Genomic DNA, 57,253 nt, shown 5'->3' on the forward strand with positions numbered 1-57,253 from the left:
TGCGGGCGATGTGGTCATCGGCGACCCCGCGATGCGTCGCTCGTACATGGAAGCAGCGAAGGGCATGGGCTTCTCCGTCATTGACGAAGGCGACCACTTGCACACGCAGCTCCCGCGTGGCGCACAGATCGCGCAGCAGGGTCCGCTGGGCTACACGCCTCCGAAGTCGGAGACGCAGCAGCCCTCAGCGATGATGGAAAAGCTGCAACTCGCGCAGCAGATGGGCGCGACGCCGGATCAGCTCAGGAATATGGTCATTGGCGACACAGGCGGCGGCAAGCCGTCGGCCACGATGTTGAAGCAGGCGAACACCGCCAAGCTGAAGCTGATCGACTTGAATGCCATCGAACACCAGCTCTCGCTCGTGGAAAACGCGTTCCAACCGCTGGAAAACTCCTTCTCGGCTACGCCCTATGTCGGCAAGTATCTGCCGACCGAGGACGGCAAGCGATTCGATGCGGCGGTCTCGCTGTTGCAAGGCATGGTGCGCAAGCTCACGCGCACGCCTGGCGAAGGCGCCATGTCCGACTACGAGACGCAGCTCGCACAGCTCGCCAACCCGAGCCGCAGTGAGTACGAGTCGGTAACGAAGGACCAATTGGCGCAGTTGAAAGCGCTCGTCAAGGCAACGCGCGACGGTTACCAAGCGGTCCTTGAGGACAACGGCGGCAGCTCCGCGAACATCCAGCCGCGAGAGACGAACACGCAAGACTCCTCCATCGACGCCCTTCTGGACAAATACAAGTAATGGCGACCGTCGAGCAGTTGGAAGCCGCGCTTCGCAAGGCCGACGCGGCGGGCAATGTGGATGATGCGCGCCAGTTGGCAAGCGCGATTCGTTCCATGCGAACGGCAGCGCCCGCTGCTGCGCCTGCGAAGCCGGACTTCGGCGGGGTGAAAGGCTCGGTCAACGTCGCAGCGACCGACCCGAACGCCTTCCGCGTGTTGCAGGAGTCGGACCCGAACGCCAGCGCCAACTACGAGAAGTGGCGTACCGAATCGTCCGCGCGCGACTACGCACAGATGCCGTGGTATCAGCAGGCCGCCATCGGTCTTGGCGAGCCCGTGGACCGCGCCATCCGTGGCATCGGCGGTCTGGTGCAAGGCGACACTCCGCAAATGCGCGAGATGGAATCCAAGGCGCGCGAGTTCAACGATGCGACCGTGAAGTCTACGGCCGCAGGCAATACGGGCCGGTTCGCTGGTGACGTTGCGCTGACCGCTGGGCCGATGGGTAAGGGCATCAAGGGCGCGATGGCGGTTGGCGCGCTCTACGGTGGCTTGCAGCCTGTTGCTGAAGACGAAAGCCGACTGACGAACGCCGGGATTGGCGCTGGCGCTGCTTGGATCGGCGGCAAAGCGGGCAATGCGCTCTCTGGCTGGGGCGAGCGTGCCGCAAAGGCGATTCCGCAAGAGACGCGCAGGCTGTACGAGCTGGCGAAGTCGCACGGCATCACGCTGACCCCGGCGCAACTTTCCGACTCCAAGGCGCTGAAGTTCATTCAGTCGCAGTTGGAGCGTATGCCAATCATCGGTGGCTCCAAGAAGACCGAACAACAGATCGCGCAGTTCAACCGCGAGCTTGCCAAGACGATTGGCGAGGACGCGGACGTGGTGACGCCCGAGGTCTATGCGGCGGCCAAGAAGCGCATGGGCCGCGAGTTCGAAGACCTGACGGGGCGGAATAGCCTCGACGTGTCTCCGGACCTCCTGCGGCGCCTGGAGGCCATCCGCAGCGAAGCCGCCCTTGCTGGCGACGACGCGCAGAAGGCCGTTGGGAACGCGCTGGATTCGATCTACGCGCGGCTGGGGACAGGAGTGGAGGGCGGCGCACAGGACGGCACCACGTCCGCGCTCATGGGCGGGATGCCCGGTCGCGCCTATCAGGCGTTGGACTCGCAGCTCGGCCAAGTCACCAAGCTGGGCACGCCTGCCTCGCACTTCGTCGGCCAGATTCGCTCTGCGATGCGCGGCGCGATGGATGATTCGATCACGCCTGCCGACTCCGCTGCGTGGAAGACCCTGCGACAGCAGTACGGCAACCGCAAGACGCTGCGGGATCTCGTGGCGAAGGGTGATGGTGGGCCGATCTCCCCGGCTTCGCTGATGGGCCGCGTCAACGCGAACAATGCAGGCAAGGAGGCGATGGCTTCCGGTGGCCGTGGCGAGCTGGGCGAGTTGGCCCGTATCGGTCAGCGCATCAAAGAGCCGCCGTCCTCAGGCACGGCCGAACGGCTCTCCCCGGTCCTGCTGGGTGCCGCTGGTGCCACCAATCTCCCGCTGACCCTCGCAGCCCTGTTGGGCGGCAGCGCGGTCAAGAAGGGCTTGGACAGCGACTTCCTCGCTCGTCTGCTGCTCGCTGAAGGGCGCGGGGAGGCGCGCAAGGCGCTGGCTCCCATCGTCCGTGCTGGCGGCGTCGCTGCGACCCCTGCGGCTACCGAGACGAAGCGAAAGGACACGCGCAAACGTAAATGAGCCATCGAAGGGTTTAAGCCCCTCGTGATAGCGCCTGCGTAGGTCCGCCAGGAAGGCGGCCACCCCAATGGCGAGGCCGGTTTGCCAGTCCATACCGCATTTCTACCACACACCCCGCTCAGGCGGGGTTTTCGCTTTCTAGGAGCCATGATGGCCTTCGAAATCTACCGCCGCTCGCAGGTGTTCTTCGACAGCCTCGGGCAGCCCCTGTCCTTCGGTGTCGTCAACTTCACCGAGGCCGGGACCACCACGCCGCTCGACGTGTACTCCGACGCCGCCGCTGCGGTGAATCTTGGCAGCACCGAGACGTTGGACGCCGCTGGTCGATTCGCCACGGCGATCTACGCCAACGACGACTGCCGCGCGCGGTTCTATTCCGCCGACAACCTCGTCACTCCGGTGGCCGATGACGACAACATCACCGACCCGGCGGGCGCCGCGACATCGATCCCGGCGCTGACGGGCAACAGCGGCAAGCTGCTGACGAACAACGGCGCGGTCCTTCAGTGGATCGAATACCTGTCGAAGCTGCTCCCGGACATGACGGGGCAGGCGTCGAAGCTGCTGACGACCGATGGCTCGCAGCCCTTGTGGAAGTCCCCGGCGGACGCAGGCGTCCCCGACTACGACGCCACGAACGAAGACACGTACATCAACTTCACGCTGGGCAACTGGCGTATCCAAGGCAGCCGCGCCACGTTCCCGGTTCCGTCTGGTTCGCCTCCGCACGGCGCGTCCGTCGCGGTGACGTATGACACGCCCTTCGCCGACGACCCGATTCTCGTTGTGGCGACTGCGAACAAGATCGACATTGCATCCAGCGGCTACCGCGCCATTGTGGTGACCGAATCAACCGAAGCGATCCTGACGCTCGTCTACAACACCAACGAGAACTCCACCGATCCTGGCGGCGACGTTGCCACGACCATCCCCGTTAGCTGGCTCGCTATCGGTCCGAAATGAGCCAGATTCCGAAGGAATCAGAAGCGCTCATTGATCCGCGCACGGGGTGCATGTCGCGTGCGTGGCGTCAGTTCTTCAACGGCCTCAGCACGTCCTCGCAAGTCGTCGAACGCATCACGCAGATTGTCGAAGGCCAGCAGCCCGGTTCCGGCGCGCTGTCCGACATTGCGAAGCTCACCACCGCTGGCTACCTCGTCAACGCAGGCGGGACCATCGTTGCGCGGTCGATGCAGGAAGGCACCGGCATCACGATCACCAATCCGGCGGCCACGGCCAATGCGACGGTGTTTGCGCTGGCGCTGTTCGACGACACCGGGGCGGGCGATGGCCTGTGGAAGTTCACGCGCGACGAGTTCGGGCGCGTGGAAGGGACGCAGGAAGCCACGGCCGAAGATCTCGCGTTCAACGATGCGTTGATGGCGCTAGGCGTCAGTGACGTACAGGGCGCGCTCGACCTTGCGCTCAGTGCGCTGCCAGTGTTCTCGGCAACCGCGCCGGACATCGACGTTTATCGCCACTGGATCAACACCGACGACCTGACCGAGTTCTGGCGCTACGACGACGGGACGAGCGTGCAGTGGGTGAACGTCGGCGGCGGCAATGGCGCGGATGCGTTCGTGCCGACCTACATCGCGGCCGGTGCGTCTTGGATGGTCCCCGAACACAAGCAAGCCCTATTTCACCGAACCATCGACGTGGACGGATCGCTCGTCGTCGATGGCGCGCTCATCGAGGTCTGAATGGCTGACATTACTCTCCTGCTGACCGATGCGGCCGATGTGCCGACCCCGGCAACGGGACGTGTCGCAATCTTCGTCGATGACGCCACCGGGGAACCGTCCTACAAGGACGACACGGGCGCGACGACTTCGCTGCAAGGCGCGACGGGTGCAACTGGCCCGACGGGCGCCACAGGCGCTACGGGCGCCACGGGTGCCGCTGGTGCGGCGGGCGCAACAGGTGCCACTGGCCCCGGCGTTCCCACGGGCGGCTCGGCGGGCCAAGTGCTGTCGAAGATCGACGGCACGAACTACAACACGCAATGGGTCACGCCTTCGTCGGGTACGACTGTCGGCACGCAGACCTCCAGCTATACGGCCGTTCTCGCAGACCAAGTTGTCATCATGGACAACGCGAGCGCGAACAACTTCACCGTGCCGCTCAATTCGTCCGTCGCCTTCCCCATCGGATACTTCCTTGAGGTGTGGCAGAAGGGTGCAGGGCAGACCACGATTGTCGCCACGGGTGGCGTGACGATCCTCTATAACGCCGACATTACGCTCAAGCTCAAAGGGCAGGACAGCGGCTGCTCGCTGCGCAAAGTCGGCACGGACACCTGGCGCCTGATTGGCGACATGGAGCCGGTCTAATGTTGCTCGGCATGTTTGCGCCGCGCGACCTCGGCCCTGATCCGCCGATCCCGTTCTACAGCAGCGACCTGATGCTCACTCCCGGCTGGGAGCCTGTGAGCGGTCCGGGCGGCTTCTACGAGTCCGGTGCGAACAAGACCTACGTTGCGTGGCAGTTCGTCGGCACCAACGGCTTCAAGGGCGTCCATGCGGCTGCCTACGATCACGCCTCGGAAACGTGGGGCGAGCGCTACAAGGTCGGCACCTTCAGCCTTGCCAGCGATGACCACGGCCACCCTGCGCTGGTGCGCGATGCCAGCGGCTACATCCACTGCTTCTTCGGCTCGCACAGCACGTCGCAGAAGTGGTCCGTGACCAACGCGGCCGACAATATTTCGGCATGGACGCAGCAGGCCGACATTGGCTCTGCGTACACCTACCCGAAGGCGGTGCTGGTCGGCTCCAAAATCTATCTGTTCGTCCGCGACAGCGCGTCCGGTACGAACCAATTCCTCGCTTACTCGTCCGTCACGCCCAGCTCTGGCGTAGGCAGCTTCGCGGCGTTCACCTCGCTCGTGAACTACGGCGCCAACAGCCGCGTGTATTCGGCCAACTGCAACGCCGTTGGCACAGACATCCACTTCGTTTGCACGTACACCACGGCAGCTGATACCGCCCGCCAGAACGTGTACTACTACGTGCTGGACACCACCACCGGGAACGTCAGGAACTACGACAGCAGCACCACCGTCACCGCAGGCAGCTTGCCGGTCACGAAGGCGCAGTCGGACTCCAGCTTCCGCATCTACAACCACGGCACCAATGACGGCGACGCGCCGAGTATGCAATTCGATACATCGGGCAATCCGCACGTCCTGTTCGCAGACGGTGTTACCCCGAACTACGACCTGAAGCACATCATGCTCTCGGGCGGCTCGTGGACTTCGCCCGTGACGGTTGCGAGCGTCGTGGACATTAGCCCCACTTCGGGCTATGTCGGCTCGCATTGCCTCGTGCCTGGCCCGAGCGGGACGATGGAGGTTTGGTACAACGTCAGTGGCGACAAGATGCGCCGCGTGCGCAACGCTGGCGGCGTGTGGTCTACGGCGGTCATGGTCGAGGCTGCGACAGCGCAGGGCGACTTTGTGGGAGGCGGTGCCATCTTCGGCGCGCATTCCAACTTCCGCACCCTGTTCTCCCGCACGGCCAACTGGACGACCGACGCCGACGCGGCACTGATCGACCTGTACGGCTACGGTGATTCGGGAACGATGACCGACGCCATCCCCATGACGGCGGTTGATCCGGCGGGCTGGGGCAACGTTGTCCTGATGCTCGGGTGCAATCACCGCAACAACGCCGTCACCACGATCAACGATTCCAACTCGTGCTTCCGTAGCACGTTCGTTGGCAATGCGAAGATCGACACGTCGCAAGCGCTCGTGGGCAGCGCGTCCCTGCGGCTTGATGGCACGGGCGACTACATCACCTTTGCCGATCACGCGGATCTTCGGACCTCCGGGACGGGCGATGTCTCGATTGATATGTATGTCCGGCTCAACGAGCTGGGGCGTATCCAGGCGTTCGCAGGCAAGCGCACCGCAGCGGGCAACGGTGGCTTCACGTTCTACATGAACGCCTCCAACCAGCTTGGCTTTTTGTTGTTCAACGCGTCCACCGCCGTGGTGAACATCGTTGGTTCTACGGCCATGACGACTGGCACGTGGTATCACATCGAATGGAGCCGCATCTCCAACGTGTCCTACCTGTTTCTCAACGGTGCGTTGCAGGGAAGTGCCACACAGGCGTCAACGCCTACCGATTCTGGTCAGGCTTTCACCATCGGCCGCGATCCGTTCAACACCGCCCGCGACTTCAACGGGTGGATGCAGGAAATTCGGTTCACCCGCGCAGGGCGTCACTCGTCCGCGTTCACCGCGCCAACGACAGCTTTCCCGCGTCGCTAATCGCAGCCATCACGCGCCGCGCCTGCGTCCTGCTCGGGTGCATCGCGTCGAAGTACAGGGCCACGCCATCCCGCACGCCGGGGCAACTCTCGCGCGTGCAGAATTGGTCGGACAGGTCCAGCACTTGCACGTTCGGGAACGGCTTGGCCTGTTGTCGCAAGTTTGCAAGGATCGGCACGGCTTGCGCGTCAAATTTCGCGCGCGGCACGGCGCAACTCTGGCCGTATCGGATGCAGGCGGGAACGCCACCGGGGATACGTGGCGTCGGCCCCATCACTAGGACGCGCTTGCCGCGCAGCGCTTTGAACGTCTCGGTGAGGTCTCCGTCGGGGTACTGCACCCATCTGGCGGCCAGGATCACGGTACCGGCCTTGATGCGAGCGGGTACAGCGTCATTGAAGGCGCGACAGGCGGCCGAAATGCCAGCCTGCCCAACGGCTGGCGCGCAGGCGGGGAACGTGTAGGTGTCCGCGCTAATCCCGGTAGCCCATGCGCCTGCCATTGAGTCGCCCCATATGGCAATCGGCGCGTCTGGATTGCGGCACGGACCACCAATCTTGTAGTCGCAATCGTGCGGCGCGTGATCGGCGGCGGCCTGCTTCGCGCGCAGTTCCAGAGGCGTCGGCTCACGAAGGCTGGGCGGCGTGATCCCGTGGGCGTACTCCATGAAGGCATTGGGCGCCCAATAAATATAGGCCGACGCCACGACCAAGACTGCGATGGCGCGCAGGCGGTCGGTCACGACAACACCCGTCTCCACGCACTGAAGTTGCCGTCTTCGATTTCCACGTCCGCCCACCCATCGGCTTCGGACACGACCAAGACGCGCAAGCCCAATCGCTCGGCAAGCGGGCGCGATTCCTCCAAGTCGGCCGACGTGACGCGGCACGCGAAGTCGCGCTCTCCGGTTTGGAGGCGATCCCAAAGAGTTTCCATGCAGCAACGCTAACGCAATCAGGGGTGAGGCGGAAGCCAACAACGCGCCACGGACGGCGCTTGGAGTGTCAAGGATGGCGGTGAATTTCCCGGACAGCCCGACCAACGGGCAGTTGCATACGGAAGCAGGGAAGACGTGGCAATGGCACGCGACAGTCCCCGGTTGGATCATCATTGGTGGCGGGTCAGGGACACCGGGCGCTGACGGCTCGGACGGCGCTAGCGCCTACGAGATCGCGGTCGCCCACGGCTACGTAGGCTCTGAGGCGTCGTGGCTGGCATCGCTCGTCGGTGCGCCTGGTGCCACGGGTGCCACCGGTGCCACGGGTGCGGCTGGTGCTACGGGTCCTGCGGGGCCTGCGGGCGCTACAGGCGCGACGGGCCCCCAAGGCCCTGCGGGCGCCGATGGCTCGGGCGTCACCATCCTTGGCTCTGTCGCGACGGTTGGCGCGCTCCCGGGTGGCGCCTCTGTGGGCGATGCCTACATCGTCACCGCCTCAGGCCACCTGCACGTCTGGAACGGGAGTTCGTGGGATGACGTAGGCCCCATCGTCGGCCCTACGGGCCCGACTGGCCCAGCGGGTCCTGCGGGCGCTGCTGGCCCCACGGGTGCGACCGGCGCCGCTGGTGCAACGGGTCCGACTGGCCCGGCTGGTGCAACTGGCCCCGCCGGATCGACGGGCGCCACGGGTGCGGCTGGCGCGGCAGGTTCGGTGTGGCGCTACAACTCCGGCGTCCCGTCCAACGCGCTGGGCGTCAACGGCGATTGGGTCATCACCAGCACTGGCGATGCCTACCAAAAGGCGGCGGGCGCATACGGCTTCCAAGTCGCGCTGAAGGGGCCGGCGGGCCCTCCGGGGTCTCCTGGCGGCGGCGGCTCCGGCTCGCTGCCGGGCGGCATGGTGGATCTGGTGGCCGACTTTGGCGCCGACCCCACGGGCGTTGCCAATTGCGTGACCGCGTTGAACAACGCGAAGAACTCGGGCGCCGCGATCATTTGGGTGCCGCCGGGGACCTACCGCCTCAACTCGCAGATTGATTGGGACCAAGAGGTCGATATTTGGGGCGCGGGCGTGAACCGCGTCACCTTCGATTGCCGCACCTCAACGCATGGCTTCCGCATTCGTCCGTCCGCCTTCGGCGCGCGGGTCGTGTGGAAGGACTTCACGATTGACGGCAGCAACAACACGCAAGGCACGACGCAAACCTACGCGGGCGTCTTGCAGCAGCGGAAGATTTTCGCTGAGCGCGTGTGCGTTACCGGGTTCCGCTGGGCCAACGTCCGCACGGCCCCCTACGATGCTGACGCTGCGGGCGCTGGCGGCACGAAAGAGCAGGCGGCGTTCTTCTCCGAATGGCGCCACTGCCGATTCTCAGAGTCCACGCAGGGTCCGGGCTTTGACCTCCGATTCGGGTTCAACTGCACGACGTTCTACATGTGCCAGTTCGACCGGAACGGCAACGGCCCGTCTGTCTCTCCTGGCCTCCTGCATCGCACGGACGGGGCGGCCACCTACGGCACGATCATCTTCGGCGGGCAGGCGTCCTACAACTCCGGCCTTGGCTTCGACCTTGCGGCGGGTACGGACGTTCGTACCTATGCCCTGTACACCGAGTACAACCACAGCCCGACCAACACCACCGCAGACGGCTACACCAACACCGCAGTCTCTTCGACGCAGCGCGTGCTGGACATTGACGCGGGCAGCTCACGGTCCCTAATCGACGGCGGCGTGATGCTCAATGCCAGCCCAACCCGTATGCGCGCTCCGAACAAGGGCGTCAACGACGCCACCGAAGTCTTTGCAGGCGGGCAGCGCTTCCACGGCTCCGCGCGCTACATGAAGCCCGTGCGGGGTACGGCTCCGGCCAACGCCGCCGAGGTCAACATCGCGGGCGTGAACACGAAGATCAACGAGCTGATTACCGCGCTGCGGAATGCGGGGGTGTTCTCCTAACGGTGCAGCGAAGTCGGGCAGAGGTTCGTGTATCGCTTCAGGGATTTCCAATCACGGTGGCCGGTAACCAAGGCCACCTCCTGAATCTGGTAGCCCTGTTCGAATAGGCGGGACGTGCCTTCGTGGCGCAGATCGTGAAAGTGCAAGTCTTCGATCTGTAGCCGCTCGCATGCCCGCCGGAAGGACGACCCCACGCTGTCCACCTTGTACGGGAAGATCAGCGGCCCCGTGCGTGGCTGGCGCTCGATGATGGCGCCACACTCGCCAAGCAACGGGACGAGCTGATCGTTGCCCGCCTTCTTCTTCGGGTCCTTGCGATCACGGATCAGCACCATTGGCTTGTTGCCGGGGCGATAGTCGTCCCACCGGATACGCACCACCTCTCCCAAGCGCATTGCGGATTCGATAGCGAAGGGGACCAGATCCTGCATCGGGAGCTTCGCCAGGTTAAAGCGGTAGAAGTCCAGCAACAGTTTCAGTTCTTCGGCTGTCGGCCTGCGGTCGCGCTCCTGCGGCTTGCCGATAGCCCCCGTCCGGCGCAACGTCGGATTCGCTGCCGCAATCACGTCCGGGATTGTCATTCCCCACAGTGACCTACCTGCGGCCAGCACTTCTGCAAGAAACCCCACCTCCATCCCCATCGTCGCGGGGCCAGCTTCGCGCTTGGCTACGTGGTCGAGAATGTCTGTCGCAGTCAGCGTGGACACATCGCGCTCGCCCAGCGATTCGGTCCAGCGTTTCAGGTTGCCGCGCTTGGTCGCGGACACGGGCTTGAAGCGCCCGACTTCCTTTAGGTACTTGTCGATCAGGTCATCCAGTGATGCCCCTCGCCCCGGCAACGCCCTGCCAGCCCGTAGCGCGTCCTCTGTGGCCTTTGCCCAGTCCTCGGCCGCCTTGCGCCCGTTGAATGTCTCCGACGCGGTAGGATGGCCCTTGAGCCGCACCAGCGCCCGCCACTTCTTGCCCCGCCGCTCAATCACCGCCATTTGGTACAGCGCTCCGGCCTTGGTGCAGTGTCGGTACATTACACCGGGAACGGACGGGCGAAACAGGGACTTAGCGGGACTCTCTGGCATCACGAGTCTGTGGATATGTCGCCTAAGTCTTTGAACGCGCAAGCCATCAGGCTTTCGGTAGCGCCCATGATGGATTGGACGGACACGCATTGCCGCGTGTTCCATCGCGTGCTTGCGCCGCACGCGCGCCTGTACACCGAGATGGTGCATGCCAACGCAGTGGTCCTCGGCGATCGCACGCGCCTGCTCGCGATGGATGCGATCGAACATCCCGTCGCGCTGCAATTGGGCGGCAGCGAACCCGAACTGCTCGCGCAGGCCGCGCGCATCGGCGCCGAACATGGCTTCGACGAGATCAACCTCAATTGCGGTTGTCCGTCCGATCGCGTGCAGGCCGGTCGTTTCGGTGCATGCCTGATGCGCGAACCGGCGCTCGTCGCCGACAGCGTCGCCGCGATGGTCGCTGCGTGCGCCATCCCGGTGACGGTGAAGTGCCGCCTGGGCGTCGACGACGACCACGATTACGATCACTTCGTCGCCTTCATCGACACCGTGGCCGCCGCCGGCTGCCGCATGTTCGTCGTGCATGCGCGCAATGCGTGGCTCAAGGGGCTTTCGCCGAAGGAAAACCGCGAAGTCCCGCCGCTGCGCTACGACTGGGCGTATGCGCTCAAGCGCGATCGGCCCGGGTTGCAGGTCATCGTCAACGGTGGGATCGCGACAGAAGCCGAGGCGACGGCGCATCTGGATCACGTCGACGGCGCGATGCTCGGCCGCGCGGCGTACCACGATCCGTATCTGCTGCATCGTCTCGACGTCGCGTGGTTCGGCGGCACGTTGCGCACGCGCGGTGAACTGCTGCGCGCGATGCGTCCGTACATCGAAGACCAACTCGCGCGCGGCGTGTATCTCAAGCACATCACGCGCCACCTGCTCGGCCTGTTCGCGGGCGAGCGTGGTGGTCGCGCATTCCGACAGGTGTTGAGCGAAGGCGCGCACAAGCCCGGCGCCGATTGGTCGCTCATCGAACAGGCGCTCGCGCTCACGCAAGCGCCGGCGCTCGTCGCATGATCACGCGCGACATCGGTGCATTCGTCTCACGTGCGCGCACGCTCGCGCACGACTTCGGCCCGCCCACCGCGCGCGGTGCGTTCCTCGTTGCGCCCGACGGGTTTCGCCTCGCGGCCGAATCTGCGCGGGACAATCGCTACATGGCTGAGCACGACGGCTTCGACGCCGCGCGCGCATCGGACGAACATCGCGCATTGCATCGCGCACTCGCGCAGGTCGTTCCGACGATCTGCTTCCCCGGTGATCCCGATGCGCCCGATGGCCTGTTCCCCAACAACGTCTTCGCGACGGGGCAGGGCCGTTACATCGTCGGCCGCATGCGCCATGCGGTGCGCCAGCGCGAAGCCGCGCGCGCGGACATCCGCGCGTTCTTCGGCGGCGTGCTCGATTACGCCGAGATCGATCTCTCCGACCAGGTCCATCCCTGCGAACTCACGGGCGCGCTGGTGATCGACCGCGCGCGCGGCATCGGCTGGTGCGGACTATCGGAGCGCTGCGACGACATCGGCGCGCAATTGATGCACGAAGCCTTCGGCCTGCGCGCGACCTTGTTGTTCGACCTGGCGCCGGGCGAGTACCACACCAACGTCGTGCTGGCGGTCCTGGCCGGGCGCGCGGCGCTGGTGTGTCCGCGCGGGTTCGCCGATCCGGCGGTGGTCGATGCGCTGGTTTCGCTCTACGCGCCGCACGCCATCCTCCTGTCGGAAGCCGAGCACGCGGCCTTCGCCGGCAACGCAATCGCGCTGTCGCACCAGGTCGCATGGATGAGCGAAGGCGCCGGCGCGGCCCTCTCGCCCGCCACGCGACAGGCCTTGGCGGATGCGGATTTCGAGGTCCGCACGGTGCCGCTCACGGCCATCGAGGCCGCCGGCGGCTCGCTCCGCTGCTGTGTCGGCGAGCTGTTCTGAGCGGTCGGGAACGTCATCCGTGGCGCGACCGGCCATGAACGGCGTGCATGTGTGAAGAAAAAGTTCAGACGTGATTCACCGCCACGTTCGAAAAATGACCGCATCCCCGCTGGACCACGAGCCGAGCGCCCATGCCGTTGCTGTCGCTGTCCCTGTCCCGAATGTCGCTGGCACTCGCCCTCGCGGGTGCGAGCGTCGTCGCGTGGGCCCAGCCGCAGCCGCAGAAGCCGCAACCGCAGCCGCAGCAGGAACCGCAACAGCCGCGCTCGCCGCATCGCAATCAGCAGCAGGGCCTGTCCGAATCGGTGCGACGCGCCGAACGCAACGGCCAGGTGCTCAGTGCCGAGCAGGTGCAGTCCGACGGGCGCGACGTGAATCGTGTCAAGATCATCGACAGCAAGGGTCGCGTCCGCGTGTTCTGGGACGATCCGGCGGCCAAGCCGCGGGATGCCAAGAACGGCGGTAAAGGGCGGCAGGACAAGCCCCGTACACGCTCCGACGACGACGGCGACCCCACCCTCTGAGCCAACGGCCGCTCAGGCCTTCGCAGACACGGAGTCACCATGCGCATCCTGCTCGTCGAAGACGAAGCCCCGCTTCGCGAAACCCTCTCGGCCCGCCTCAAGCGCGAAGGATTCGCCGTGGACTCCGCCCAGGACGGCGAAGAAGGCCTGTACATGGGCCGCGAAGTGCCCTTCGACCTCGGCATCATCGACCTCGGCCTGCCCAAGATGTCGGGCATGGAGCTGATCAAGGCGCTGCGCGACGAGGGCAAGAAATTCCCGGTGCTCATCCTCACCGCGCGTTCGTCGTGGCAGGACAAGGTCGAAGGCCTGAAGCAGGGCGCCGACGATTACCTGGTCAAGCCCTTCCACGTCGAAGAGTTGCTCGCGCGCATCAATGCGCTCGTGCGCCGCGCCGCGGGCTGGAGCAAGCCGACGCTCGAATGCGGCCCGGTCGTGCTCGACCTCGCCGCGCAGACGGTGACCGTCAACGGCGGCAACGTCGACCTGACTTCGTACGAGTACAAGGTGCTCGAGTACCTGATGATGCATGCGGGCGAGCTGGTCTCGAAGGCCGACCTCACCGAGCACATCTACCAGCAGGATTTCGACCGCGATTCCAACGTGCTCGAAGTCTTCATCGGCCGCCTGCGCAAGAAGCTCGATCCCGAAGGCGAACTCAAGCCGATCGAGACCGTGCGCGGACGCGGCTACCGCTTCGCGATCCCGCGTAGCGGGGATTGACCTCATCGTCTGTGGGCGACGCGTTCTTCGACAAGTCTCGGTGGCGCGCGCGCTCATTGCAGTCGCGGCAGCTGCTTGCGGCGAGCCTTGGGCTCGTCGCTTTCCTTGCACTTGCCGGATACGCGCTCGATCGCGCGTTCCTGGAAACCGCGCAAAGCAACCTGCGCACGCGGCTTGAGAGTTACGCGCTGGAATACGCCAGCGGCATCGAGTTCCTGCGCGACGGCACCCTCTACGTTCCCGACACACCGCCCGAGCCGCGCTTCGAACGCCCGGGCAGCGGGCTGTATGCCGAAGTCGTGTTGCCGAACGGCCATTGGGATTCGCCCTCGGCGCAGGGCCCGGAGCTTCCGCTCGGCGGCATGCTCGCGCCCGCGGTCGACAAGTTCGAAGGCCCGCTGCCGATCACGCGCAGCGATGGTTCGTCCGCCGAGATCTATCGCCTCGGCAAGGGCCTGGTGTGGGCCGAAGGCGGGCCGCAGGGCGAGTTCCCATACACCGTCTACATCTCCGAAGACACCAGCGCGCTGGCCTCGCAGATCCGCGTGTTCCGCCGCGCGCTGTGGGGGTACCTGGGCGGCGCGGGCCTCGTGCTGTTGTTGCTGCAGATGCTCGTGTTGCGCTGGAGCCTGCGTCCGATGCGACAGGTCGTCGGCGAACTCAAGCGCGTGCACCGCGGCCAGCTCGCGCGGATGAGCCAACAACATCCGCGCGAACTCGAACCGCTCACCGAAAGCATCAACGCCTTCATCGAGAGCGAGCGCGAAAACCTGGACCGCCAGCGCAACACGCTGGCCGACCTCGCGCACAGCCTCAAGACGCCGCTCGCCGTGCTGCGCGCGCGCCTGGACAACCCGACGCCCGAAGCCGAGCTGCGCGAAGAAGTCGCGACGCAATTGCGGCGCATGAACGAAATGGTGTCCTACCAACTCGCGCGCGCTGCATCGAGCGGTCACGCGTTGTTCGCCGCGCCGATCGACATCGAGCCGCACGCCGAGCAGATCGTGCGCGGCCTGGAGAAGGTGTATTCCTCGCGCAAGGTGCTGTGCGAATTCGAGTTCGATCCGAACGCGCGCTTCCACGGCGAACCGGGCGACCTGCAGGAATTGCTCGGCAACCTGCTAGAGAACGCCTTCAAGTGGGCGAAGTCGCGCGTGCTGCTGACGGTGCGCGTGGGCGATACCTCGCCGGGTCGTCGCGATGGCTTGTTGCTCGCGGTCGACGATGACGGTCCCGGCATCGCGGTCGAACGCGTCGCGCAGTTGCTGCAACGTGGCGTGCGCGGCGACGAGCGCGTGCAGGGCCACGGCATCGGCCTTGCGATCGTGCAGGACATCGTGCGCGGCTATCGCGGCGAGCTGGAAGTGCGGCGTTCGGAAGAGCTCGGCGGTGCGCGCTTCGAAGTGAAGTTGCCGCCGGGCCTTTGAATCAAGCGAACGGCGAAGGACCGTACAGGCGTTCGAGATGCGCGGCGATCGTCGGCATCTCCGCGCGCAGCAGTTCCGGCGCGCTGAAGTGGTACTCGGTGCAGACCGCGAAGAACTCCTCGGGCGCCTCGGCCGCGTAAGGATCGATCTGCGTCTTGCGATTGCGGTCGACGCGATCGGCGAACACGTCGTACGCCTTCTGGAAATCGCGCGCCCAATCGCGTTGCCACGCGCGCGGCAGCGGTGGCGTACCGTCGAGGACGCCGTCGAGCGCATCGAGCTTGTGCGCGATTTCATGCACGGCGACGCAGAAGCCATCGCGCGGCGATTCGAAGTCTGCCTGCACGTCGGCCCACGACAGGATCACCGGGCCGGTTTCCCAGGCTTCGCCGATCAGTTCGTCGTCCCATTCGTGCAGCACGCCCGCCGCGTCGACATGCGTGCGATTGACGCGGAACGCATCGGGATAGACGAGCAGTTGCGACCAGCCGTGCAGGCCTTCGGCGCCGAATTCGATCAGCGGCAGGCAGCACAGCGCGGCGAGTTGGATGCGTTGCGTGGCGTCGAGCGCCAGGTCGCCGATCGGCGTGATGGCTTTCTCGTGCACGAAGCGAGAGGTCAGCGCGTGCAGCTTCGCCTGGCGTTGTGCGTCGAGCGTCGCGAGGAACGGAACGCGCGCGATCGCGTCGCGCCAATGCGCGTCATCGATGGGGTCGGGGCGCAGGAGGCGCCGGAAAAGCGAACGCAAGCGGCGTGCTTTGCGGCAGGCTTAGCGGAACATGCCCGGCAGGAAGCTGTGCCAGCGCGGCGTCGGCATGCGCGGCGCGTCCTCGTCGGTATCGCCGCGCGCGGCGGGCAATGCCTTGACGGATTTGACGCTGCGCACCGGTTGCGAGATCGAGGCGGTGACGCGCGGCTTGGCCGGCGCCTTGGCAGTGGCCGCGGCGACCGCGTTGTCCACTTCATCGCACTGCTGAATGTTGCCGCCCTTGCCGCCGCCACCACCGCCGGGGCCAGCCAGGTGCACATCGCGCGCAGCAACGCTCGTGCTGCCGAGCAGCATCAATACGCAAAACAGGGCACGGGAAGTCATGGCTGGATCCTGGTGCGGTGGGGTGCACGGCCAGGGGAATAGGCCCCGGACTATAGCGTGGATGCGGGGTCGACGCAGAAAGTTGCAACGCAGGCGACCGCCCGTCGGGCGGGGGGACCGTAGAATCGCCGCTTCGCCCGCACACCCCGGCGCCGACGCAAACGCAATGGACGACCGCGACCTCCTCGCACGGCTGGCGCAAGGCCCCATCAGCGGCGACCACCTCGCCCGCGAAGCCGGCACCACGCGGGCCGCGATCTGGAAGCGAATCGAGGCGTTGCGCGCGGCTGGCGTGGAGATCGCGGCGCGCGCCGGCAGCGGCTATGCGCTCGTCGATCCGTTGGACCTGCTGGACGCGACCGCCATTCAGGATGGCCTCTCACCCGAGGCGCGCGGGTCGCTCGCCGACCTCGAGATCGCCTGGTCCATCGACTCGACCAACTCCGAACTGCTGCGTCGCAACATGAATGTGCGCAAAGCGGCAGATTCGAAAACGGAGGTCCTGCTCGCCGAGCGCCAGACCGGTGGTCGTGGCCGACGCGGACGCACCTGGGCCTCGCCGTTGGCGGCGCACCTGTATCTCTCGGTGGCCCGGCACTTCGGGGGTGGCCTGGCGCGACTGGGCGGCCTCTCGCTGGTCGCCGGCGTGGCCGCGGCCGAAGCGCTGCATGCGCTCGGCCACGCCAACGTCCAGCTCAAGTGGCCCAACGACCTGGTCGTCGACGACGGCGCGACCCTGCGCAAGCTCGGCGGCCTGCTCGTCGAAGGCGGCGGCGAACACGGCGGTCCGGTGCGCGCGGTGATCGGCCTGGGCCTCAACGTGCGCATGCCGGCCGCGTTCGCCCGCGACATCGATCAACCCTGGTGCGACCTGTCCACGCTCGGCGAAACGCACACGCGCAACACCATCGCCGCGACCGTGCTTTCGCATTTGCTGCCGGCGTTGAACACCTTCGACCGCGACGGCCTCGATCCCTTCCTCGCGCGCCACGCGGCGATCGACGCACTGGCCGGCCGCCCGATCGTCCTGCACCAGCACGATGGAAAGCGGAACGCCGTCGCGGAAGGGCTCGCGCCCGACGGCGCACTGCGCGTGCGCCTCGACGACGGTCAGCTGCGTGTGGTCCACTCCGGCGAAGTCAGCGTTCGGACACGCGAGGCATGACACAGGACTGGTTGTTCGATTTCGGCAACACGCGACTGAAGTGCGCGCCGCTCGGCGCGGACGGCGGCGTCGGGCCCGTGCGCGCGTTCGCGCTGTCGGAACTCGATGCGCTGCCGTCGGGCGAAGTCGCGTACGTGGCGAGCGTCGCGAGCGAAGATGCGCGCGTGCAATTGCTCGATGCCTTGTCGCGTCGCTTCCGTCGCATCGCGATCGCGCGCACGGCCGCGCAGTTCTCCGGTCTGCGCATCGCGTACGCGAATCCGCAGAAGCTCGGCGTCGATCGTTTCCTCGCGATGGCCGGCGCGCACGACGCGTGGCCTGCGTTGATCGTGGGCGTCGGCACCGGCTTGACGATCGATCTCGTCGACCGCGACGGCCGCCACCACGGGGGCCGGATCGCGCCATCGCCGACGCTCATGCGCGAAATGCTCCACGCCCGCGCCACGCAACTCGCGCCGATGGGCGGCACGTACGCCGAATTCGCGAACGACACCGAGGACGCGCTCGTCTCCGGTTGCGAAGGCGCGGCGCTCGCGCTGGTCGAACGCAGCCTCGCGGAAGCCAAGCGCCTTCTCGGCACGCCACCACGCGTGCTGCTGCACGGTGGCGGCGCCGATCCGCTGCATGCGCATTTGAAGGACGCACACCTGCGGCCTGCGCTCGTGCTGGAAGGCCTCGCGCGCTGGGCGCGCATGGACGTGGTCGCATGAAGCAACGCGCCCTCATCGTGTTGCTGGTCGTGATGAATGTCGGTGTCGCCGCGTGGTGGGCCTCGCGTCCGCCGCCGAAGCAGGAAGTCCCCGTCGCCTTGCCCGAAGGCGTTCCGAAACTGCAGCTGCTGCAGGAAGCACCGCAACGCCCGCGCACCGCGACACCTGCGCCGACGGCGTCCATCGCGGTCGCCGCGATTCCCGCCGACGCGCGCTGCGTGGCCTTCGGTCCCTTCGACAATCCGGCGCTGCTGCGTCGCGCGAACGAGCGCCTGCAACCGCAGGTGCTGCGCGCGAAGGTGCGCAACGTCGTGGTCGGTGCGCCGCGCGGTTGGCGCGTGTTCGCACCGGCGCAGGCCAGTCGCGAAGCCGCGCAGGCCCTCGCCGATCGCATGACCGCCGCGGGCCTGGACGATCTGCTCGTCATGCCGACCGGCGTGGACCAGAACAGCGTCGCGCTCGGGCGTTTCGGCAGCGAAGACTCCGCGCGCCGCCGCCTGGCGCAGGTGCAGGCCGCGGGCTTCAACGACGTGCGGGTCGAACCGCTCGGCGACGTGCGCACGCAAGGGTGGATCGATGTCGCCGCGCCGACCACGTTCGATGCCGCCGTCGCCGCGCGAGACATCGCCGCGCCGCGCACCGAACCGGTGGACTGCGCCACGCTCCGCTGATGCGCGATCGCGCGTGCGAATGGGTTAGGATGCCCGCGCTTTCGCCGGCATAGCTCAGTTGGTAGAGCAACCGCCTTGTAAGCGGTAGGTCGTCAGTTCGATTCTGACTGCCGGCACCACGTCCCGCGGCGCCACGCGCCGCATGCGATACCATCCCGGCATGGCTCGCACCTATCCCCCCGTCAGTCTCCTGGGCGCGCCGACCGATATCGGCGCCGGTCATCGCGGTGCGGGCCTCGGTCCGGAAGCGTTGCGCATCGCAGGTTTGCCAGAGGCGCTGCTCGCGCGCGGCATCGACCTGGTCGACCGCGGCAACCTCGACGGCCCGCGCAATCCCTGGCAACCGCCGAACGACGGCTACCGGCACCTGAAGGAAGTCGTCGACTGGAACCGCGTCGTCATGGAAGCGGTGGCCTCCGAACTCGCGGCCGGCCGCATGCCGATCCTGCTTGGCGGCGACCACTGCCTCGGCATCGGCTCGATCACCGCGGTGGCCAACCACTGCCGGCGCACGGGCAAGAAGCTGCGCGTGATCTGGCTCGACGCGCACGCGGACTTCAACACGCACAACGTCACGCCGTCGGGGAACATCCACGGCATGCCGGTCGCGTGCCTGTGCGGGCTCGGCCCGAAGGAACTGACGAACATCGGCGGCAGCGCGCCCGCGTTGCAGGCGGGCGAGATCCGCCAGATCGGCATTCGTTCGGTCGATGAAGGCGAGAAGCGCCTGGTCAAGGAACACGGCCTCGACGTGTACGACATGCGCTACATCGACGAAGTCGGCATGAAGCGCGCGATGGAAGCCGCGCTGGACGGCGTCGACGCCGACACGCACGTGCACGTGAGCTTCGACGTGGATTTCCTCGACCCGAGCATCGCGCCCGGCGTCGGCACCACGGTGCCCGGCGGCCCGAACTATCGCGAAGCGCAGTTGGTGATGGAGATGATCGCCGACACCGGACGCATGGGGTCGCTCGACATCGTCGAGCTCAATCCGTTGCTCGATGCGCGCAATGCAACCGCGCAACTCGCGGTGGATCTGGTCGAGAGCCTCTTCGGCAAATCGACGCTGATGCGCGACTGAAGGATCCGTTGACGCGGCGTGCACGCGCCGCACGCGGTCCTGAACGAACGACTTCCACCCGCGGCGTATTCGACGCGGGCTTCACGGCCGCTTGCGTGGAATGCGCTCCGAGGACGGCGGGAGTGCCGTCCCTTCATTCCCCAGGAGAATCGTTCCATGAAGCGTACGGCACTCAAGCGCACCGTTTACCTGATGGTCCTCGCCCTGTTCTCGATGAACATGCTCGCCGCGTGCAACACGATGGCCGGCGCAGGCAAGGACGTGCAGAAGGCGGGCGAGAAGGTCGAGGAAAAGGCCGAAGACTGCAAGGACAGCAACTGCTGAGGCCCGACGAGGGAGGAGTCAGCGGCGCACCAGGAGTGGCGCCGCGGCAAGGACGCAAATAAAAGGGACGGCCCGGAGGACCCCGGGCCGTCCCTTTTCAATTTTGCGCATCAACCACTGGTCGCGACTCAACCGCCAGGGGGATCGGCGACGAAACCGCTCGGGAACGCGCGCGGCGTGTCGTGCCAATACGGCGGGCGCGGGCGCGGATAGACGCCGATCGACACCAGCGCGTTGTAGTCGTCGTAGCGCAACTGCGTGACTTGCGTGGGCGAACGCGTCGCGCGCACGAAGTCGGTGCGCTCCACGCGCGACCATTCGCGCGCACCATGCCCGGTGCCCAGGCGCTGCGGTTGCTGGCGTTGCACGCTAGATTCGGCGGCCGACTTCGCGCGCGATTGCGCAGGCGCTGCCGCTGCGGGTGCTGCTTCATCGCGCGCCATGCCGTTGGCGATGGGCGGCGGTGCGTCGTACTCGTAGTACGTCACCGGCCGCGCTTCCTGGAACACCGCGATGCCGACCACGCCGACGTTGCGCGGTCGCCCCGTGCGCGCCGCATACGAATCGGGCAAATCGGTGAAGACGAATTGCGCGACGTCGTCCATCGACTTGCGCCATCCGGCGATCTCCGTGCTCTGCCAGGGTTCGAGCACGTAGCCGGCCTGCGAAGGACGCGCGGTCTGCCCGGTGACGGCGTTGACGCCATCGACCGACAGCACGACCAGCACGCGCTCGCCGCTGGTGTTGGTCAGGCGCACGGCGTAGCGATGGCCGGGCGCACCGGCGACCCAGATGTCGCCGCGGAAGGGGGTTTCGGGCAGCCATTGCCCGGTGTCGCGGTCGACCAGGTCGACGTCGACCAGCGCGGCTTGGGCCTGCGTGGCGGCGAGCAGGGTGGCGGCGAACAGCAGGGTGCGCAACATGGGAGGCCTCGCAAAGGGACGGTGCGTTTCCTCCAACGCACCATCGCGCCGGCCGGGGTTGAGGCGCCCGGCGGTTACACTGGCGGCCTGTTCAAGCAGCGTTGGTTTTCATGGCCTCCCAGGCTTCCCGCACCCGCGTCCTCACCGGCATCACCACCTCGGGGACGCCGCATCTCGGCAACTACGTGGGCGCGATCCGCCCGGCCGTCACCGCCAGCCTCGATGCGAACACCGAGAGCTTCTACTTCCTCGCCGACTACCACGCGCTGATCAAGGTGCAGGAACCGGCGCGCGTGCAGCGCTCGACGCTGGAAATCGCCGCGGCGTGGCTTGCGTGCGGCCTGGATCCGGCGAAGGTGTGGTTCTACCGCCAGAGCGACATCCCCGAGATCCCGGAACTCACCTGGTTGCTGACCTGCGTCGCGGGCAAGGGCTTGCTCAATCGCGCGCATGCCTACAAGGCCGCGGTCGACAAGAACCGCGCCGAACAAGTGGACGACGATGCAGGCATCACTGCCGGCCTCTTCATGTATCCGGTGCTGATGGCCGCCGACATCCTGCTGTTCAACGCGAACAAGGTGCCGGTGGGCCGCGACCAGGTGCAGCACATCGAGATGGCGCGCGACTTCGGCCAGCGCTTCAATCACCTGTATGGCGAGCACTTCACCTTGCCCGAAGCGGCGATCGAAGAGCACGTCGCCACCTTGCCGGGCCTGGACGGCCGCAAGATGAGCAAGAGCTACGACAACACCATCCCGTTGTTCGCGCCGCGCGAGCAGTTGAAGAAGTTGATCTTCGCGATCAAGACCGACTCGCGCGCACCGGGCGAACCGAAGGACACGCAGGATTCTGCGCTGTTCCAGCTCTACCAGGCGTTCGCGTCCGCCGAAGAAGTCGTCGCGATGCGCAAGGCCTTCGCCGATGGCATCGGCTGGGGCGATGCGAAGCAGCAGTTGTTCGAACGCATCGATCGCGATGTCGCGCCGCTGCGCGAGAAATACGAAACGCTGATGGCCGAGCCGGCGAAGATCGAAGCGCTGTTGCGCGATGGTGCAAAGCGCCTGCGCGCGCAATACGCGACGCCGTTGATGCAGGCGTTGCGCGAATCGGTCGGCCTGCGTGATCTGTCGATGCAAGCGGGTGCCGCACAAGCGCGCGAAACCAAGCGCGCCGTCGCCACGTTCAAGCAGTACCGCGAAGCCGACGGCAAGTTCTACTTCAAGCTCGTCGATGGCGACCGCGTGTTGCTGCAGAGCGAAGGCTTCGATTCGGCACGCGATGCCGGCCAACTCGTCGCGCGTGCGAAGCAGGATGCGGGGCGCAGCTTCACGGTCGATACGGAGGCGGGCGTCATCCGCTTCGGCGACGGCGTCCTCGGGCGCGTGCCGCCGGACGGCAGCGTCGACGACCTGCGCGCCGCGCTCGCGCAATTCGCGGAACAGGCGCCGTGAACTCCGTCGTCGAGCTCAACCTCGCCGCGCTCCTGTTCCTGCCCTGGTTCGCGATCCTGGCCGTGCTGTATTGGCTCTACCCACGCCAGCCGCGCCCGTCGTGGCGCAAGTGGTTCGACCTCGCCGCGCTGGCGGTCTCGGCGCTCGTGTTCGTCGGCAGCCTGCACTGGGCGCTGGCATGGGCCGACCGGGGCTACGGGCGCATGTGGCAGCAGATCGTCGGGACGTCGGTCTCGTATGGCGTATTCCTCGCTGCGATTACGCTGGCCTTCTTCGTCCGGCGTCGCATGTTGCGGAGCTAGTACCAGTTTGGGGGCGGGGGATCTGTAGAATCGCCGCCCTGTTCAGCTCCACTCGCGTCCGGCAAGGAAGCCCGGCTCTTCACGAGCAAGTTGTTCCACTTCCCCCGCACGCCATGTCCGCCGTCCCCTCCTCCATCGAGTTCGACCTCCGCGAAGCGGAGCGCCAGGCGGCGCTCGACCGCTATGCGATCGTGGACACGGGTCCGGAAAGCGCCTTCGACGACATCGTCCGGCTGGCCGTCACGCTGTGCGACATGCCGGCGGGCGCGATCTCGCTGATCGACCACGACCGCCTGTGGTTCAAGGCGCGCATCGGCATCGACCAGGCGCAACTGGATCGCTCGCGTTCCCTGTGCGGTCACGCGATCGACGCGCCGAACGAAACCCTCGTCGTGCAGGATCTCGACCAACATCCGGTCTATGCGCAGCGCCGCCGACTGCTCGGCCTGCGTCCGCGTTTCTACGCCGGCGTGCCGCTGCTCAGTCCCGAAGGGCACGCACTCGGCGTGCTGAGCGTGGCCGATGTCGTGCCGCGCATGCTGGGCCTGCCGCAACTCGAAGGCCTGCGCCTGCTCGCGCGCCAGACGCAGCACTTGCTTGAACTGCGCCGCCTCATGCTCGAACAGGGCCACGCGCGCGCCGACCTGCAGCGCCGCCACGATTCCCTGCAATACACCGCGCACCACGATCAGCTCACCGGCCTGTTGAATCGTGCCGGCCTGGAACGCCTGCGCGCGCGCACCGACGTGCAGCGCGAACTCGCCGCGCAGCCGTACGTGCTGCTCGTGCTCGACATCGATCACTTCAAGCGCATCAACGACCAGCACGGTCACCTGTTCGGCGATCGCGTGTTGTGCGCGGTGGCCGATGCGGTGTCGCGTTCGGTGCGATCGAGCGACATCGCCGCGCGCATCGGCGGCGAGGAATTCCTCGTGGTGTTGCCCGACACGCGCCTGGATGGCGGCGCGGAAATCGCCGAGCGCATTCGCCGCGAAGTCGAGCGGCTCACTTTGCCGATGCCGGTGACCGTGTCGGTCGGCATTGCCGATGCGGCGCCGACGAGCGACACGCCCGAAGCGGTGTTCGAACGCGCTGACCAGGCCTTGTATCGGGCGAAGAAGGGCGGGCGGAATCGCGTCGTCGCGGACGACACTCCGCGCTAAGCAAGCCGCGTTGAATCACCACTCGTTCGGCTTCGCGCCCTTCTCGGGATTGCGCATCTTCACCACGCAGAAGCGTTGGCCCGTCGGCGCTTCCATCACCCACCAGCGCTTGATCCACTCCACGCGTTTCGCGCCGAGGGCTTCGAGGCGCGCGACTTCCGCATCCTGGTCATCGGTTTCGATGTCCAGGTGCACGCGCGAGGGGTGCGTGACCTTCTGCACTTCGATCTGCAAGTCGCCCGGCGTGTCGGCGAGGTTGGTGTACTCCGCACCGCCCTCGACGTGGTGCTCGGTCTTCGGCAGACCGAGCGCCTGGCTCCAGAAATCCACGGCCGCCGCGTGGTCGTCGGTGTTGCAGTCGATGATGAAACCTGCGAGCCGGCTGCGGTGGGCCATGGAAATCTCCTTCAGTTCGCCTTCGCGAGATCGTCCAGCATCGCCTTGAGGAAACGCGCCGCTTCGCCGCCCGTGCACGCACGGTGGTCGAAGGTCAGCGAAAGCGGGATCACCTTGTGCGATTCGAAACCGCCCATCACCGGCGTCATCTGGTGGCGGCCCTTGCCCGCGGCGACGATCGCCACCGTCGGCGGCACGATCACCGGCGTCGCATAGCGACCGGCGAACATGCCGAAGTTCGACAACGAGATGGTGTAGCCGGAGAGTTCGGACATCGGAATCGTGCGGTCTTCGACCTGCGTGCGCAGGCGATTGACGGCTTCGCGCACGCTGCGGGCGTCGAGCATGTCGGCGTTGCGCAGCGCGGGCACGAACAGGCCGTCGTCGGTGTCGACCGCGATGCCGATGTCGACGTGCGGATGCAGCGTGCGCGTGAGCGCTTCGCCGTCGAACCACGCGTTGAGCGCCGGCACGGCCTTCGCGCCGGCGACGATGGCGCGCACGAGGCGGCCGGTGATGTCGTTGCCCGGCGCCCATGCATGAATGTCGGCGTCGTCGCTGAGCGTGGTCGGCACGACCTTCGAATGCGCATCGGCCATCACGCGCGCCATGTTGCGGCGCACGCCCTTGAGTTGTTCCGGCTGGCCCGAGGCCTGCACGCCCGGCGGCTGCGTGCGCATCGGCTTGCCGGCCTGCGAAAGCGTGGATCGTGCGCCCGTACCACTCCCCCCTGCGGGGGGAGTCGGCGCGCCAGCGCCGGAGGGGGGAACGCCGGGACCGCGTTGAATCGGAGCCGCCGCCCCAACCTTCGCCGACCCATCAGCCGCCGCATTCTTCACATCCTGGTTGGTGACGACGCCATCCGGCCCCGTCGCACGCACGCGCGCGATATCCACGCCCAACTTGCGCGCCAACGCACGCACCGCCGGCAACGCCTTGACGCCTCCGACCGCGACCGCGGCTTCGCTGCGCACGGCATCGGAGGTCTGCATCGCACCGACGACGGTGCCGCTGTCCTCGCGCACCGATTCGGTCTTGGTCTGATCGGTTTCGTCGATCACGCCGCCTTCGTCGGACGCGACGACTTTGTCGTCGGAGACGTGCGCACCCGCGCCCTTCGGCGGGCCGTGGTGGTGGCCGGTGTCCTGGCCTTCCGCGCGCTGCGGCATCGACGGATCGATTTCGAATTCGGCGAGCATCGTGCCGGTGACGATCACGTCGCCGGCGCCGCCGCCGATCTTGAGCACCTTGCCCGACACGGGCGAGGGCACGTCGACGACCGCCTTCGCGGTTTCCATCGACACCAGGTTGTCGTCGAGCTTGATCGTGTCGCCGACCTTGACGTACCACTCGACGACGGTCGCGTCGGGCAGGCCTTCGCCGAGGTCGGGAAGCAGGAATTGTTTCGTCGTCATCGTCCAGTCCTTATGCGTGCGCGACCGCGCGCTTGGCCGCGGCGACGATCTTGTCCACGCTCGGCAGATACTTCATTTCGAGGCGGAAGAGCGGGATGTGGGTGTCGTAACCGGTGACGCGTTCGACCGGCGCGACGAGATCGAACATCGATTCCTCCGCCAGGCGCGCGGCGATTTCCGCGCCGAAGCCCGCGGTCTTCGGGGCTTCATGCACGATCACGCAGCGGCCGGTCTTGCTGACCGACTCGGCGATGGTGGCGAAGTCGAGCGGACGCAGCGTGGCGACGTCGATGACTTCCGCGCTGATGCCGTCCTTCGCGAGTGCGTCGGCGGCTTCCAGGCATTCCTTCACCTGCGCGCCCCAGGTCACGAGCGTGAGGTCGGTGCCGTCGCGCAGCACGAAGCACACGTCGAGCGGCAAGGCTTCGCCGTCGTCGGGCACCACTTCCTTGTACTGGCGGTAGATGCGCTTGGGTTCCATGAAGATGACCGGATCCGGATCGCGGATCGCGGCCAGCAACAGGCCGTAGGCACGTGCGGGCGAAGAGGGCAGCACGACGCGCAGGCCCGGCACGTTGGTGAAGATCGATTCGTTGGCTTCGGAGTGATGCTCCGGCGCGCGGATGCCACCGCCCCACGGCACGCGCAGCACCATCGGGCACGTGAGCCGCCCGCGCGTGCGGTAACGGAAGCGCGCGGCGTGGCAGATGATGTGGTCGACCATCGGATACACGAAGCCGTCGAACTGCGCTTCGGCGACGGGCTTCATGCCCTGCGAAGCGAGGCCGACGGTGAGGCCGGCGATCGTGGTTTCGTCGAGCGGCGTGTCGAGCACGCGCTGCGCGCCGAAGGTCGCCTGCAGGCCGGCGGTGGCGCGGAACACGCCGCCGTTGACGCCAACGTCTTCGCCGAGCACGAGCACGGTTTCATCCGCGCGCATCTCGTACGCGAGCGCCTGCGTGATCGCTTCGATCAATGTGATCGCGGGTGCGTCAGCCATGGGCCTTGCCCTCCAGCGCGATGGCGGCCGCACGTTGCGCGAGCAGGTCGGGCGGCGGGTCGGCGTAGAGGAAATCGAACATCGCCGTCACCGGCTGCACCTTCAATTCGAGATACGCATTGATTTCGACGTCGACGAGCTTGGCGCTCTCCTCGATCCACGCGTTTTCCTGCGCTTCGTTCCAGGCGCCGGCGGCGGTGAGGTAGGTGCGCAGGCGCGGGATCGGATCGCGCGTCCATGCGTCCTTGACTTCGGCTTCGTCGCGATAGCGGCGCGCGTCGTCGGCGGTGGTGTGGTCGTGCAGGCGATAGGTCATGAACTCGATGACGCTGCCGCCTTCACCATTGTGCGCGCGCGCCACGGCGCGGCGCATGCCTTCGAGCACGGCGATCAAATCGTTGCCATCGACCTGCAGGCAATGCAGGCCGCCGGCGATGCCCTTCTGCGCGAGCGTCTGCGCACCGGTCTGCGAATTGCGCGGTACCGAGATCGCCCAACCGTTGTTGATGATGCATTGGATGAAGGGCAGCTTGTACGCGCCGGCGGAGTTGATCGCCGCGTACGTGTCGGTCTTCGAACTGCCACCGTCGCCGCAGCACGTGACGGCCACGCGCTTTTCGCCACGCAACTTGAACGCGAGCGCGGCGCCGGCCGCGTGCAGGCATTGCGTCGCGATCGGCACGCACCACGGGTAGTCGTGCTTCGGGCCGGAGAAATCGTTGCCGCGTTCGTCGCCGCCCCAGTACATCAACACTTCGCGCGGTTTGACGCCGCGCATGAACTGCGCGCCGTACTCGCGATAGCTGGGGGCGAACACGTCTTCGGGCGTCATCGACGCGCCGATGCCGACATGCGTGGCTTCGTGGCCGAGGCAGCTGGCGTACGTGCCCAGCTTGCCGGTGCGTTGCAGCGCGATGGCCTTCGCATCGAAGGTCCGCACGTACAACATCTGCTTGAACAGCGGCACCAGGGCCGCTGCATCGCGGAAGGCCTGCGGCAATTCGGTGACGGCCTTGCCGTCGGGACCGAGGTACTGCAGGTATTCGATCTGGAACTGTGCGGCGAGGGTCATGCGGACTTCGACTCGGGCGACAGGAACCCCGGATGATACCCTTCCCGCATGAGCATTGAAGACAACGCCGGGGGCCAAAACCAGCGCCCCCTCGAAGCCGGCATCCACGTCGATCTCGAAGGCCGGATGACCTATGGCGGTTACCTCCAGCTCGGGCGCCTGCTCTCGGCGCAGCAACCGCTGTCGTCCCCGCCGCACCACGACGAACTGCTCTTCATCGTCCAGCACCAGGTCTCGGAGCTGTGGATGAAGTTGCTCGTTCACGAACTCTCCGCGGCGATCGCGCACCTGCGCGCCGACCGCCTGGAGCCGTGCCAGAAGATCTTCGCGCGCTGCAAGCAGGTGCTGCGCCAGCTGACCGAAATGTGGTCGGTGCTCGAGACGCTCACGCCGTCGGAATACATGGAGTTCCGCGAAATCCTCGGGCCTTCGTCGGGCTTCCAGTCCTTGCAGTACCGCACGATCGAATTCCTGCTGGGCAACAAGAACGCGCAGATGCTGCGCGTGTTCGCCTACGACCCGGAAGGGCAGGCGCGCCTGAAGGACGCGCTCGAAGCGCCGGGCCTGTACGACGAGGCGCTGCAATACCTCGCGCGCCACGGCCATCCGGTGCCCGCCCACCACCTCGATCGCGACTGGTCGCAGCCGCACGTGTTCGCGCCGGACCTGGTGCCGGTCTTCGAGACGATCTACGAAGACACCAGGCGCCACTGGGACGCGTACCACCTGTGCGAAGACCTGGTCGACCTGGAAACGCAGTTCCAGCTGTGGCGATTCCGCCACATGCGCACGGTGATGCGGATCATCGGGTTCAAGAAAGGGACCGGTGGGTCCAGCGGCGTCGGCTTCCTGAAGCAGGCGCTGGAGCTCACGTTCTTCCCGGAATTGTTCGAAGTCCGCACCGTGATCGGCCTGCCGGGCCACGCGCCGCCGGCTGCCTGAATGCGGGCGGCGTCGTGATGCGCTGCAACATCACACATTTCCGGTTTGACTGGCTCCCGCAGAGCCGGTAAACCTCGACCGGATAGCCCGCCATCCCGGCAGGCGCACCAATCGATTCGACATCAGGGGCCACCGCATGAGTTCAGCGGCGACATCGGGCGCGAGCGCGCCCATTCCGGAATTCCGACAGGTCTTGGGGCATCCCAAGCCGTTGTGGATGTTGTTCATGACGGAGTTCTGGGAGCGCTTCGCGTTCTACGGCATCCGTTGGGCGCTGGTGCTGTACATCGTGCAGCAGTTCTATGACGGTTCGGGCACCGGCGAAGCGCCAGCCAACCGCGTCTACGGCGCGTACCTGGCGTTGGTGTACGCCGCGGCGATCTTCGGCGGCTACGTCGCCGACAAGATCCTCGGTTACCAGCGTTCGATCCTGCTCGGTGCCGTGATCATGGCGACGGGCTTGTTCATGATCGCGTGGCCCGACGAGACGGTCTTCAAGGTCGGCCTGGCCACGGTCATCGCGGGCAACGGGCTGTTCAAGCCGAACATCTCGACGATGGTCGGCAAGCTCTATGCGCCCACCGACGAACGCCGCGACTCGGGCTTCACCCTGTTCTACATGGGCATCAACCTCGGTGCGATGTTCGCGCCGCTGCTGACCGGCTGGATGGCCGAGCACATGTTCGGCGGCACGCCGGATTTGCCGACGTACAAGGTCGTCTTCATGACCGCTGGCGTGGGCATGCTGATCAGCCTGGTGTGGTTCTGGTTCGGCCGTCGCCAGCTCGAAGGCATCGGTCGTCCGCCGGAAGGCGACGGTGGCAAGCACAAGGTGCTGTACGTGTTGCTCGCCGCGATCGTCGCGATCCCGGCCATCTACTTCCTGCTTGCGATCGACGCCGGCACGTTGCAGTGGGTGTTGTCGGCGATGTTCCTCGCGCTGTGCGGCCTGATCCTGTACGAAGGCTTCCGCGACGGCCCGGTGGCACGCGACCGCGCGATCGCGATGCTGATCATCTTCACCTTCAACGTCCTGTTCTGGTGCTTCTTCGAACAGGCCGGCAGCTCGTTCAACTTCCTTGCCGAAAAGATCGTCAACCGCGAGATGTTCGGCACGGTGTTCCCGGTGGGCTGGTTCCAGTCGGTGAACTCGCTGGCGATCATCGTCTTCGCGCCGATCGTGGCGTGGACGTGGATCAAGATGGGCCGCTACAACCCGTCGATCCCGCGCAAGTTCGGCCTGGGCATCATCTTCAACGGCCTGGCCTTCCTGCTGTTGATGGCCGCGCTGTCGGGGATGGTCGTCGCGGGCAAGATCCCGTTCTGGACGCTGTTCATGGTCTACGTCATCCAGTCCATCGGTGAGTTGTGCCTGTCGCCGATCGGTCTGTCGATGACGACCAAGCTCGCACCCACGAAGCTGGTCGGCTTCGCGATGGGCGGCTGGTTCCTCTCCACGGGCATCGGCAACAACCTGTCAGGCATCTTCGCCAGCCACGTCAGCGGCGCCGAAGGCATGTCGGTGGAATCGGCCTACACCGGTTACACGATGGGCTTCTGGTACCTGATCATCGGTGGTGTTGCGCTGTTCCTGATCGCGCCGCTGATCCAGAAACTGATGCACGGCGTGAAGTAAACGACGCCTTTGCGAAACGAAAACGGCGGCCTTTCGGCCGCCGTTTTTTTTGCCCGCGATTCGCCGATCAGTGCTTGCCGCCGACATCCTTCAGCAGCACGTACCAGTAATCCAGGCCGTCGTAGAAGCCCTTCACCGGCACGCGTTCGTTGAGGCCATGCGAGAACGCGTCGCTGTCCTTCATGAACATCCCGCCGACCCCATAGGTCGGAATGCCCGCCGCGCGGAAATACATCCCGTCCGTCGCGCCCGAAGATTGGTTCGGCACCACTTCGATGCCCGGATACAGCGTGTGCACCGCGCGCGCCACGGCCTCCATCACGTCGTTGCGCAAGGGCGAGGCATCGGTGGCGATCGGGGAGCCGATCGTCGTCACCTCGACATTCTTGCCCACCACGTCCTGCAGGGTCTTGCGCACGTCGTCCACCGCCACGCCCGGGAAGATGCGGCAGTTGACGTTCGCCGTCGCCGATTGCGGCAACGCGTTGCGCCCGTGTCCGCCGCGCAGCATCGTCGCGACGCAGGTCGTCTTGATGCGGCCCACGCTGCCGGGATCGGCAGCCAATGTCGCGATCGCCTTCGCATCGTGCTGGTCCTTCGCGAACGCCGCCATCGCCGCACCGATCGGACCCGGCGCGACCTTGCCTTCGGCGCGCAACTCCGCGACCGTCGTGTCGTTCCACATCACCGGGAACGCGTGCGCCTGCACTTGCTTGAGCGCATCGGCCAGTTCGTAGATCGCGTTGCCCGGCGTCGGCCGCGAGCTGTGCCCGCCGGGGTTGTGCGTGGTCAGTTCGAAGTCGGCGTAGGTCTTCTCCGCCGTCTGCACGCTGAAGGAACGCGCGGTGCCGTCTTCTTCGAGCGTGCCGCCGCCGCCGTCCGCGTTGAGCGCGTACTCGGCGTCGATCAGCTTGCGATGCGTTGTCGTGAGATCGCGCGTGGTCGCCATCTCCGTTTCCTCGTCGCCGGTGAAGACGATGACCAGGTCGCGCGTCGGGACGAAGCCTTCCTTCTTCAATCGCAGGAAGGTCGCGGTCAGCGTGGCCACGCCGTCCTTCACGTCGGCCGTGCCGCGGCCGAAGAAGAACCCCTTCTCCTCGACCAGCTTGAACGGATCGCGCGTCCAGTCTTTCGGATCGGCCGCGACGACATCCATGTGCGCCATCAACAGGATCGGTTTGCCGCCGCTACCGTCGCCTGCGTAGCGCACGACGAGGGAGGCGGTTTCGCCGACCGGCAAGAGGTGGATATCGGCGTCGGGGAAACCGGCATCGCGGAACTGCTGCGCCAACCACCCGGCCATCACGGGCACCTGCCCGTTGCCCTCGGCGGTGTTGTACGAGATCAGCTTCGAATAGATCTCCCGCGCGCGGTCCTGGTCGGGCGTCGTGGCGGAAGCGGTGCAGGGCGCGGCGATCGCCAGCGCGAGCAGCGCGCTCAGCAGCGTTCGGGTCATGGGGAATGCCTTTGCGTGAGTGAAAAAAAACCGGTGGCGGCTCGCGCCGCCACCGGGTGGGTCGGATCGATCAGAACTCTTGCGAGAACCGGACGCCGATGCTGCGCGGCGCACCGTGCACGGTGTAGGACTGGAAGCCGCACGTATCGGTGGCGCATTGGGCGAATCGGGTCTGCTCGGAGTGTTCGTCGAACGCGTTCTTGAGGAAGAAGTCGAGCGCCCAGTTGTTGCGGCGCACGCCGAAGGAGAAATCGACCTGGGTGTAGGAGTCGAGATCGCCGAAGGCCGCCAGATCCTCGCGCGTCAACGCCGCCGGGCGGCTGCCGACATGCACCAGCGAGCCCTGCACGTACGACTCCAGGCTGCCGATGTCGAAGGCATACCGCGCCGTGCCGTTGGCCTTGAAGCGCGGCGTCACCGGCAGGCGCGTACCGACCGGCGCCTGCGGGCCGTCGACGATTTCGTCGTCGTCCGGATCCGTCGGATCGTTCGGGTTCACGGTGCCCGGCGGACATGCGGTTACCGGATTGCCGGCGAGGTCGCTGAAGCCGCAGTACTCCTTGGTCAACTCCGCGTCGTAGAACGCCATGCCACCGTTGAGGCGCAGGTTGTACGTCGCCGCCCAGCTCAGGTCCATTTCTAGACCGCGCACGCGCGCGTTGCCCGCGTTGCGGATGACCGTCAGGCCCGAACCGCTCGGCGGCAGGAACGAGTACTGGATGTCGTCCCAGTTTTCCTGGAACACCGCGCCGTTGAACGCGAGGCGGTTGTCCTGCCACGTCGTCTTCCAACCCAGTTCCCAGTTGGTCAGGTAGTCGGGCAGATAAGGGCCGACGGTGCCGTTGCGATTCAGGCCGCCGGGACGGAAGCCTTCCGACCACGTGCCGTAGACCAGCTTGTTCTCGTCGATGTGGTAGGTGAGGTTGCCGCGGAAGATCGTGTCGCTCTTCTTGACGACGCTGTCGATGTTGACGCACGGCGCGCCGTGGTACGGCATGTCGTTGAAGCACAGCGCTTCGCCGTAGTTGCTGCTGTACCCGGCCGAATAGCCGAAGAAGCCGCGCAGGCTGTTGTCGTAGCGGAAGTAACGCGCACCCACGGTGCCGGTCCACTTCTCGTTGAAGTCGTACGACAGTTCACCGAAGGCCGCTTCGTCGGTATCCCTGCGCCCCTGGTTGGTCAGCCAGATCGTGTCGGGCCAGCCGGTCACTTCCAGCGGCGTGGCCAGGTCGCCGATCACCTTGTATTGCTGCAGGATGTCGTGCGTCTGTTTCTGGAAGAACACGCCGGCGACGAAACGCAGCGCCTCGTCGTCGGGCGATGCGATGCGCAACTCGTGGCTCTGCTTGGTGTACGCGTCGTTGCCGATGATGATCTGCGACGGATTGACGATCGCGCCGCTGTCGTCGTAGAAGTACGCGCCCGAACCATCGAGGCTGTCGTACCAGAACGAGTAGTCGCTGTAGTCGAACTCCGAATCGATCTCGCGACGCAGGTGCGAATACGCATACGTGAGATCGAAGTTGCCGATCTTGCCCTCGACCGTCAGCGCCGCCGACGTCCAGTCTTCATGCGCGCTTTCGGGGTAATACTTGTTGACGATGTAGTCGCCGAGGTGATCGTCGCCGGCGAAATTCCCGTAGCTGTCGGTCTTCTGGTACATCACCATCGGGGTGATCGACCAGTTCTCCATGAAGTCGAACTTCAACGCCGCACGCGCACCACGGGTGAAGATGTCGTTGTAGTTGTCCTCGGCGACGGTGCCGACGTTGGTGATCGTGCCGTTGCCGCCGGAATCGGCATCCCACGTCGGGAACGTGCGCGTGGCCGGTTTGTTGTCGACGTAGCCGGCGTCCTTCTTGTCCCACGCAACGACGCGGACCGCGGCGTTCTTCCCGATCGGCACGTTGACGAAGCCTTCGGCGACGAAGCCGTCGTCGCCGCCGGTCAGCGTGTTCAGGCCGAACGCATAGCCGGCGGAGAACGCCTCCTTGTCCGGCTTGCGCGTGATGATGCGCAACGTACCCGCCTGCGAGCTCGCGCCGTACAGCGTGCCCTGCGGGCCGGCGAGCGCTTCGACGTGGTCGATGTCGTACAGGTGGATGTCGAGCACGCCGCCGATGGTCGTCGTCGGTTGTTCGTCGAAGTACACGCCCACGCTGGGCTGCGGGCCGGAGTGGTTGCTGTTTTCGCCGCTGGCCACGCCGCGCATGTAAGGCACGGAGCCGCCGCCTTCACCGGTGTCGAACGACAACGCGGGCACGTAGGCCGCGTAATCCTGGAAGTTCTTCAGGTCCAGCTCGTCCAGTTTTTCCTTGCCGAGCACCTGGATGCTGATCGGCACCTTCTGTACGTCTTCGGTGCGCTTCTGCGCGGTCACCGTGATGGTGTCGAGCACCGGCGTCTGGTTCGCGGTCTGCGCAGGCGGCGCCTGTGCTTCCTGCGCGAGGGCCGAGCCGAAGGCGAGATAGATGGCGGCGACCAGCGGCAAGCGCGCGGGCTTGCTCGCGAGTCTGTTTCGCGGCGATGTTTGTCTTGAACGATGCATCCAGCTCCCCTCCCAAGTAAGTGGAATCGAATCGGTGTTGACTACGTTGACGCGGGATAAGCCTCAAGCACGGGACCCAATGCCGCCTTGAGCGGATCGAGCCAGGGTTCGTAATGGCGCCATTGGTCGACGCCGTCCTTGTAGATCGGGCGGCGCACCTGTTCGGAACTCGCGGTGCGGACCGGGCGATCGTTTTCGTAGAAGCGCAGGCAGTTCGCTTCGAAGGGCAGGCCCAGGTAATCGAGCAGGCGGCGCACTTCGCCTTCGGTGTCGTCGACCATGCGTTCGTAGAACACGCGATGGACGCGGCCGGGCAGGATGTCGTCGTAATGCGCCATCAACTCGACGTAGTCGCGGTAATACCGGCCGATGTCGTCGAGCGAGTAGCTGAAGTTCTGCCCGCGCGCGTAGTGCTGCTTGAAGTTGGAGAAGCAGCACGCCAACGGATGGCGGCGCGCGTCGATGATCTTCGCGTTCGGCAGGGCCAGGTGGATCAGGCCGATGTGCGCGAAGTTGTTCGGCATCTTGTCGATGAAGCGCGGCGCGCCCGACTTGCGGTGGATGCGCGTGCGTTCGAGATAGTCTTCGCCCAGTTCGCGCAGCCGCGCGCGATCCAGCGACGCCAGGGCTTCGTGATAGGGCTGCGATTGCGCTGTGTCGAGCGAACGGCGCATCTCGCGCGTGATCGCGATGATCTCCGGCAACTCCATCGTCCCTTCGACCGCGGAATGGCTGGAGAGAATCTGTTCGATCAGCGTCGAGCCCGCGCGCGGCATGCCGACGATGAAGATCGGGTCGTTCGCCTCGCTGCCGCTGCCGACGCGCTGCGCGAAGAAGTCCTTCGTGTACGTCCGCTTGATCAGCCGCACGCGCGAGGTGTTGTCTTCGGGGTTGTAGTACGCGGTTTCGCGGCGATGGCGATTGCCGCTCTCGTAGTGCGCGAAGGATTCGGCGTGTTCGCCCGCGTCCTCCAGCGCCTTGCCCAGGGCGAACTCGAGGTGGAAGCGATGTTCGACGGGGAGCGATGCGTTTTCGAGCTGGCGGCGCATCGTCGACAGGTCGTTCTCGTCGAAGCGCAGCGTCTTGAGGTTGGCCAGGCTCCACCACGCTTCGCCGAAGGACGGATCGAGCGCGATGCAACGCCGGTACGCGGCGATGGCGTCGTCCTGCCGGCCTTCGGTCTTCAACGCGTGCCCGTAACTCATCCAGATCTTGGTCTGCGCCGGATATTGGCGCAGCAGGCGCGCGTAGATGTCGAGCGCGCGCGTGTATTCGCCGATGCGGCACAACACGACGGCGTGCAGGTTGCGATAGCCGGGATTGTTCGGGTCGACGCGGAGCAGGCGTTCGATTTGCGCCAACGCTTCGGTCGGTTTGTTGCCGCGATTCAGCACCAGCGCGTAGTGCAGGCGCGCGGCGTGGAAGCTCGGGGCGAGTTCGAGCGCACGCGCGAGCAGGTGTTCGGCTTCTTCCAGGCGGCCCACGCGCGCGGCGAGTTCGGCGAACATGCGGATCGCCGCGACGTCGGTCGGCGCGCGTTGCAGGTGCGCGCGCAGCAGCGTTTCGGCCTCGGGAATCCGATTCTGCGCAAGCGCGGCACCGGCGCGCATCAGCGCGGGGTCCTTGCTCGCGTGGCGCACGTGTTCGACATAGGCGGCATCGGCGCCGGCGGCATCGCCCGAGGCGTACAGGCGATCGCCGAGTGCGAGCCAGCCGCGCGGGTCGAGCGCGACCGCGCGCCGCAGTGCGGCGATCGACTCGTGCGATGCGGTCTGTGCACTCATGCAACGTGCTCCATGGCCAGGGCCACGCCTTGTCCGACGCCGACACACATTGCCACGAGCGCCCGCCCGCCGCGCATGTGCCGCAACTCATGCATCGCGGTGAGGGACAGTCGCGCCCCGCTGGCCCCGAGCGGATGGCCCAGGGCGATCGCGCCGCCGTTGCGGTTCACGCGCTCGGCGTCGTCGGGCAGGCCCAACGCGCGCGTGCACGCGAGTACCTGCGCGGCGAAGGCTTCGTTGATCTCCACCACGTCGAAGGCATCGAGCCCGTGCCCGACGCGTTGCAGCAAACGTTCGATCGCCGGCACGGGCCCCAGGCCCATGGTGCGCGGCGGCACGCCGGCGGCCGCCATACCCAGGATGCGCGCCCGTGGCGTAAGCCCATGGCGCGCGACGGCATCCTCGGACGCGAGCAACAGCGCGCACGCGCCATCGTTCAGGCCCGAGGCGTTGCCCGCGGTCACCGTGCCCTGCGCGCCGAGCAGGGGCGCGAGGGTGGCGAGCTTTTCGCGCGTGGTGTCGCTGCGCGGCTGTTCGTCGGCGACGCAGGGGCCGACGGGCATGAGTTCATCGGCGAACCGGCCCGCGGCGATCGCGCGCGCGGCGCGTTGCTGGGAGCGCAGGGCGAACGCGTCTTGGTCTTCGCGGGCGATGTTCAACTCGCGCGCGAGGTTCTCGGCGGTCTGGGTCATCGAATCCACGCCGTGCGCTTCGCGCATCGCCGGATTCACGAAGCGCCAGCCCAGCGTCGTGTCTTCGAGCTTCTGCTCGCGCGCGAACGGCGCATCGGCCTTGCCCATGACGAAGGGCGCGCGCGACATGCCTTCCACGCCGCCGGCGAGCACGAGGTCCGCTTCGCCCAGCGCGATCGCGCGGGCGCCCTGGCCCACGGCTTCCAGCCCGGACGCGCACAGGCGATTGACCGTCACGCCGGGCACCGACTCCGGCAGACCCGCGAGCAACGCGGCCATGCGCGCGACATTGCGGTTGTCTTCGCCGGCCTGGTTGGCGCATCCGAGGATCACTTCGTCGATCGCCGCCGGATCCAGTTGCGGGTGCCGCGCCATCAACTGGCGCAACGGGAGCGCCGCGAGATCATCGGTGCGCACCATCGACAGCGCCCCGCGATAACGGCCGAAGGGCGTGCGCACGCCGTCGCAGAGATAGACGGCGCGCGCGACCGCATTCATGCAGCGACCGCCGGGAGTCGATGCGATGGGGCGCAGCCTTCGATCGCCGCTGCCGTGAGTTTCAGCTGCGGCAGGATGTCGCGCGTGGCCTCGCGTTCGACGTCGGGGTGGTAGGGCATGCTGACGTTGATCGCCGCCGCCACGCGGCCTTCGCCGTTGCGCACGGGGACCGCGAGCGAGCACAGGCCGAGCTCGAGTTCCTGTTCGACCCACGCGTGCCCCTGGCGCCGGACTTCTTCGACGATGCGGCGCAGACGCGGCAGGTCGGTCACGGTGTGCGCGGTGAGCTTGGCCGGCGCGCAATGCGCCAGCCAGTCGTCGAGCGAGGCTTCATCCAGGCCCGACAACAACACGCGGCCCATCGATGCGGAGGACGCCGGCAAACGCGCGCCCACGCCGAGCGTCACGCTCATGATCCGACGGCCCGGCACGCGTGCGACGTACACGATCGACTGGCCGTCGAGCACCGCCATCGAGCTGCTCTGGTTGACCGTGCGCGCGAGTTCTTCGAGCAGGGGCTGCGCGAGATCCGTGAGATTCAGCGAGCCCAGGTAACCGAACCCGAGTTCGAGCACGCTCGGGCTGAGCACGTATTCGCGTCCGCTCAGGCGCACGTAGCCGAGGTGTTCGAGCGTCATGATCAGGCGCCGCGCGGCCGCGCGGGAGGTGCCGGCGCGGTGTGCGATCTCCGCCAGGCTCAGGCGGGTGTGCTCGGCGTCGAAGGCCCGCAAGACCGACAACCCGCGCGCGAGCGACTGGACGTAGTCGCGACTGTCCTCGAACGCAGGTTGGCTACGCGCCGACTTCGCCATGCTTGCACGTACCTTCGATGGGACGGATTGACGTCGAGGGTAAGTGCTTCATAGAGTGGTGCGCAATACGCACAAAGCGTGCGCATAGCGCACAATTCCGGGAATGCGAGGGTGTCGCGATGTCGATCGACGAACGCCAGTCGGTGCTGCATAGCTGGTCGGTCCAGGCCGACTGGCGTGCGCCGACGGTCGTCGGTGGCCAGGGCGCCCGCCTGCATCTCGCCGATGGCCGCAGCGTCCTCGACATGAGCAGCCTGGCCGAGTGCAGCAACCTCGGGCATCAGCATCCGAAGCTGGTCGCCGCCATTCGCGCGCAGGCCGAGCGCCTGTGTTTCGTCAGCAATGCTTGGGGTGCCGAGCCCCGTGCGCAGCTGGCCGCGATGTTGCTCGAACGTTCCGGTTTCGAAGGCGGGCGCGTGTTCTTCACCCTCGGCGGCGCGGATGCCAACGAAAACGCGGTGAAGATCGCGCGCCAGGTGTCGCGCAAGCCGCGCGGCGCGGTGATCGCGCGCGATCGCTCGTATCACGGCGCAACGCACCTGGCGATGGCGTTGTCGGGGGATTCGCGCACGCAGCAACAAGTGGATGCCGCGGCGTTCGGCGTGCAACACGTGCCGCCGCCGTATGCGTATCGGTGTCCGTTCGGGAGTCGCGACGCCGATGAATGCGGCCTGCGCGCGGCGGATGCGGTGGCGCAGCGCATCGATGCGCTCGGCGCGAATTCCGTCGCCGCCGTGTTGATGGAACCGAACGCGGGCACCAACGGGATCGTCGCGCCGGACACGTACTGGCCTGCGTTGCGTCGCGCGACCGCCGACCGCGGCGTTGTTTTGATCGCCGACGAAGTGATGAGCGCTTTCGGGCGATGCGGTGAATGGTTCGCGTGGCAACGCCAGGGCGAATCCGGCCGCCCCGACATGATGACGCTGGCGAAGGGCCTCACGGGCGCTGCGGTCCCCCTCGGCGCCGTCGTGCTTTCGCGCGACGTCGCCATGCGGCTCGAACACGAAATGCTCTACACGGGTCTGACGTACTGCGGTCATCCGCTGGCTTGCGCCGCGGGCGTCGCCGCACTCGAGGCCTACGCGGAAGACGGCCTGATCGAACGCTCGCGCAAACTCGGCGCGAAGCTTTTCGCGCAAGCCAAGCGCCTGCAAGAGCGCCACGACGTCATCGGCGACGTGCGCGGCGGCCACGGCTTGTTCGTCGTGATCGAACTCGTCGCCGACCGCGACTCGCGCGCACCGCTCGCGCCGTGGCCGCAAACACCGCCTGCGCTGAAAGCGCTGGTCGACGCCGCGATGGCCGAAGGCGTGTCCTTCGCCACGCGCGGCAATCTCATCCTGCTCGCGCCGCCGTTGGTCATCGACGAAAACGAACTCGCCGATGCCGTCGCACTGCTCGATCGCCTGCTCGCGCGCCACTTTGCCCCCGCAGAGGTATCTCAATGAGTTTTCGCCTGACCTACGCGACGATGTTCAATCCGCCGGCGGAGATGCATACGCAGTTCGAGGCCGCGCTCGCGCGCCTGGAAGCGCGCTTCGGCGAAAAACACCCGTTGTTCGTGAACGGCGCCGACCGGCAGCCCGCGAAGTGGGCGGCCAAACACACCCCGATCGACACCAGCCTGGTCATCGGCGAATTTCCGCTCGCCGACGCCAAGGACGTCGACGCCGCGATGCGCGCCGCGCATGCCGCATATCCCGCGTGGCGCGCGCTGCCCGTCGCCGAACGCGCCGCGCTGCTGCGCAAGGCCGGCGACCTGATGCAGCAGCGCGTGTACGACATCGCCGCGGCGCTCACGCTGGAAGTCGGCAAGAACCGCATGGAGGCGCTCGGCGAAGCGCAGGAAACCGTCGATTTCTTCCATCACTACGCAGACGATTTCGAAAAACACGCAGGCTTCGAAAACCTGCTGCCTGACGACCCGATCGAAGGCATGGCCTCGCACAATCGCAGCGTGATGCGGCCTTACGGTGCGTGGGTGGTGATTGCGCCGTTCAATTTCCCGTTCGCGCTCGCGGGCGGGCCGGTCGCGGCTGCATTGGTGACCGGCAACACCGTGGTCTTCAAGTCGGCGACCGACACGCCGTGGTCCGGGCGCCTGCTCGCCGAAGTGTTGCGCGATGCGGGCTTCCCGGCGGGCACGTTCAACTTCCTCTCGGGTAGCGGCAGCGAAGCGGGTGAAGCGCTGTCGAAGCATCCGCTCACCGCGGGCATCACGTTCACCGGCTCGGTGCCGGTCGGCCGCAACCTGATGCAGAAGATGGCGGGCGGTGCCTATCCGCGTCCGTGCATCGCCGAGATGGGCGGCAAGAATCCGTGCATCGTCACCGAGAAGGCCGATCTCGATCGCGCCGCCGCCGGCATCGCGCGTTCGGCCTTCGGCATGGGCGGACAGAAGTGCTCCGCGCTCTCGCGCCTGTACGTGCACGAATCCGTCGCCGATGCACTGATCGAAAAACTCGTCACGCAGATTGATGCCATCCGCATTGGCGATGCACGCCAGCGCGAACATTGGCTCGGCCCGGTCGTCAACGCGAGCGCATACGCGAACTACGCGCGCTACGTGCTTGACCTCGAAGCCGGCGGTGCGCGCCTGATCCGCGGCGGAAAACAGATTCGCGAAAACGGCGGTTCCCGCGGCTATTACGTCGAACCCGTCCTCGCCGAAGCCGACCTCTCGCATCCGCTGTGGAAGCAGGAGATGTTCCTGCCGATCGTGATGCTGCATCGCTACACCGATCGCGACAAGGCGATGGCGCTGGCGAACGACACCGACATGGGCCTCACCGCGGGTTTCTACGGCGGCCCGGACGAAGTGCCGTGGTTCCAGGACCACATCGAAGCCGGTGTGACCTACGCCAATCGCCCGCAGGGCGCGACCACCGGCGCGTGGCCGGGCTATCAGCCCTTCGGCGGATGGAAAGGATCGGGTTCGACCGGCAAGGCGATCGCGTCCTTCTACTACCTGCAGCAATACCTGCGCGAACAGTCGCGCACGGTGGTGGAGTAAGTCGCGCGTGCAGGCGATGTCCCTCAGCGATGCGATCGCCGCGCATGTCGAAGACGGCGCGAGCGTGGCATTGGAAGGCTTCACGCACCTGATCCCGTTCGCCGCCGGCCATGAATTGATTCGCCAGCGCAAGCGCGATTTGCACCTGATCCGCATGACGCCGGACCTCATCTACGACGAGCTGATCGGCATGGGCTGCGCGCGCAAGCTGACGTTCTCGTGGGGTGGCAATCCCGGCGTGGGCTCGCTGCATCGGCTGCGCGATGCGGTCGAACATCAGTGGCCGCGGCGGCTCGAACTCGACGAACACAGCCATGCCGGCATGGTCGCGGCGTTCTGCGCGGGCGCGGCGCGGTTGCCGTTCGGCGTGTTGCGCGGCTATCTCGACAACGACCTGGACAAGGCGAACGCGCGCATCCGTCGCGTCGAATGTCCGTTCACCGGCGAACGTCTCGCCGCGGTGCCCGCGCTCAATCCCGACGTGACGATCCTGCACGCGCAACGCGCGGATCGCGCGGGCAATGTCGCGCTGCACGGCATCGTGGGGGCGGCGCGCGAGGCGGCGATGGCGGCGACGAAACTGATCGTGACCGTCGAAGAAATCGTCGATGCCTTGCCGCGGGCAATGAACGGCATCGTTCTGCCGCATTGGGTCGTCACCGCCGTCGTGCAGTGCCCCGGCGGCGCCTATCCGTCGTACGCGCAGGGCTTCTATGCGCGCGACAACGCCTTCTACCAACGCTGGGATGCGATCGCGCGCGACCGCGAGACCTTCCTGGCGTGGATGCAGACACACGTGCTCGAGACCGCGGACCACGCGGCCTTCCTCGCATCGCTGGACAGGCAGGCCGCATGACCGACGCCACGCGCGATGAGTGGATGACCGTCGCTGCCGCGCGCATGTTGCGCGATCGCTGCGTCTGTTTCGTCGGCATCGGCTTGCCGAGTGCGGCCTGCAATCTCGCGCGCCTCACGCATGCGCCGGACATCGTGTTGATCTACGAGTCCGGCACGATCGGCACGAAGCCCGATGTGTTGCCGCTGTCGATCGGCGATGGCGAACTCGCGGAAACCGCGGCGTTCGTCGTGCCGATGCCCGATGTGTTCGCGTATTACCTGCAGGCCGGACGCGTCGATGTCGGCTTCCTCGGCGCGGCGCAGATCGACCGCTTCGGCAACTTGAACAGCACCGTCATCGGCGACTACGAAGCGCCGTCCACGCGCTTGCCCGGCGCAGGCGGTGCGCCGGAAATCGCGGCGCATGCGCGCGAAACCTTCGTGATGTTGAAGGCGACGCCGCGCAGCTTCGTCGGGCAACTGGATTTCCGCACGACCGCCGGCTTCGGCCGCGGTCATGGGGATCGCGCGCGCAGCGCCGCACACGGCGGTGGTCCGCGCGCGGTGATCACCGACTTCGGCCTCCTCGCGCCGCATGCGACCACCGACGAGCTGCAACTCACCGCGCTGTTCGAAGGCGCGACGATCGACGAAGCGCGCAAAGCCGTCGGTTGGCCGCTGGGCATCGCCGACGAAGTGACGCAAGTCCCGGCGCCCACGGCGCACGAACTCGACACCCTGCGCGCGCTGCATGCGCGCACCCGACAAGCCCACGCACAACCCGTGGTGTTGCCCACTCCATGACCGGATCCCCCATGTCTTCCGAACACATCCGCATGCCGCTTCCCGGCCCGAACGCGCAGGCGATGCTCGCGCGCGACGCCGAAGTCATTTCGCCGTCGTATCCGCGCGACTATCCGTTCGTGATGTCGCACGGGCGCGGCACGGAAGTGTGGGACGTCGATGGCAATCGCTTCCTCGACTTCGCCGCGGGCATCGCGGTGTGCAGCACGGGCCACGCGCATCCGCAGGTCGTCGCGGCGGTGCAGGGCGCGGCCGCGAAGTTCCTGCACATTTCCAGCGATTACTGGCACGAGCAGATGATCGGGCTCGGCGAACGCCTGGCGCGCATCGCGCCGATGGGCGAGCCGGCGATGAGTTTCCTGTGCCAGTCGGGCACCGAAGCGGTGGAAGCGGCGATCAAGCTCGCGCGCTATGTCACCGGGCGCTCGCGCTTCATCGGATTCCTCGGTGGTTTCCATGGACGCACGATGGGCTCGCTTGCCTTCACCTCCAGCAAGTACACGCAGCAGAAGGGTTTCTTCGCCACGATGCCGGGCGTGGTGCACGTGCCGTATCCGAACGCGTATCGGCCGCTCTTCGCGGGCGAAGACCAGGGCGCGGCCGTCCTCGATTACATCCGCATGCTGTTCGAACGCAGCGTGCCGCCGTCGGAAGTCGCGGCGATCCTCGTCGAGCCGATCCAGGGCGAAGGCGGCTACGTCGTACCGCCTGACGGTTTCCTCGCAGGCCTGCGCGCGCTGTGCGACGAGCACGGCATCCTGTTGATCTTCGATGAAGTGCAGTCGGGCACCGGCCGCACGGGACGCATGTACGCCAGCCAGCATTGGGGCGTGGCGCCCGACATCATGACGCTCGCCAAGGGACTGGGCTCGGGTTTGCCCATCGGCGCGATGGTCGCGAAGAAGCGCTTGATGTCGCAGTGGAAACGCGGTGCGCACGGCAACACCTACGGCGGCAATCCGATCGCATGCGCGGCGGCCAACGCGACGATCGACCTGGTCGAAGGCGGCATGGTCGGCAACGCGGCCACGGTCGGTGCGCATTTCATGGGCGCGTTGAACGACCTTGCGCGCGAGTACCCGTGCATCGGCGAAGTCCGCGGCAAGGGGCTGATGATCGGCATGGAACTCATCGAACCCGATGCCGCCCGCACGCCGGCGCGCGCGCTGTGCGACGCGGTGGTGACGCGCGCATTCCACAATGGATTGCTGCTGCTGTCGTGCGGCGCGAGCACGGTGCGCTTCATGCCGCCGCTCAACGTGACGCGCGATGAAATCGACGAGGCGATGGCATTGCTGCGCCTCAGCCTTGACGAAGCCCTGGCCGGGGCCTGACGCCGATGCGCGCCGGGGGGACGCGCATGGCACGCACCGCGTGCATCGTCGCGCTGCTTGCATCCGCCGTCGCGGCGGCGAGCGGGCGCGAGCCGGTGCTCAAGCAGGTCGACCTGCCGCACAACTATTACTGGCGCGAGTTGTACCTGCCGCAATTGACGACGGGCCCGTCGGGCGTGAGCTTCATGCCCGACAACGAAACGCTCGTGTACAGCATGGGCGGATCGCTGTGGCGGCAGCGCATCGGTGATGACGAAGCGGTCGAACTCACGCATGCGAAGGGTGCGTACGACCATCAGCCCGATGTCGCGCGCGATGGGCGCAGCGTCGTGTTCACGCGTTACGACGGCGGTGGGCTCGAACTGTGGCGGCTTGATCTTGCAAGCGGCAAAACGCAGGCGCTCACGCAAGGTGGTGCCGTCAACGTCGAGCCGCGCTTGTCGCCGGACGGTCGCCGCATCGCGTGGGTGTCGACGCAAGGGACGGGGCACTTCAACCTTTTCATCGCCGACATCGACGCCGACGGCTTGCACAACGCGCATCCGCTGCTGGGCGAACGCAAGAGCAAGCTCGATCGTTACTACTATTCGGCCTTCGATCACGCGATCAATCCGTCGTGGTCGCCGGATGGAAAGTCGCTGCTGTATGTCGGCAATCCCGAGATCGCGTGGGGCACGGGCGACCTGTCGATCGTGTCGGTCGATGCGCCCGCGCAACGCCGCAAACTCCTCTCGGAAGAAACGAGCTGGAGCGCGCGCCCCGACTTCGCACCCGACGGCAAGCGCATCGTGTTTTCCAGCTACCACGGCCGGCAGACGCACCAACTCTGGCTGACGAACGTGCAGGGCGCGGCGCCGTTGCCGCTGACGTTCGGCGAGACCGAGCGTCGCAATGCGCGCTGGTCGCCCGATGGCAAGCGCATCGCGTACATCGGCAACGCGGGCGCGGATGGCAACACGCAGTTGGTCGTGATGGAACCTTTGGGCGGCGCGAGCCGTGTGGTCGAAGCCAAGCGCCTGCGCACACTGTCGCCGACGGCACGCCTGACGCTCGACATTCGCGATGCCGGTGGCAAGCCCGTCCCGGCGCGCGTCTCCGTGCAGGGCAGCGATGGTCGCGCACACGCGGCGCGGAACGCCTGGATGCACGCCGACGATGGCTTCGATCGCGCCAAGCTCGCCACCGAAGGGCATTACTTCCACTGCGCCTCGCCGTGCACGCTCGACGTGCCCGCGGGCGAGACGCAGATCGTCGTGCAGCGCGGCTTCGCGAACGACTTGTGGCAGCGGCGCATCGATGTCGCCGCCGGTCGCGAGACGACCGTTGGGGTCTCGCTCGTCGCGCATCCGTTCCCGCCGGAGTTCGGCGATTGGATCAGCGCCGACCTGCACGTCCACATGAACTACGGTGGCCACTATCGCAACACGCCCGAACACCTGGCGTGGCAGGCGCAGGCCGAGGACCTCGACCTCGTCGAGAACCTCATCGTCAACAAGGAAGAGCGCATCCCGGATATCGCCTGGTTCGGGACGCCGGGGATCGGCACGCGGCCGCGCATTTCGCACGCGCAGGAATTCCACACGAGTTTCTGGGGCCACCTGGGGCTGTTGAACCTGCGCGAGAACTTCGTCGCGCCGGACTTCTCCGCGTATCGCCATACCGCGCTCGCGAGCCCGTGGCCGCACAACGGCGTCATCGCGGATCTCGCGCATGCGCAGCAGGGCCTGGTCGGTTACGTGCACCCGTTCGACACCGTGCCCGATCCGGTGAACGACGCATCGCTCACCCACCAATTGCCCGCCGATGTCGCGCACGGCAAGGTCGATTACATGGAAGTGGTCGGGTTCTCCGATCACAAGGCGACCGCGTCGGTCTGGTATCGCCTGATGAACCTCGGCTACCGCATCCCGGCCGGCGCGGGCTCCGACACGATGGCGAACTACGCATCGCTGCGCGGGCCGGTGGGCATGAATCGTGTGTTCCTCGATACGCAGGGACGTCTGGACGACGCATCGGTGTTCGCCGCGCTCAAGGCAGGGCGTGGGTTCGCCTCCAATGGCCCGATGCTCGGTCTGCTGGTCGACGACCACAAACCGGGCGACACGATCGCCGCCGGACGGCGCGTGAAGGTGCGCATCGCGTTGCATTCACCGGTGCCGGTCGATCACCTGGAACTGGTCGCGAACGGCGAAGTGATCCATCGCTTCGACCTCAGGGGCGACCGCACGCGCATGTGGGGGACCGGCGAGATCGATCTTCCGAAAGGCGGTTGGTTGCTCCTGCGCGCCTGGAACGACGACGCGAATCCGCTGTTGCTCGACCTCTATCCGTACGCGACGACCAACCCCGTGTGGCTCGAAGGTCCCACGCCCGATGCACACGCCGATGCCGCGTATTTCGTCGCCTGGCTCGATCGCGTCATCGAAGCGACCGCCGCGCGAGACGACTACAACGACGCGACAGAAAAAGAAGCAACGCTCGCCTACCTGCGCGAAGCGCAATCCCTGATCCGCAAGCGCGCGGGAGACAAGTGATGCGTGCCCTCTGGTTGCTCGCATTCCTGACGGCGTCGGCGCATGCGCAGACGCAGACACCGTTCACCGCCGACGATCTCGCGAAGCTGGTCGATCTCACCGAGCCGACGTTTTCGCCCGACGGCCGCACGATCGCCTACACCGCGACGGCCGCCAACCTCACCGAAGACGCGAGCCAATCCGACCTGTGGCTGGTCGACTACGCGAGCGGGAAGCGCACGCGCCTCACCAACACGCCGAAGAAGGACGAGTCGCGCCCCCAGTGGATGCCGGACGGCAAATCGATCGCTTTCCTGTCCGATCGCGGCGGCGAAGAGGCGAAGACGCAAGTCTGGTCGATGCCCGCCAGCGGCGGCGAAGCCAAACGCCTCACGAAATTCGGCGACGACATCAGCGACTTCGTGCTCTCGCCCGACGGCAAACGCATCGCGTTCATCGCGCGCGATCCCGAACGCCCCTTCGGCGCGAAGGAACCGAAGAACCCGCTGCCCATCGTCACCGAGCGCTATCAGTTGCGCGAGGACGGCGTCGGCTATCTCACCACGCGACGTGCGCATCTCTACGTGCTCGACATCGCCACCGGCAAGACCGAGCTGCTCACGCCGGGCGCGCACGACGAGCAACTGCCCGCATGGTCGCCCGACGGCAAGCTGCTCGCTTACGTCACCAAGCGTGGCGTCGATCCGGATCGCCATCTGAACTACGACATCTATGTCGTCGAACCGAAGGCGGGCGCAAAGGAGCGACAACTCACGACGTTCACCGGTTCGGACCTCGATCCCTATTGGGAAACGCGCCCGACCTGGAGTCCGGACAGCACGCGCATCGCTTACTTGCGCAGCGGCGAGGACAAGTGGATCTACTACACGCCGTGGCAGTTGGCGATCGTTGACGTCGCGACGGGCACCGAGTCGATTCCCGCGCCGATCGACCGTTGCTTCACCAAGCCGCGGTGGTCGTCGGACGGAAAGAGCGTCTACGCGCTCATCGAACAACCCCTGGTCACGCATCTTTCGCGCATCGATCTCGCGGACGGCAAGGTCACGCCGCTGACGACGGGCCCGCGCTTCGACTACGACCTCGACGTCTCGCGCGACGGCCGCATCGTCGTGCTCGGCGGCGGCGACTTGCATCCGTATGACATCGCCGCAGTCGAACCCACGGGCCTGCGCACGCTCGCCGACCACAACGCATTCCTCGAAAAACGGCGGCTCGCGCCGGTCGAAGAACTCCACTTCCGAAACGGCGATGTCGAACTTGAAGGCCTGCTGATCAAGCCGATCGGCTACGTCGAAGGCCGCCGCTATCCGACCATCGTGCGCCTGCACGGCGGTCCGGTGTATCAGTTCAGCCACGAATTCATGCCCGACTGGCAGGCCTATGCGGCGCAGGGGTTCGCGGTCGTCGCGCTGAATCCGCGCGGGGGTTCCGGTCGCGGTTTCGATTTCGCGAAGGCGATCTACGCCGACTGGGGCAACGTCGATGCGAGTGACGTATTGGCCGGCGTCGATCACGTCGTCGCACTCGGCATCGCCGATCCCGATCGCCTCGGCATCGGCGGCTGGAGCTACGGCGCGATCCTCACCAACGCGGTCATCGCGCGCGACCAACGCTTCAAGGCGGCGATCAGCGGTGCGGGCGCGTCCAACATGTACGGCATGTTCGGGCACGACCAATACATCCGCGAATACACGCTGGAGCTCGGTACGCCCTGGGACAACCGCGAGGTCTACGACCGCGCCAGCTTCCCGTTCCTGCACAGCGACCGGATCACGACCCCGACCCTGTTCCAGTGCGGCGAAGCCGATGCGAACGTGCCGTGCCTGGGCGCGGAGCAGATGTACCAGGCCCTGCGATCGCGCGATGTGCCCACGCAGTTGGTGGTCTATCCCGGCGAAAGCCACGGGCTCACTGTTCCCAGCTACCTCCGTGACCGCATGATGCGGAACCTGGGGTGGTACGCGCGGTACTTGAAAGGCACCGATTTGAAGGGAGGGGAGTGATGCGCTCGATCGTCGTGCTCGCGTTGGCGCTGTCCGCGTCGCTGTCCGCATTCGCCGCGGAACCTCGCGCGCGTGACCTCGGCGTTCCCTTCGAAGGCACGCCCGGTGCGGGCAACGCGATCACCGATGTTGCCGGCGTCACCGTCGGCCAGGTCACCCTGATCGACGACCTGCCCGATGGCCACAAGGTGCGCACCGGCGTCACCGCGATCCTGCCGCGCGGTCGCACGAGTTTCGATACGTGGGTCTTCGGCGGTTGGTTCGCGCTCAACGGCAACGGCGAGATGACGGGCACGACGTGGATCAGCGAGTCGGGCCAGCTCGAAGGCCCCGTCATGCTGACGAACACGCACAGCGTCGGCGTCGTGCGCGATGCGGTGATCGCCGAGCGCATCAAGGCCGGCGGCGCGGATGCAAGTGGTTACTGGTGGTCGCTGCCGGTCGTCGCCGAAACCTGGGACGGCCACCTCAACGACATCAACGGCTTCCACGTGAAGCCCGAACACGTCGCGCAAGCCCTGCGCGATGCGAAGGACGGTCCGGTCGCCGAAGGCAATGTCGGCGGCGGCACCGGCATGATCTGCCACGAATTCAAGTGCGGGATCGGCACGGCGTCGCGTCGCGTGACGCCGGAGGGTCAGGCCGATGCGAGCCGCGCCTACACCGTCGGTGTGCTCGTGCAGGCGAACTACGGCGTGCGCGACACGCTCCGCATCGCCGGCGTGCCCGTCGGCCAGCACCTGCGCAACGATCGCGTCTACACCGATCCGGCGCTCGCGCTCGAAGGCCGCGCCGTCCCCGGCGGCGACACCGGTTCGATCATCATCGTGATCGCGACCGACGCACCGCTGCTCCCGCACCAGCTCGATCGCATCGCCAAGCGCGCGAGCATGGGCCTGGCACGCATGGGCAGCTACGCGGGCAATGGATCGGGCGACATCTTCGTCGCGTTCTCCACGGCCAATGCCGCCGCCGCCGCGGGCAAGGAAATGAACGACGCGCAGTTCATCGGCAACGACCATCTCGACGGCTTGTTCGAAGCCACCGTGCAGGCGACCGAGGAAGCCATCGTCAACGCGATGGTCGCCGCGCGCGACATGCGCGGCGAAGGCGGCCGCTACGCAAACGCCATCGACCACGATGCCCTGGTCCGTCTGCTCAAGCAGTACGGCCGTTACCACCCGGAAAAGAAATGACTTCGAGCAAGCTGTTCACCGCGTTGCTGTTGGCGATGGCCGCAGCGCCCGCGTTCGCGCAAACCGTGGTCGTGCATGCAGGCCGAATGGTCGATGTCGATCGCGGCGACGTGCTCACCGATCGCGCGATCACGATCGCGAACGGACGCGTCGTGCGCGTCGAGCCGTGGAGCGATGCGCTCGCCCGCAACGCGAAGGTCGTCGACTGGTCGCGCTACACCGTGCTGCCCGGCCTGATGGACATGCATACGCATTTGTCCGACGAAGCGCAGTCCGCCGATCCGGGCGCGCCGCTGAAGAGCAACCCGGCGCGCGATGCCTTCATCGGCGCGAAGAACGCCTGGGACACCGTGCGTGCGGGCTTCACCACCGTGCGCGACGTCGGTACGTATCGCGGCCTGTCCGACGTGCAACTGCGCAACGCGATCAACGCTGGCCTGATTCCCGGTCCGCGCATGTTCGTCGCCGGCGGCTACATCACGGTGAGCGGTGGCGGTGGCGAGATCACGGGCTTGCCGAAGGGCACCGTGGTGCCCGACGTGTTCCGCGTCGGCGTTGCGGACAACGAACGGCAAGTGCGCCAGAAGGTGAACTCCCTGTTCGACAACGGCGTCGATTTCATCAAGGTCATTGCAACCGGCGCCGTGCTCGCCGAAGGGACCGAGCCCGGCCACTCCGAATACACCGAAGCCGAAATCCACGCCGCGGTCGAAGAAGCCGCTAAGCACCACAGCTTCGTCGCCGCGCACGCGCACGGTGCCGAAGGCATCAAGAACGCGACACGCGCCGGTGCCCGTTCGATCGAACACGGCTCGCTGATGGACGACGAATCGATCGCGCTGATGAAGCAGCACGGCACGTGGCTGGTCGCCGACATCTACAACGGCGACTTCATCGACACCGTCGGCCGCGCGGAGGGGTGGTCGAAGGACATCCTGCGCAAGAACATCGAGACGACGCAGACGCAGCGCGACGGGTTCCGCAAGGCCGTCGCCGCGGGCGTCAACATCGCCTACGGCACCGACAGCGGCGTCTATCCGCACGGCGACAACGGCCGCCAGTTCGCCTACATGGTCCGCTACGGCATGACGCCGATGCAGGCGATCCAGTCGGCGACGATCCAATCCGCGCGGCTGCTCGGCCGCGAAGGCGAGCTGGGTTCGATCGCGCCGGGCAAGTTCGCCGACCTCATCGCAGTGGACGGCGATCCCATCGCCAACATCGACGTGCTGCGCGACGTGCGCGCCGTGATCAAGAATGGGGAACGGGTCTGCGACGGCCCCGACGAATGCGGTCCGCCGGACCCGGAGCACACCAATGGCAAGTGATCACGCGGTCAGCGGCGACGACGGCCAGCGCAAGCTCGGCTTCTGGATGTGCACCGCGCTGGTGGTGGGCAACACCATCGGCATCGGGATCTTCCTGCTGCCCGCCTCCTTGGCGCCGTTCGGGTTCAACGCGACGATCGGCTGGCTCGTCACGGTCCTGGGTTGCGTCGCGTTGGCCAACGTTTTCGCGCGCCTGGCCCGAGAAATGCCCAATGCCGACGGGCCCTACGGCTTCATTCGCGCCACGCTCGGCGACATTCCCGCGTTCATCGCAATGTGGTGCTACTGGGTGTCGTTGTGGATCACGAATGCGGCGATCGCCACGGGCGTGGTCGGCTATCTCGGCGCGGTGTTTCCGTCCGTGGCCACGATGCAGCCGGCGCTGGTCGCGCTCGCATTGTTGTGGACGTTCGTGATCATCAATCTGTTCGGCGTGCGCACCGGCGGCCGCGTGCAGGTGGTGACCACCGCGCTGAAGTTGTTGCCGATGCTCGCCGTCGCCTTGCTCGGCGGCTGGCTGCTCCTCACGGCGCCTGCAACCTACACCGCGCATTTGCCGACGGCGCCGGTCGACCTCGGCCACGTCGTGACGGCTTCGACCATCGCGTTGTTCGCGATGCTGGGCCTGGAATCGGCGACCGTGCCCGCCTCGCGCGTCAAGGATCCGGGCCGCACGATTCCGCGCGCCACGATCGTCGGCACGCTGCTGACCGCAGTCGTTTATCTCATCGTCTCGACCGTCCCGATGATGCTGATCCCGCAAGGGGAACTCGCCACCGCGAACGCGCCGTTCGCATTGGTGATGGACCGCTTCGCCGCCGCGGGATCGGGGCGGTGGCTCGCCTTGTTCGTCGTGATCAGCGGCCTGGGCGCGCTCAACGGATGGACGCTGCTGGTCGGCGAACTCACGCGCGCGATGGCCTTGAACGGTGTGATGCCGATGCCGCTGGCGCGCAACAACCGTCGCGGCGCGCCTGCGATCGCGCTGGTCGTCACGGGGCTGCTGGGCAGCGGCATGGTGCTGCTGAGCTACAGCAGGTCGCTGGTCGAGGGTTTCACCTTCATCACCAATGTGGTGACCGCGGCCAACCTGCCGCTGTACCTGTGCGCGTCGCTGGCGCTGGCGGTGTTGTGGCGCCGCGGCGACAAGGCCGGCGTGCGCGGGATGCTGCCGGTCGCGGTCCTGGGCACGGCGTACGTGATCTTCGCCTTCGTCGGCCTGGGGCACGAGCCGTTCCAGCTCGGCGTGGTGCTCGCGGCGGCGGGGCTGCCGCTGTATTTGTTCATGCGCGTCCGCCGCCCCGCGGCGGTGGCTTAACATCGGTCCCATGAACCCCGCTTCCGCCAACCTGTTCGTCGCCGACAGCGAAGACAACCAGGCCCGCATGCAGCAGGCCGTCGCCGCGCAATCGCGCGACCGCGACGCCGGGCTCATGCAGTACTTCTACCGCTCCGACGTGGTGTACCAGCGCGAGCTGGACACCGTGTTCTTCAAGAGCTGGCTGTGGGCCGGCCACGTCAGCCAGATTCCGAATCCGGGCGATTACTTCCTCTACGAGATCGGCGAGGAATCGGTGATCGTGGCGCGCGGCAACGACGGCGAGATTCGCGCGCTGGTCAATTCCTGCCGTCATCGCGGCTCGCGCGTGTGCGAGGAACGCCAGGGCAATTGCCGGACCTTCGTCTGCCCGTACCACGGTTGGGTCTACGGCACCGACGGCGCGTTGCGTGCCGCGCGCCACATGGACGTGGTGACCGACTTCCGCAAGGAAGACCACGGCCTCAAGCAACTGCGCGTGGCCGAACGCTTCGGCCTGATCTTCATCAACTTCGATCCCGACGCCTACGACTACAACGTGGCCCTGGCGCAGCTCGACGCGCAACTGGGCCCGTATCGCCTGGACAAAGCGAAGATCGCGCATCGCGAAACCTATTCGGTCGATGCGAACTGGAAGATCGCGCTCGGCAATTACCTCGAGTGCTACCACTGCGAAACCGCGCATCGCGCGTATTCGAAGCTACACACGTTCAAGGAACGCGAGGAAGTGGTCGCGCCGATCAATCGCGCGATGTGGGAACGCGCCGAGCGCGAAACCGGCGTTCCCGACATCGAGAAGGCGCTCTATCGCATGTTCCGCGAAGCGCCGGGCTTCGGCGCGTGCGTGTACACCAGTCGCTATGCGTTGTTCGACGGTTACCTCACCGGTAGCCGCGACGGCACGCCGGTCGCGCCGCTGATGGGCGAGTTCAAGGGCTACGACGGCGGCGCGGGCGATTACCAGCTCGGCCCGCTCACCTACATGCTCAACTATCCGGACCACTGCCTCCTGTTCCGCTACGTTCCCTTCGGGAAGAACAAGACGGACATGGAGATCGTGTGGTTCGTCAACGGCGATGCGGTCGAAGGCGTCGACTACGACAAGGCCGCGCTGATCTGGTTGTGGGACGTCACCACCGTCGAAGACAAGCGGATCATGCAGTTGAACGCCGCGGGCGTGAACTCGCGGTTCTTCGAGCCCGGTCCGCAACATCCCGAGTTCGAAGACACGCCCAAGCGCTTCGTGGATTGGTACATGCATGCGCTCGCCGGCGACTTCAGCGTCGTGCCGCCGACGGTGCGCGCGCATCGCACCAGCTCCTGCGAAATGACAGAACACCCCTGATTTTCCAGCGGATAACCTCCAAGATGTTCCAGCTCAAACACACGCCCTTCCACGAGCGTACGTCGAAGCTCAGCCTGCCGCAGAACTGGCGGCGCTGGGCCGGACACATCGTGGTCGGCTCCTACGACCTGCACGTCGAACGCGAGTACTGGGCGATCCGCGACGCGGTCGCGTTGATCGACGTCTCGCCGCTGATGAAGTACATGATCGAAGGCCCCGATGCCGCGCGCCTGCTCGACAAACTCGTGCCGCGCGACATCGGCAAGATGGCGGTCGGCCAGGTCGGCTACACCGGTTGGTGCGACGACGAAGGCAAGCTGCTCGACGACGGCACGATCTCGCGCCTGGGCGAAACCACGTTCCGCCTGACATCCGCCGAGCCTTCGCTGCGTTGGTTGTCGATGAACGCCGTCGGCCTGGACGTCACGGTCACCGAAGTCACCGAGAAGATGGGCGCGCTCAGCCTGCAGGGCCCGAAGGCGCGCACCGTGCTCAACCTGGTGTGCAAGAAGTCGCTCGACAAGCTCAAGTACTTCCGGGTGATGGAGAACACGCTCGCGGGCAAGAAGGTCACGATCTCGCGCACCGGTTACACGGGTGATCTGGGTTACGAAATCTGGATGGAAACCGCCGACGCGCTCGCCGTGTGGGACGCGTTGATGGAAGCGGGGCACAACTACGGCATCGTGCCGTGCGGCATCCTCGCGATGGACATGGCGCGCGTGGAAGCAGGCCTGTTCATGATCGACGTCGATTACACCGCGGCCAACCACGCGTGGATCGAAGGGCAGAAATCATCGCCGCTGGAGATGGGTCTGGATTGGGCCGTGCATCTCGACAAGCCCGGTTACTTCGTCGGCCGCCGCGCGCTCGAGCGCGAACAGCGCGAAGGCTCGGCGTGGAAGCTCATGGGCTTCGAAGTCGATTGGGCCGGCATGGAACCCTTGTTCGCCGCCGTCGGTTTGCCGCCGCAGATTCCCGCGATGGCGGTGCGCGGCAGCCTGCCGGTCAAGCAAGGCGACAAACAGGTCGGTTATGCATCGACCAGCACCTGGTCGCCCGTGTTGAAGAAATACATCGCGCTCGTCCACCTGCAACGTCCGTACTACGAGCCCGGCACGCCGCTCACGATGGAAGTCACCGTCGAGCACAAGCGCCTGCAGGCACCGGGCAAGGTGGTGAAGCTGCCGTTCTACGAGCCGGAGTGGAAGAAGAAATGACGAGCAACCAGTACGACGCCATCGTCATCGGCGCCGGCCACAACGGCCTGATCGCGGCCGCGTATCTCGCGCGCGCGGGCAAGAAAGTGTGCGTGCTCGAACGGCGCGAAGTCGTCGGCGGCGCGGCGGTCACCGCCGAACCGTTCCCCGGCTATCGCTTCAGCCAGTTCTCCTACGTCGTCAGCCTGCTGCGTCCGGAAATCATCCGCGACCTCGAGTTGCCGAAGCACGGTTTGAAGATCCTCCCGCTGCCGAGCACCGTGACGCCGATGGACAACGGCGATTACCTCGCCGCGTGGGACGACCACGACCTCACGCGCCAGGAGCTGTACCGCCATTCGCCGCGCGATGCCGAAGCCTCCGACGAATACGGCCGCGTGATGGCGCGCGCCGCGAAGGCGATCAAGCCGATCCTCGGCCTGGTGCCGCCGGATCCGTCGTCGATGAGCCCGCGCGACCTGCTTGGCCTGCTGAAGGTCGGCCAGTACGCGAAGAGCCTGTCGGAGAAGGAGCTTTACCAGATCGCCAAGCTGCTCACGATGTCGGCGGCGGACTTGCTCAACGATTGGTTCGAGTTCGATCCGCTCAAGGGCACGAAGTCGGCGAGCGGCATCATCGGCACCTTCCTCGGTCCGCATTCGCCCGGCACGGCGTACGTGCTGCTGCATCACTACATGGGCGAAATCGACGGCGCGTTCCGCGCTTGGGGTTTCGCGAAGAACGGTAACGGCGGCGTGTCGGCGGCGATCGCGAGTTCGGCGCGTGCGTTGGGCGTCGAAGTCCGCACGAACGCCTCCGTGCAGCAGGTCATCGTGCAGGGCGGTCGCGCCGCGGGCGTTGCGCTCGCCAACGGCGATGAGTTGCGCGCGAAGGTCGTGATTTCCGCGGCCGACCCCAAGCGCAGCTTCCTGCAGTTCGTCGAGCGCAAGCACCTGCCCGGCGAGTTCGTGCAGCAGATCGAAAACTTCCGCGTGCGCGGGTCGTCGGGCAAGGTCAACATCGCGCTGAGCGAGCTGCCGGACTTCACGTGCCTGCCGGGCGAAGGCCCGTTGCATCGCGGCGCGATTTCGATCAGCCCGAGCATGGAGTACATCGAGCGCGCCTACGACGAGGCGAAGTACGGCCAGTTCGCGAAGAACCCGTACATCGACATGATCATCCCGTCGATGATCGACCGCGACATGGCGCCGCCGGGCCACCACGTGATGTCCTGCTTCGTGCAGTACGCGCCCTACGACATCGAAGGCGGTTGGGACGATGCGAAGCGCGAGGCCTTCGGCGAGACCGTGATCTCCACGATCGAGCGTTACGCGCCGAACATCCGCCGCGCGATCGTCGGCAAGCAGGTGATCACGCCGAAGGACATCGAGATGATCGCCGGCATCACCGGCGGCAACATCTTCCACGGCGAATTGCTGCTGCACCAATTGTTCTTCCTGCGTCCGGCGCCGCAGTGGGCCGATTTCCGCACGCCGTTGCCGGGCTATTACTTCGGTGCGTCCGGCGCGCATCCGGGCGGTGGCGTCATGGGCGCGGCCGGCAAGCTGGCGGCAATGGAAGTGCTGAAGGACTGGAAGTGATGACGACCGATAAAAAGTACGACGTGATCGTCGTCGGTGCGGGCCACAACGGCCTGGTCGCCGCGAACTACCTCGCCAAGGCCGGCCGCAAGGTGCTGGTGCTGGAGCGGCGCGACCGCGCGGGCGGGCAATTGTCGGCGGAAGAACTCGGCGGCGTTGCGTTCGATCCGCTGCATCCGGGCGCGCAACTGCGGCCCGACATCGTGCGCGACCTGGATCTCGCGCGACATGGTTGGGTCGCGGGCGCATCGGCGCCGTACATCGCGCTGCAGCCCGATGGCCGT

50 protein-coding genes, 1 tRNA gene and 1 pseudogene (2 of these 52 running past the window's edge) are annotated in these 57,253 nt (G+C 66.4%); 37 read left to right on the forward strand and 15 right to left on the reverse strand.

Features of this window, described 5'->3' with window-relative positions:
* The 6 genes from GN331_RS05165 to GN331_RS05190 all read left to right on the forward strand — a co-directional run.
* Positions 1-748, forward strand: the 3' portion of a protein-coding gene (locus GN331_RS05165) for a D-Ala-D-Ala carboxypeptidase family metallohydrolase (RefSeq protein WP_156640779.1). Its footprint begins 710 nt before the window's first position; 748 of the gene's 1,458 nt are visible here — the last part of the coding sequence; its start codon lies beyond the left edge, outside the window; its stop codon occupies positions 746-748.
* Positions 748-2,475 (forward strand): hypothetical protein, encoded by a 1,728-nt coding sequence (locus tag GN331_RS05170; protein ID WP_156640780.1) that lies wholly within the window; start codon positions 748-750, stop codon positions 2,473-2,475. The genes GN331_RS05165 and GN331_RS05170 overlap by 1 nt, the downstream gene beginning before the upstream one ends.
* A gap of 150 nt (positions 2,476-2,625) precedes the next feature.
* Entirely contained in the window at positions 2,626-3,438 is an 813-nt protein-coding gene (locus GN331_RS05175) for a hypothetical protein (protein ID WP_156640781.1), read from the forward strand.
* A complete protein-coding gene (locus GN331_RS05180; RefSeq protein WP_156640782.1) occupies positions 3,435-4,178 on the forward strand; it encodes a hypothetical protein in 744 nt (247 codons plus the stop codon). Before GN331_RS05175 ends, GN331_RS05180 begins: the two co-directional genes overlap by 4 nt.
* A complete protein-coding gene (locus GN331_RS05185; protein ID WP_156640783.1) occupies positions 4,179-4,808 on the forward strand; it encodes a hypothetical protein in 630 nt (209 codons plus the stop codon).
* Positions 4,808-6,754: a LamG-like jellyroll fold domain-containing protein gene (locus tag GN331_RS05190; RefSeq protein WP_156640784.1), complete on the forward strand. Its 1,947-nt coding sequence runs from the start codon at positions 4,808-4,810 to the stop codon at positions 6,752-6,754. The genes GN331_RS05185 and GN331_RS05190 overlap by 1 nt, the downstream gene beginning before the upstream one ends.
* Here the strand turns inward: GN331_RS05190 and GN331_RS05195 are convergent.
* Together GN331_RS05195 and GN331_RS05200 are read right to left on the reverse strand one after the other, a co-directional pair.
* Positions 6,720-7,496, reverse strand: coding sequence for an SGNH hydrolase domain-containing protein (locus GN331_RS05195; protein ID WP_156640785.1), 777 nt, complete (start codon positions 7,494-7,496; stop codon positions 6,720-6,722). The genes GN331_RS05190 and GN331_RS05195 overlap by 35 nt on opposite strands.
* A complete protein-coding gene (locus GN331_RS05200; RefSeq protein ID WP_156640786.1) occupies positions 7,493-7,690 on the reverse strand; it encodes a hypothetical protein in 198 nt (65 codons plus the stop codon). Before GN331_RS05200 ends, GN331_RS05195 begins: the two co-directional genes overlap by 4 nt.
* Positions 7,691-8,403: 713 nt before the next feature.
* On the opposite strand from GN331_RS05200, the gene GN331_RS05205 reads away from it, so the two are divergent.
* Positions 8,404-9,648 (forward strand): glycosyl hydrolase family 28-related protein, encoded by a 1,245-nt coding sequence (locus GN331_RS05205; RefSeq protein ID WP_331713369.1) that lies wholly within the window; start codon positions 8,404-8,406, stop codon positions 9,646-9,648.
* Here the strand turns inward: GN331_RS05205 and GN331_RS05210 are convergent.
* Positions 9,645-10,634, reverse strand: a complete 990-nt coding sequence (locus GN331_RS05210; RefSeq protein WP_197427005.1) for a site-specific integrase — start codon at positions 10,632-10,634, stop codon at positions 9,645-9,647. The genes GN331_RS05205 and GN331_RS05210 overlap by 4 nt on opposite strands.
* 105 nt (positions 10,635-10,739) lie before the next feature.
* Between GN331_RS05210 and dusA the strand changes: the two genes are divergently transcribed.
* From dusA to GN331_RS05235, 5 genes are all read left to right on the forward strand, one after another.
* Positions 10,740-11,735: a tRNA dihydrouridine(20/20a) synthase DusA gene (gene dusA, locus GN331_RS05215; RefSeq protein WP_156640789.1), complete on the forward strand. Its 996-nt coding sequence runs from the start codon at positions 10,740-10,742 to the stop codon at positions 11,733-11,735.
* Positions 11,732-12,643, forward strand: coding sequence for an arginine deiminase-related protein (locus tag GN331_RS05220; protein ID WP_156640790.1), 912 nt, complete (start codon positions 11,732-11,734; stop codon positions 12,641-12,643). The genes dusA and GN331_RS05220 overlap by 4 nt, the downstream gene beginning before the upstream one ends.
* Positions 12,644-12,774: 131 nt before the next feature.
* Complete coding sequence (locus tag GN331_RS05225) at positions 12,775-13,167, forward strand: hypothetical protein (RefSeq protein ID WP_156640791.1); 393 nt, start codon at positions 12,775-12,777, stop codon at positions 13,165-13,167.
* A 39-nt stretch (positions 13,168-13,206) separates the two neighbouring features.
* Entirely contained in the window at positions 13,207-13,890 is a 684-nt protein-coding gene (locus GN331_RS05230; protein WP_156640792.1) for a response regulator transcription factor, read from the forward strand.
* Entirely contained in the window at positions 13,887-15,317 is a 1,431-nt protein-coding gene (locus tag GN331_RS05235) for an ATP-binding protein (protein ID WP_156640793.1), read from the forward strand. The genes GN331_RS05230 and GN331_RS05235 overlap by 4 nt, the downstream gene beginning before the upstream one ends.
* Position 15,318: 1 nt before the next feature.
* Here GN331_RS05235 and GN331_RS05240 read toward each other — a convergent pair whose 3' ends face one another.
* Together GN331_RS05240 and GN331_RS05245 are read right to left on the reverse strand one after the other, a co-directional pair.
* On the reverse strand, positions 15,319-16,065 hold the full coding sequence (locus GN331_RS05240; RefSeq protein ID WP_156640794.1) for a zinc-dependent peptidase: 747 nt from the start codon (positions 16,063-16,065) through the stop codon (positions 15,319-15,321).
* 21 nt (positions 16,066-16,086) lie between these two features.
* Positions 16,087-16,410: a hypothetical protein gene (locus tag GN331_RS05245; RefSeq protein ID WP_156640795.1), complete on the reverse strand. Its 324-nt coding sequence runs from the start codon at positions 16,408-16,410 to the stop codon at positions 16,087-16,089.
* Between the two features lie 166 nt (positions 16,411-16,576).
* Here GN331_RS05245 and GN331_RS05250 point away from each other — a divergent pair, with 166 nt between their 5' ends.
* From GN331_RS05250 to GN331_RS05275, 6 genes are all read left to right on the forward strand, one after another.
* Complete coding sequence (locus tag GN331_RS05250; protein WP_156640796.1) at positions 16,577-17,575, forward strand: biotin--[acetyl-CoA-carboxylase] ligase; 999 nt, start codon at positions 16,577-16,579, stop codon at positions 17,573-17,575.
* Positions 17,572-18,285, forward strand: a complete 714-nt coding sequence (locus tag GN331_RS05255; RefSeq protein WP_156640797.1) for a type III pantothenate kinase — start codon at positions 17,572-17,574, stop codon at positions 18,283-18,285. The genes GN331_RS05250 and GN331_RS05255 overlap by 4 nt, the downstream gene beginning before the upstream one ends.
* On the forward strand, positions 18,282-18,956 hold the full coding sequence (locus tag GN331_RS05260) for an SPOR domain-containing protein (protein WP_156640798.1): 675 nt from the start codon (positions 18,282-18,284) through the stop codon (positions 18,954-18,956). Before GN331_RS05255 ends, GN331_RS05260 begins: the two co-directional genes overlap by 4 nt.
* Before the next feature lie 43 nt (positions 18,957-18,999).
* Positions 19,000-19,075 (forward strand) — tRNA-Thr (locus tag GN331_RS05265).
* A gap of 41 nt (positions 19,076-19,116) precedes the next feature.
* Positions 19,117-20,040, forward strand: a complete 924-nt coding sequence (gene rocF / locus GN331_RS05270) for an arginase (protein WP_156640799.1) — start codon at positions 19,117-19,119, stop codon at positions 20,038-20,040.
* Positions 20,041-20,196: 156 nt separating this feature from the next.
* Positions 20,197-20,364: an entericidin A/B family lipoprotein gene (locus GN331_RS05275; RefSeq protein ID WP_156640800.1), complete on the forward strand. Its 168-nt coding sequence runs from the start codon at positions 20,197-20,199 to the stop codon at positions 20,362-20,364.
* A gap of 128 nt (positions 20,365-20,492) precedes the next feature.
* Here GN331_RS05275 and GN331_RS05280 read toward each other — a convergent pair whose 3' ends face one another.
* Entirely contained in the window at positions 20,493-21,287 is a 795-nt protein-coding gene (locus tag GN331_RS05280; protein ID WP_156640801.1) for a hypothetical protein, read from the reverse strand.
* Between the two features lie 110 nt (positions 21,288-21,397).
* On the opposite strand from GN331_RS05280, the pseudogene GN331_RS05285 reads away from it, so the two are divergent.
* From GN331_RS05285 to GN331_RS16520, 3 genes and pseudogenes are all read left to right on the forward strand, one after another.
* Positions 21,398-22,612 (forward strand): annotated as a pseudogene (locus GN331_RS05285) (tryptophan--tRNA ligase); the annotation flags it as partial.
* 122 nt (positions 22,613-22,734) lie between these two features.
* On the forward strand, positions 22,735-23,040 hold the full coding sequence (locus GN331_RS16515) for a hypothetical protein (RefSeq protein ID WP_197427006.1): 306 nt from the start codon (positions 22,735-22,737) through the stop codon (positions 23,038-23,040).
* 113 nt (positions 23,041-23,153) lie between these two features.
* Positions 23,154-24,203, forward strand: coding sequence for a GGDEF domain-containing protein (locus GN331_RS16520; protein WP_197427007.1), 1,050 nt, complete (start codon positions 23,154-23,156; stop codon positions 24,201-24,203).
* A 15-nt stretch (positions 24,204-24,218) separates the two neighbouring features.
* Here the strand turns inward: GN331_RS16520 and GN331_RS05295 are convergent, their stop codons facing one another.
* From GN331_RS05295 to pdhA, 4 genes are read right to left on the reverse strand one after another with little or no spacing between them, the layout of a single operon-like run.
* Entirely contained in the window at positions 24,219-24,599 is a 381-nt protein-coding gene (locus GN331_RS05295) for a VOC family protein (RefSeq protein WP_156640804.1), read from the reverse strand.
* Positions 24,600-24,610: 11 nt separating this feature from the next.
* Entirely contained in the window at positions 24,611-26,014 is a 1,404-nt protein-coding gene (locus GN331_RS05300; RefSeq protein WP_156640805.1) for a dihydrolipoamide acetyltransferase family protein, read from the reverse strand.
* A gap of 10 nt (positions 26,015-26,024) precedes the next feature.
* A complete protein-coding gene (locus tag GN331_RS05305; protein WP_156640806.1) occupies positions 26,025-27,014 on the reverse strand; it encodes an alpha-ketoacid dehydrogenase subunit beta in 990 nt (329 codons plus the stop codon).
* The gene (gene pdhA, locus GN331_RS05310; RefSeq protein ID WP_156640807.1) at positions 27,007-28,086 is read right to left on the reverse strand and encodes a pyruvate dehydrogenase (acetyl-transferring) E1 component subunit alpha; all 1,080 of its coding nucleotides are present in this window, start codon (positions 28,084-28,086) and stop codon (positions 27,007-27,009) included. Before pdhA ends, GN331_RS05305 begins: the two co-directional genes overlap by 8 nt.
* A gap of 48 nt (positions 28,087-28,134) precedes the next feature.
* On the opposite strand from pdhA, the gene GN331_RS05315 reads away from it, so the two are divergent.
* Entirely contained in the window at positions 28,135-29,028 is an 894-nt protein-coding gene (locus GN331_RS05315) for a tryptophan 2,3-dioxygenase (RefSeq protein WP_156640808.1), read from the forward strand.
* Positions 29,029-29,164: 136 nt separating this feature from the next.
* Positions 29,165-30,664, forward strand: a complete 1,500-nt coding sequence (locus tag GN331_RS05320; RefSeq protein WP_156640809.1) for a peptide MFS transporter — start codon at positions 29,165-29,167, stop codon at positions 30,662-30,664.
* A gap of 67 nt (positions 30,665-30,731) precedes the next feature.
* Here GN331_RS05320 and GN331_RS05325 read toward each other — a convergent pair whose 3' ends face one another.
* From GN331_RS05325 to GN331_RS05345, 5 genes are all read right to left on the reverse strand, one after another.
* Complete coding sequence (locus GN331_RS05325; RefSeq protein ID WP_156640810.1) at positions 30,732-32,120, reverse strand: M20/M25/M40 family metallo-hydrolase; 1,389 nt, start codon at positions 32,118-32,120, stop codon at positions 30,732-30,734.
* A gap of 70 nt (positions 32,121-32,190) precedes the next feature.
* Positions 32,191-34,611, reverse strand: coding sequence for a TonB-dependent receptor (locus tag GN331_RS05330; RefSeq protein ID WP_231734333.1), 2,421 nt, complete (start codon positions 34,609-34,611; stop codon positions 32,191-32,193).
* 98 nt (positions 34,612-34,709) lie between these two features.
* Positions 34,710-36,452 carry a tetratricopeptide repeat-containing sulfotransferase family protein gene (locus tag GN331_RS05335; RefSeq protein ID WP_156640812.1) on the reverse strand — a complete coding sequence of 581 codons (1,743 nt, stop codon included), beginning with the start codon at positions 36,450-36,452 and terminating at the stop codon, positions 34,710-34,712.
* On the reverse strand, positions 36,449-37,642 hold the full coding sequence (gene pcaF, locus GN331_RS05340; RefSeq protein WP_156640813.1) for a 3-oxoadipyl-CoA thiolase: 1,194 nt from the start codon (positions 37,640-37,642) through the stop codon (positions 36,449-36,451). The genes GN331_RS05335 and pcaF overlap by 4 nt, the downstream gene beginning before the upstream one ends.
* Entirely contained in the window at positions 37,639-38,454 is an 816-nt protein-coding gene (locus tag GN331_RS05345) for an IclR family transcriptional regulator domain-containing protein (RefSeq protein ID WP_156640814.1), read from the reverse strand. The genes pcaF and GN331_RS05345 overlap by 4 nt, the downstream gene beginning before the upstream one ends.
* A gap of 119 nt (positions 38,455-38,573) precedes the next feature.
* Between GN331_RS05345 and GN331_RS05350 the strand changes: the two genes are divergently transcribed.
* The 14 genes in view from GN331_RS05350 to GN331_RS05415 are tightly spaced (at most 26 nt apart) and all read left to right on the forward strand, a layout consistent with a single transcriptional unit that may run on beyond the window.
* Positions 38,574-39,905, forward strand: a complete 1,332-nt coding sequence (locus GN331_RS05350) for an aminotransferase family protein (protein WP_156640815.1) — start codon at positions 38,574-38,576, stop codon at positions 39,903-39,905.
* Entirely contained in the window at positions 39,902-41,470 is a 1,569-nt protein-coding gene (locus tag GN331_RS05355) for an aldehyde dehydrogenase family protein (RefSeq protein ID WP_156640816.1), read from the forward strand. The genes GN331_RS05350 and GN331_RS05355 overlap by 4 nt, the downstream gene beginning before the upstream one ends.
* Positions 41,471-41,486: 16 nt before the next feature.
* Complete coding sequence (locus tag GN331_RS05360; RefSeq protein ID WP_156641246.1) at positions 41,487-42,326, forward strand: CoA transferase subunit A; 840 nt, start codon at positions 41,487-41,489, stop codon at positions 42,324-42,326.
* A complete protein-coding gene (locus GN331_RS05365; protein WP_156640817.1) occupies positions 42,323-43,111 on the forward strand; it encodes a CoA-transferase subunit beta in 789 nt (262 codons plus the stop codon). The genes GN331_RS05360 and GN331_RS05365 overlap by 4 nt, the downstream gene beginning before the upstream one ends.
* An 11-nt stretch (positions 43,112-43,122) precedes the next feature.
* The gene (locus GN331_RS05370) at positions 43,123-44,445 is read left to right on the forward strand and encodes an acetyl ornithine aminotransferase family protein (protein ID WP_156640818.1); all 1,323 of its coding nucleotides are present in this window, start codon (positions 43,123-43,125) and stop codon (positions 44,443-44,445) included.
* Between the two features lie 26 nt (positions 44,446-44,471).
* The gene (locus GN331_RS05375; RefSeq protein ID WP_156640819.1) at positions 44,472-46,979 is read left to right on the forward strand and encodes a CehA/McbA family metallohydrolase; all 2,508 of its coding nucleotides are present in this window, start codon (positions 44,472-44,474) and stop codon (positions 46,977-46,979) included.
* Entirely contained in the window at positions 46,979-48,982 is a 2,004-nt protein-coding gene (locus GN331_RS05380) for a S9 family peptidase (protein ID WP_156640820.1), read from the forward strand. The genes GN331_RS05375 and GN331_RS05380 overlap by 1 nt, the downstream gene beginning before the upstream one ends.
* Positions 48,982-50,178 carry a DmpA family aminopeptidase gene (locus GN331_RS05385; RefSeq protein ID WP_156640821.1) on the forward strand — a complete coding sequence of 399 codons (1,197 nt, stop codon included), beginning with the start codon at positions 48,982-48,984 and terminating at the stop codon, positions 50,176-50,178. The genes GN331_RS05380 and GN331_RS05385 overlap by 1 nt, the downstream gene beginning before the upstream one ends.
* The gene (locus GN331_RS05390; protein ID WP_156640822.1) at positions 50,175-51,506 is read left to right on the forward strand and encodes a Xaa-Pro dipeptidase; all 1,332 of its coding nucleotides are present in this window, start codon (positions 50,175-50,177) and stop codon (positions 51,504-51,506) included. The genes GN331_RS05385 and GN331_RS05390 overlap by 4 nt, the downstream gene beginning before the upstream one ends.
* Positions 51,496-52,824, forward strand: coding sequence for an APC family permease (locus GN331_RS05395; protein WP_156640823.1), 1,329 nt, complete (start codon positions 51,496-51,498; stop codon positions 52,822-52,824). Before GN331_RS05390 ends, GN331_RS05395 begins: the two co-directional genes overlap by 11 nt.
* 10 nt (positions 52,825-52,834) lie before the next feature.
* The gene (locus GN331_RS05400) at positions 52,835-54,169 is read left to right on the forward strand and encodes an aromatic ring-hydroxylating oxygenase subunit alpha (protein ID WP_156640824.1); all 1,335 of its coding nucleotides are present in this window, start codon (positions 52,835-52,837) and stop codon (positions 54,167-54,169) included.
* A 23-nt stretch (positions 54,170-54,192) separates the two neighbouring features.
* Positions 54,193-55,389 carry an aminomethyl transferase family protein gene (locus GN331_RS05405; RefSeq protein ID WP_156640825.1) on the forward strand — a complete coding sequence of 399 codons (1,197 nt, stop codon included), beginning with the start codon at positions 54,193-54,195 and terminating at the stop codon, positions 55,387-55,389.
* Positions 55,386-56,969 (forward strand): phytoene desaturase family protein, encoded by a 1,584-nt coding sequence (locus GN331_RS05410; protein WP_156640826.1) that lies wholly within the window; start codon positions 55,386-55,388, stop codon positions 56,967-56,969. Before GN331_RS05405 ends, GN331_RS05410 begins: the two co-directional genes overlap by 4 nt.
* Positions 56,969-57,253, forward strand: the 5' portion of a protein-coding gene (locus tag GN331_RS05415; protein ID WP_156640827.1) for a phytoene desaturase family protein. The gene runs 1,236 nt beyond the window's last position; the window shows 285 of its 1,521 coding nt (coding positions 1-285); its start codon is at positions 56,969-56,971; the stop codon falls past the right edge of the window. The genes GN331_RS05410 and GN331_RS05415 overlap by 1 nt, the downstream gene beginning before the upstream one ends.

The sequence above is a fragment of the Noviluteimonas gilva genome, from assembly GCF_009740395.1.
Taxonomy (GTDB): Bacteria; Pseudomonadota; Gammaproteobacteria; order Xanthomonadales; family Xanthomonadaceae; genus Noviluteimonas; species Noviluteimonas gilva.

What these genes read in the sequence shown, in the direction of transcription:
- pcaF (WP_156640813.1), bottom strand. Translation starts at nt 37,642, where the DNA reads ATGAATGCGGTCGCGCGCGCCGTCTATCTCTGCGACGGCGTGCGCACG.
- rocF (WP_156640799.1), top strand. Translation starts at nt 19,117, where the DNA reads ATGGCTCGCACCTATCCCCCCGTCAGTCTCCTGGGCGCGCCGACCGAT.
- GN331_RS05275 (WP_156640800.1), top strand. Translation starts at nt 20,197, where the DNA reads ATGAAGCGTACGGCACTCAAGCGCACCGTTTACCTGATGGTCCTCGCC.
- GN331_RS05375 (WP_156640819.1), top strand. Translation starts at nt 44,472, where the DNA reads ATGGCACGCACCGCGTGCATCGTCGCGCTGCTTGCATCCGCCGTCGCG.
- GN331_RS05365 (WP_156640817.1), top strand. Translation starts at nt 42,323, where the DNA reads ATGACCGACGCCACGCGCGATGAGTGGATGACCGTCGCTGCCGCGCGC.
- GN331_RS05200 (WP_156640786.1), bottom strand. Translation starts at nt 7,690, where the DNA reads ATGGAAACTCTTTGGGATCGCCTCCAAACCGGAGAGCGCGACTTCGCG.
- GN331_RS05170 (WP_156640780.1), top strand. Translation starts at nt 748, where the DNA reads ATGGCGACCGTCGAGCAGTTGGAAGCCGCGCTTCGCAAGGCCGACGCG.
- GN331_RS05405 (WP_156640825.1), top strand. Translation starts at nt 54,193, where the DNA reads ATGTTCCAGCTCAAACACACGCCCTTCCACGAGCGTACGTCGAAGCTC.
- GN331_RS05210 (WP_197427005.1), bottom strand. Translation starts at nt 10,634, where the DNA reads ATGGCGGTGATTGAGCGGCGGGGCAAGAAGTGGCGGGCGCTGGTGCGG.
- GN331_RS05305 (WP_156640806.1), bottom strand. Translation starts at nt 27,014, where the DNA reads ATGGCTGACGCACCCGCGATCACATTGATCGAAGCGATCACGCAGGCG.
- GN331_RS05300 (WP_156640805.1), bottom strand. Translation starts at nt 26,014, where the DNA reads ATGACGACGAAACAATTCCTGCTTCCCGACCTCGGCGAAGGCCTGCCC.
- GN331_RS05335 (WP_156640812.1), bottom strand. Translation starts at nt 36,452, where the DNA reads ATGAGTGCACAGACCGCATCGCACGAGTCGATCGCCGCACTGCGGCGC.
- GN331_RS05295 (WP_156640804.1), bottom strand. Translation starts at nt 24,599, where the DNA reads ATGGCCCACCGCAGCCGGCTCGCAGGTTTCATCATCGACTGCAACACC.
- GN331_RS05175 (WP_156640781.1), top strand. Translation starts at nt 2,626, where the DNA reads ATGGCCTTCGAAATCTACCGCCGCTCGCAGGTGTTCTTCGACAGCCTC.
- GN331_RS05410 (WP_156640826.1), top strand. Translation starts at nt 55,386, where the DNA reads ATGACGAGCAACCAGTACGACGCCATCGTCATCGGCGCCGGCCACAAC.
- GN331_RS05185 (WP_156640783.1), top strand. Translation starts at nt 4,179, where the DNA reads ATGGCTGACATTACTCTCCTGCTGACCGATGCGGCCGATGTGCCGACC.
- GN331_RS05370 (WP_156640818.1), top strand. Translation starts at nt 43,123, where the DNA reads ATGTCTTCCGAACACATCCGCATGCCGCTTCCCGGCCCGAACGCGCAG.
- GN331_RS05260 (WP_156640798.1), top strand. Translation starts at nt 18,282, where the DNA reads ATGAAGCAACGCGCCCTCATCGTGTTGCTGGTCGTGATGAATGTCGGT.
- GN331_RS05255 (WP_156640797.1), top strand. Translation starts at nt 17,572, where the DNA reads ATGACACAGGACTGGTTGTTCGATTTCGGCAACACGCGACTGAAGTGC.
- GN331_RS05190 (WP_156640784.1), top strand. Translation starts at nt 4,808, where the DNA reads ATGTTGCTCGGCATGTTTGCGCCGCGCGACCTCGGCCCTGATCCGCCG.
- GN331_RS05230 (WP_156640792.1), top strand. Translation starts at nt 13,207, where the DNA reads ATGCGCATCCTGCTCGTCGAAGACGAAGCCCCGCTTCGCGAAACCCTC.
- GN331_RS05325 (WP_156640810.1), bottom strand. Translation starts at nt 32,120, where the DNA reads ATGACCCGAACGCTGCTGAGCGCGCTGCTCGCGCTGGCGATCGCCGCG.
- GN331_RS05350 (WP_156640815.1), top strand. Translation starts at nt 38,574, where the DNA reads ATGTCGATCGACGAACGCCAGTCGGTGCTGCATAGCTGGTCGGTCCAG.
- GN331_RS05360 (WP_156641246.1), top strand. Translation starts at nt 41,487, where the DNA reads ATGTCCCTCAGCGATGCGATCGCCGCGCATGTCGAAGACGGCGCGAGC.
- GN331_RS05355 (WP_156640816.1), top strand. Translation starts at nt 39,902, where the DNA reads ATGAGTTTTCGCCTGACCTACGCGACGATGTTCAATCCGCCGGCGGAG.
- dusA (WP_156640789.1), top strand. Translation starts at nt 10,740, where the DNA reads ATGTCGCCTAAGTCTTTGAACGCGCAAGCCATCAGGCTTTCGGTAGCG.
- GN331_RS05180 (WP_156640782.1), top strand. Translation starts at nt 3,435, where the DNA reads ATGAGCCAGATTCCGAAGGAATCAGAAGCGCTCATTGATCCGCGCACG.
- GN331_RS05390 (WP_156640822.1), top strand. Translation starts at nt 50,175, where the DNA reads ATGACTTCGAGCAAGCTGTTCACCGCGTTGCTGTTGGCGATGGCCGCA.
- pdhA (WP_156640807.1), bottom strand. Translation starts at nt 28,086, where the DNA reads ATGACCCTCGCCGCACAGTTCCAGATCGAATACCTGCAGTACCTCGGT.
- GN331_RS05320 (WP_156640809.1), top strand. Translation starts at nt 29,165, where the DNA reads ATGAGTTCAGCGGCGACATCGGGCGCGAGCGCGCCCATTCCGGAATTC.
- GN331_RS05245 (WP_156640795.1), bottom strand. Translation starts at nt 16,410, where the DNA reads ATGACTTCCCGTGCCCTGTTTTGCGTATTGATGCTGCTCGGCAGCACG.
- GN331_RS05385 (WP_156640821.1), top strand. Translation starts at nt 48,982, where the DNA reads ATGCGCTCGATCGTCGTGCTCGCGTTGGCGCTGTCCGCGTCGCTGTCC.
- GN331_RS05220 (WP_156640790.1), top strand. Translation starts at nt 11,732, where the DNA reads ATGATCACGCGCGACATCGGTGCATTCGTCTCACGTGCGCGCACGCTC.
- GN331_RS05225 (WP_156640791.1), top strand. Translation starts at nt 12,775, where the DNA reads ATGCCGTTGCTGTCGCTGTCCCTGTCCCGAATGTCGCTGGCACTCGCC.
- GN331_RS05250 (WP_156640796.1), top strand. Translation starts at nt 16,577, where the DNA reads ATGGACGACCGCGACCTCCTCGCACGGCTGGCGCAAGGCCCCATCAGC.
- GN331_RS05345 (WP_156640814.1), bottom strand. Translation starts at nt 38,454, where the DNA reads ATGGCGAAGTCGGCGCGTAGCCAACCTGCGTTCGAGGACAGTCGCGAC.
- GN331_RS05395 (WP_156640823.1), top strand. Translation starts at nt 51,496, where the DNA reads ATGGCAAGTGATCACGCGGTCAGCGGCGACGACGGCCAGCGCAAGCTC.
- GN331_RS05315 (WP_156640808.1), top strand. Translation starts at nt 28,135, where the DNA reads ATGAGCATTGAAGACAACGCCGGGGGCCAAAACCAGCGCCCCCTCGAA.
- GN331_RS05380 (WP_156640820.1), top strand. Translation starts at nt 46,979, where the DNA reads ATGCGTGCCCTCTGGTTGCTCGCATTCCTGACGGCGTCGGCGCATGCG.
- GN331_RS05280 (WP_156640801.1), bottom strand. Translation starts at nt 21,287, where the DNA reads ATGTTGCGCACCCTGCTGTTCGCCGCCACCCTGCTCGCCGCCACGCAG.
- GN331_RS05400 (WP_156640824.1), top strand. Translation starts at nt 52,835, where the DNA reads ATGAACCCCGCTTCCGCCAACCTGTTCGTCGCCGACAGCGAAGACAAC.
- GN331_RS16520 (WP_197427007.1), top strand. Translation starts at nt 23,154, where the DNA reads ATGTCCGCCGTCCCCTCCTCCATCGAGTTCGACCTCCGCGAAGCGGAG.